At 45.0% G+C, this 57,671-nt stretch carries 46 protein-coding genes and 2 tRNA genes; 23 read left to right on the forward strand and 25 right to left on the reverse strand.

The genetic code is table 11. The features are described 5' to 3' along the window. Nucleotides 1–54 precede the first annotated feature (54 nt). The 3 genes from DW896_RS00005 to DW896_RS00015 all read right to left on the reverse strand — a co-directional run bounded on the left by DW896_RS00005 (nucleotide 55) and on the right by DW896_RS00015 (nucleotide 2,262). On the reverse strand, nucleotides 55–1,263 hold the full coding sequence (locus DW896_RS00005; protein ID WP_119992640.1) for a site-specific integrase: 1,209 nt from the start codon (nucleotides 1,261–1,263) through the stop codon (nucleotides 55–57). Between the two features lie 130 nt (nucleotides 1,264–1,393). Continuing rightward, nucleotides 1,394–1,468 (reverse strand) — tRNA-Pro (locus tag DW896_RS00010). Nucleotides 1,469–1,554: 86 nt separating this feature from the next. Beyond that, nucleotides 1,555–2,262 (reverse strand): tRNA1(Val) (adenine(37)-N6)-methyltransferase, encoded by a 708-nt coding sequence (locus DW896_RS00015; protein WP_008664560.1) that lies wholly within the window; start codon nucleotides 2,260–2,262, stop codon nucleotides 1,555–1,557. A 171-nt stretch (nucleotides 2,263–2,433) separates the two neighbouring features. On the opposite strand from DW896_RS00015, the gene lon reads away from it, so the two are divergent. Genes lon through DW896_RS00030 form a run of 3 tightly spaced genes read left to right on the forward strand, consistent with a single transcriptional unit; the run spans nucleotide 2,434 to nucleotide 7,174 of the window. Then, nucleotides 2,434–4,914: an endopeptidase La gene (lon, locus tag DW896_RS00020; RefSeq protein ID WP_005825468.1), complete on the forward strand. Its 2,481-nt coding sequence runs from the start codon at nucleotides 2,434–2,436 to the stop codon at nucleotides 4,912–4,914. Next, on the forward strand, nucleotides 4,911–6,041 hold the full coding sequence (gene tgt, locus DW896_RS00025; RefSeq protein ID WP_008664563.1) for a tRNA guanosine(34) transglycosylase Tgt: 1,131 nt from the start codon (nucleotides 4,911–4,913) through the stop codon (nucleotides 6,039–6,041). Before lon ends, tgt begins: the two co-directional genes overlap by 4 nt. Then, nucleotides 6,038–7,174 carry an LptF/LptG family permease gene (locus DW896_RS00030; RefSeq protein WP_005825471.1) on the forward strand — a complete coding sequence of 379 codons (1,137 nt, stop codon included), beginning with the start codon at nucleotides 6,038–6,040 and terminating at the stop codon, nucleotides 7,172–7,174. Before tgt ends, DW896_RS00030 begins: the two co-directional genes overlap by 4 nt. 273 nt (nucleotides 7,175–7,447) lie before the next feature. Here DW896_RS00030 and DW896_RS00035 read toward each other — a convergent pair whose 3' ends face one another. Continuing rightward, nucleotides 7,448–7,948, reverse strand: a complete 501-nt coding sequence (locus tag DW896_RS00035) for a thioredoxin-like domain-containing protein (RefSeq protein ID WP_005825473.1) — start codon at nucleotides 7,946–7,948, stop codon at nucleotides 7,448–7,450. A 276-nt stretch (nucleotides 7,949–8,224) separates the two neighbouring features. Here DW896_RS00035 and serB point away from each other — a divergent pair, with 276 nt between their 5' ends. Both serB and DW896_RS00050 read left to right on the forward strand, forming a co-directional pair. After that, nucleotides 8,225–9,451 carry a phosphoserine phosphatase SerB gene (serB, locus tag DW896_RS00045; RefSeq protein WP_005825474.1) on the forward strand — a complete coding sequence of 409 codons (1,227 nt, stop codon included), beginning with the start codon at nucleotides 8,225–8,227 and terminating at the stop codon, nucleotides 9,449–9,451. A gap of 57 nt (nucleotides 9,452–9,508) precedes the next feature. Then, nucleotides 9,509–10,798, forward strand: a complete 1,290-nt coding sequence (locus DW896_RS00050; RefSeq protein WP_117887839.1) for a DEAD/DEAH box helicase — start codon at nucleotides 9,509–9,511, stop codon at nucleotides 10,796–10,798. Between the two features lie 36 nt (nucleotides 10,799–10,834). On the opposite strand, the gene DW896_RS00055 is transcribed toward DW896_RS00050, so the two are convergent. From DW896_RS00055 to DW896_RS00070, 4 genes are read right to left on the reverse strand one after another with little or no spacing between them, the layout of a single operon-like run. Beyond that, nucleotides 10,835–11,635: a DUF4738 domain-containing protein gene (locus tag DW896_RS00055; RefSeq protein WP_117887838.1), complete on the reverse strand. Its 801-nt coding sequence runs from the start codon at nucleotides 11,633–11,635 to the stop codon at nucleotides 10,835–10,837. Nucleotides 11,636–11,672: 37 nt separating this feature from the next. Further along, a complete protein-coding gene (locus tag DW896_RS00060) occupies nucleotides 11,673–12,986 on the reverse strand; it encodes a UDP-glucose/GDP-mannose dehydrogenase family protein (RefSeq protein WP_005825480.1) in 1,314 nt (437 codons plus the stop codon). A 3-nt stretch (nucleotides 12,987–12,989) separates the two neighbouring features. Further along, nucleotides 12,990–13,538 (reverse strand): dTDP-4-dehydrorhamnose 3,5-epimerase, encoded by a 549-nt coding sequence (rfbC, locus tag DW896_RS00065; RefSeq protein WP_008664570.1) that lies wholly within the window; start codon nucleotides 13,536–13,538, stop codon nucleotides 12,990–12,992. Nucleotides 13,539–13,542: 4 nt separating this feature from the next. Then, nucleotides 13,543–14,961 (reverse strand): capsule assembly Wzi family protein, encoded by a 1,419-nt coding sequence (locus tag DW896_RS00070; RefSeq protein WP_008664572.1) that lies wholly within the window; start codon nucleotides 14,959–14,961, stop codon nucleotides 13,543–13,545. A gap of 233 nt (nucleotides 14,962–15,194) precedes the next feature. Here DW896_RS00070 and DW896_RS00075 point away from each other — a divergent pair, with 233 nt between their 5' ends. After that, the gene (locus tag DW896_RS00075) at nucleotides 15,195–16,349 is read left to right on the forward strand and encodes an SPOR domain-containing protein (protein WP_008664574.1); all 1,155 of its coding nucleotides are present in this window, start codon (nucleotides 15,195–15,197) and stop codon (nucleotides 16,347–16,349) included. A 50-nt stretch (nucleotides 16,350–16,399) separates the two neighbouring features. Then, nucleotides 16,400–16,933 (forward strand): FHA domain-containing protein, encoded by a 534-nt coding sequence (locus DW896_RS00080; RefSeq protein WP_005825486.1) that lies wholly within the window; start codon nucleotides 16,400–16,402, stop codon nucleotides 16,931–16,933. Nucleotides 16,934–17,041: 108 nt separating this feature from the next. On the opposite strand, the gene DW896_RS00085 is transcribed toward DW896_RS00080, so the two are convergent. Next, a complete protein-coding gene (locus DW896_RS00085; RefSeq protein WP_008664577.1) occupies nucleotides 17,042–18,490 on the reverse strand; it encodes a tagaturonate reductase in 1,449 nt (482 codons plus the stop codon). Between the two features lie 39 nt (nucleotides 18,491–18,529). After that, complete coding sequence (locus tag DW896_RS00090; protein ID WP_119992643.1) at nucleotides 18,530–19,591, reverse strand: substrate-binding domain-containing protein; 1,062 nt, start codon at nucleotides 19,589–19,591, stop codon at nucleotides 18,530–18,532. A gap of 233 nt (nucleotides 19,592–19,824) precedes the next feature. Between DW896_RS00090 and uxaC the strand changes: the two genes are divergently transcribed. Beyond that, entirely contained in the window at nucleotides 19,825–21,231 is a 1,407-nt protein-coding gene (uxaC, locus tag DW896_RS00095) for a glucuronate isomerase (protein ID WP_009038422.1), read from the forward strand. A 42-nt stretch (nucleotides 21,232–21,273) separates the two neighbouring features. Here uxaC and DW896_RS00100 read toward each other — a convergent pair whose 3' ends face one another. Continuing rightward, a complete protein-coding gene (locus tag DW896_RS00100) occupies nucleotides 21,274–21,963 on the reverse strand; it encodes an HAD family hydrolase (protein WP_009038423.1) in 690 nt (229 codons plus the stop codon). Nucleotides 21,964–22,170: 207 nt separating this feature from the next. Here DW896_RS00100 and DW896_RS00105 point away from each other — a divergent pair, with 207 nt between their 5' ends. The 9 genes from DW896_RS00105 to DW896_RS00145 all read left to right on the forward strand — a co-directional run bounded on the left by DW896_RS00105 (nucleotide 22,171) and on the right by DW896_RS00145 (nucleotide 33,211). Continuing rightward, the gene (locus DW896_RS00105) at nucleotides 22,171–23,553 is read left to right on the forward strand and encodes an MFS transporter (protein ID WP_009038424.1); all 1,383 of its coding nucleotides are present in this window, start codon (nucleotides 22,171–22,173) and stop codon (nucleotides 23,551–23,553) included. Nucleotides 23,554–23,635: 82 nt separating this feature from the next. Beyond that, nucleotides 23,636–24,439, forward strand: a complete 804-nt coding sequence (locus DW896_RS00110; protein WP_022402436.1) for an MBL fold metallo-hydrolase — start codon at nucleotides 23,636–23,638, stop codon at nucleotides 24,437–24,439. A 93-nt stretch (nucleotides 24,440–24,532) separates the two neighbouring features. Continuing rightward, nucleotides 24,533–24,605: transfer RNA gene (locus DW896_RS00115), tRNA-Lys, on the forward strand. Nucleotides 24,606–24,929: 324 nt separating this feature from the next. Beyond that, nucleotides 24,930–25,487: an NAD(P)H-dependent oxidoreductase gene (locus DW896_RS00120; protein ID WP_005825500.1), complete on the forward strand. Its 558-nt coding sequence runs from the start codon at nucleotides 24,930–24,932 to the stop codon at nucleotides 25,485–25,487. Between the two features lie 139 nt (nucleotides 25,488–25,626). Then, a complete protein-coding gene (locus DW896_RS00125) occupies nucleotides 25,627–27,882 on the forward strand; it encodes a bifunctional alpha,alpha-trehalose-phosphate synthase (UDP-forming)/trehalose-phosphatase (RefSeq protein WP_009038426.1) in 2,256 nt (751 codons plus the stop codon). 5 nt (nucleotides 27,883–27,887) lie between these two features. Beyond that, complete coding sequence (locus DW896_RS00130; protein ID WP_009038427.1) at nucleotides 27,888–29,678, forward strand: glycoside hydrolase family 15 protein; 1,791 nt, start codon at nucleotides 27,888–27,890, stop codon at nucleotides 29,676–29,678. 196 nt (nucleotides 29,679–29,874) lie between these two features. Further along, nucleotides 29,875–31,371, forward strand: coding sequence for a 4Fe-4S binding protein (locus tag DW896_RS00135; RefSeq protein WP_009038428.1), 1,497 nt, complete (start codon nucleotides 29,875–29,877; stop codon nucleotides 31,369–31,371). A gap of 21 nt (nucleotides 31,372–31,392) precedes the next feature. Next, on the forward strand, nucleotides 31,393–32,793 hold the full coding sequence (locus DW896_RS00140; protein WP_009038429.1) for an aldo/keto reductase: 1,401 nt from the start codon (nucleotides 31,393–31,395) through the stop codon (nucleotides 32,791–32,793). 1 nt (nucleotide 32,794) lies between these two features. After that, the gene (locus tag DW896_RS00145) at nucleotides 32,795–33,211 is read left to right on the forward strand and encodes a DUF1893 domain-containing protein (protein ID WP_005825513.1); all 417 of its coding nucleotides are present in this window, start codon (nucleotides 32,795–32,797) and stop codon (nucleotides 33,209–33,211) included. A gap of 24 nt (nucleotides 33,212–33,235) precedes the next feature. Here DW896_RS00145 and DW896_RS00150 read toward each other — a convergent pair whose 3' ends face one another. Next, complete coding sequence (locus tag DW896_RS00150) at nucleotides 33,236–34,936, reverse strand: lipid A phosphoethanolamine transferase (protein WP_119992645.1); 1,701 nt, start codon at nucleotides 34,934–34,936, stop codon at nucleotides 33,236–33,238. Beyond that, entirely contained in the window at nucleotides 34,923–36,116 is a 1,194-nt protein-coding gene (locus tag DW896_RS00155; protein WP_009038431.1) for a BamA/TamA family outer membrane protein, read from the reverse strand. Before DW896_RS00155 ends, DW896_RS00150 begins: the two co-directional genes overlap by 14 nt. Before the next feature lie 208 nt (nucleotides 36,117–36,324). Here DW896_RS00155 and DW896_RS00160 point away from each other — a divergent pair, with 208 nt between their 5' ends. The 3 genes from DW896_RS00160 (at nucleotide 36,325) to DW896_RS00170 (ending at nucleotide 38,798) form a co-directional block, all read left to right on the forward strand. Further along, complete coding sequence (locus DW896_RS00160; RefSeq protein ID WP_008664590.1) at nucleotides 36,325–37,611, forward strand: NAD(P)/FAD-dependent oxidoreductase; 1,287 nt, start codon at nucleotides 36,325–36,327, stop codon at nucleotides 37,609–37,611. A gap of 56 nt (nucleotides 37,612–37,667) precedes the next feature. Further along, a complete protein-coding gene (locus tag DW896_RS00165; RefSeq protein WP_035449274.1) occupies nucleotides 37,668–38,105 on the forward strand; it encodes a DoxX family protein in 438 nt (145 codons plus the stop codon). Nucleotides 38,106–38,243: 138 nt separating this feature from the next. Next, nucleotides 38,244–38,798, forward strand: coding sequence for a DUF3332 domain-containing protein (locus DW896_RS00170; protein ID WP_005837119.1), 555 nt, complete (start codon nucleotides 38,244–38,246; stop codon nucleotides 38,796–38,798). A gap of 76 nt (nucleotides 38,799–38,874) precedes the next feature. On the opposite strand, the gene DW896_RS00175 is transcribed toward DW896_RS00170, so the two are convergent. Continuing rightward, nucleotides 38,875–41,184 carry a BamA/TamA family outer membrane protein gene (locus DW896_RS00175; protein ID WP_119992647.1) on the reverse strand — a complete coding sequence of 770 codons (2,310 nt, stop codon included), beginning with the start codon at nucleotides 41,182–41,184 and terminating at the stop codon, nucleotides 38,875–38,877. 143 nt (nucleotides 41,185–41,327) lie between these two features. Between DW896_RS00175 and DW896_RS00180 the strand changes: the two genes are divergently transcribed. Further along, entirely contained in the window at nucleotides 41,328–42,089 is a 762-nt protein-coding gene (locus DW896_RS00180; RefSeq protein WP_008664596.1) for an RNA methyltransferase, read from the forward strand. Here DW896_RS00180 and DW896_RS00185 read toward each other — a convergent pair. From DW896_RS00185 to DW896_RS00210, 6 genes are all read right to left on the reverse strand, one after another. Further along, complete coding sequence (locus DW896_RS00185) at nucleotides 42,037–42,372, reverse strand: hypothetical protein (protein ID WP_005837115.1); 336 nt, start codon at nucleotides 42,370–42,372, stop codon at nucleotides 42,037–42,039. The genes DW896_RS00180 and DW896_RS00185 overlap by 53 nt on opposite strands. Next, on the reverse strand, nucleotides 42,369–43,295 hold the full coding sequence (locus DW896_RS00190) for a DUF4296 domain-containing protein (protein ID WP_035448513.1): 927 nt from the start codon (nucleotides 43,293–43,295) through the stop codon (nucleotides 42,369–42,371). The genes DW896_RS00185 and DW896_RS00190 overlap by 4 nt, the downstream gene beginning before the upstream one ends. Further along, complete coding sequence (locus DW896_RS00195) at nucleotides 43,292–43,924, reverse strand: lipoprotein signal peptidase (RefSeq protein WP_016273745.1); 633 nt, start codon at nucleotides 43,922–43,924, stop codon at nucleotides 43,292–43,294. The genes DW896_RS00190 and DW896_RS00195 overlap by 4 nt, the downstream gene beginning before the upstream one ends. A gap of 2 nt (nucleotides 43,925–43,926) precedes the next feature. After that, on the reverse strand, nucleotides 43,927–44,307 hold the full coding sequence (locus DW896_RS00200) for a TraR/DksA C4-type zinc finger protein (protein ID WP_004290962.1): 381 nt from the start codon (nucleotides 44,305–44,307) through the stop codon (nucleotides 43,927–43,929). Nucleotides 44,308–44,340: 33 nt separating this feature from the next. Continuing rightward, nucleotides 44,341–47,829: an isoleucine--tRNA ligase gene (ileS, locus tag DW896_RS00205; protein ID WP_057281123.1), complete on the reverse strand. Its 3,489-nt coding sequence runs from the start codon at nucleotides 47,827–47,829 to the stop codon at nucleotides 44,341–44,343. A gap of 492 nt (nucleotides 47,830–48,321) precedes the next feature. Beyond that, nucleotides 48,322–49,128: a hypothetical protein gene (locus DW896_RS00210; protein ID WP_005825533.1), complete on the reverse strand. Its 807-nt coding sequence runs from the start codon at nucleotides 49,126–49,128 to the stop codon at nucleotides 48,322–48,324. Nucleotides 49,129–49,175: 47 nt separating this feature from the next. On the opposite strand from DW896_RS00210, the gene DW896_RS21805 reads away from it, so the two are divergent. After that, complete coding sequence (locus DW896_RS21805) at nucleotides 49,176–49,304, forward strand: hypothetical protein (protein ID WP_005837113.1); 129 nt, start codon at nucleotides 49,176–49,178, stop codon at nucleotides 49,302–49,304. Between the two features lie 41 nt (nucleotides 49,305–49,345). On the opposite strand, the gene DW896_RS00215 is transcribed toward DW896_RS21805, so the two are convergent. From DW896_RS00215 to DW896_RS00235, 5 genes are all read right to left on the reverse strand, one after another. Further along, a complete protein-coding gene (locus tag DW896_RS00215) occupies nucleotides 49,346–50,878 on the reverse strand; it encodes a carbon-nitrogen hydrolase family protein (RefSeq protein ID WP_005825535.1) in 1,533 nt (510 codons plus the stop codon). A 192-nt stretch (nucleotides 50,879–51,070) separates the two neighbouring features. Continuing rightward, nucleotides 51,071–52,558 carry a D-xylose transporter XylE gene (xylE, locus tag DW896_RS00220; RefSeq protein ID WP_119992650.1) on the reverse strand — a complete coding sequence of 496 codons (1,488 nt, stop codon included), beginning with the start codon at nucleotides 52,556–52,558 and terminating at the stop codon, nucleotides 51,071–51,073. 114 nt (nucleotides 52,559–52,672) lie between these two features. After that, the gene (gene xylA, locus DW896_RS00225) at nucleotides 52,673–53,989 is read right to left on the reverse strand and encodes a xylose isomerase (protein ID WP_005825539.1); all 1,317 of its coding nucleotides are present in this window, start codon (nucleotides 53,987–53,989) and stop codon (nucleotides 52,673–52,675) included. Between the two features lie 105 nt (nucleotides 53,990–54,094). After that, nucleotides 54,095–55,573 carry a xylulokinase gene (locus DW896_RS00230; RefSeq protein ID WP_035448507.1) on the reverse strand — a complete coding sequence of 493 codons (1,479 nt, stop codon included), beginning with the start codon at nucleotides 55,571–55,573 and terminating at the stop codon, nucleotides 54,095–54,097. A gap of 47 nt (nucleotides 55,574–55,620) precedes the next feature. Continuing rightward, nucleotides 55,621–56,352, reverse strand: a complete 732-nt coding sequence (locus DW896_RS00235) for an NUDIX domain-containing protein (RefSeq protein WP_034523179.1) — start codon at nucleotides 56,350–56,352, stop codon at nucleotides 55,621–55,623. A 398-nt stretch (nucleotides 56,353–56,750) separates the two neighbouring features. Here DW896_RS00235 and fabD point away from each other — a divergent pair, with 398 nt between their 5' ends. After that, complete coding sequence (gene fabD, locus DW896_RS00245) at nucleotides 56,751–57,638, forward strand: ACP S-malonyltransferase (RefSeq protein WP_005825542.1); 888 nt, start codon at nucleotides 56,751–56,753, stop codon at nucleotides 57,636–57,638. Nucleotides 57,639–57,671 lie beyond the last annotated feature (33 nt).

Consider the following 57,671-nt stretch of genomic DNA (forward strand, 5'->3'; position numbering starts at 1 on the left):
TACTGAATCCCGTATTTTACATTTACACAAAATATTTTATAGTGCCTTTATTATCTACATATCGGGAAAATCCTCTTGTATTAGGGAGCTTTTTACCCCGAATCTTTTTTGCAAGTATCTCTCTGTAGTAGTAATTGATTTATGCCTGAAGTGCTTTTGTATTTCCCATGTATTAACTCCTGCATTGACCAGTTTTACTCCACCGGTATGTTTGAAGCTGTAAAGTTTGTATCTTTTGCTTAATCCCAGTTTATCCCTGATTCTGTCAAATCTATATCTGAAGGTATTTTTCCCAAGTCTGTGTTTTCCTGGCTGGCCGTCTCGAGAGAAAAGATACCAGTCTTCCGGATAGTTGCCTATCTTCAGCAGGTCATCAAGAACTTCATAAAGCTGCCTTGGCATATTGACTGTTTCTGTCAGTCCGTTCTTACTGATATCCTGACGGATGGTAATGGATGCTGTCTCCAGATTGATGTCACGTATCTGCAGATACAAGCATTCTTTCGGGCGGATTGCACAATAGTATTCAAGCTGACATAATAGCAGGAGTTGCGGGTCGTGCTCTCTCATATAGCCAATCAATATATTTCGGATCTTGTCTGGAATTGGGCTTGCCGCTTCATCTCTTTTCTCGCCAAGATTAGGTATATTGGTGACCGGATTAGCTACAACAAGCTTTTTGTGTAGTAAGTAATCGAAAAAAGTATGCAATAACTGCTTGTATTTCAATACTGTCCTGCGACTGATATGTCCAGTTCCGACTATGTGATAAAAAAAATTGTGTATATGTTCTTCTGATATTACACGCACGTTCTTGTTTGCCAAGCACCCCGCTTCCACCCATTCACAGAAGATCCTCAGTTTGGAACAGTAAGTCTGATAGGAGGAATGCGCAAGTTCGGCTTTTTTCAGTTGGAGGAATTCTGAAATGTGCACTCTGATGCTGACGGCACCCTTGCTGTTATTGCCCCATCTGTTGACCATGGCCTGATACATAAGCTCGTCTTGATAGGTAACATGGTTTTCAGCGAACGGATCCTCCCCACTGTTGAGCTTGTTTTTGATTGTAGATATCACTTTCTCGGCATGGGCACGCCTGGCACTTTCCGTTGCCAGTTCCGCAAAGCCCTCATAATGCCGAAACCGCTTCATCTCCCCGGTTTGTGGATCCCTCAAGGAATATTCCACATACCATTTTTTTGTTAGATCTCCGCCACAATCCTTTAGCTTGGGCAGGATAAATACAGATTTCTTTCTTGCCATTTTTGCTGTTTTTTTGAATTAAGGGTGATGATTTACTAACTCAATAGACAGTTAAATAGACAGTTATTTTTGTTGGACGCTTCCATATACAAAAATAAGTTGTTGAAAATCAACAACTTATTCATTTAAGTCGGGGTAGCGGGATTCGAACCCACGACCCCCTGCTCCCAAAGCAGGTGCGCTAACCGGACTGCGCTACACCCCGAATACTTTACTTCTGAAAAGCGAGTGCAAAGGTAAAAACAATTCTGATACCAACCAAACATTTAGGCAAGTTTTATGCAATTAAAATTACATTTTCAGATAGAAATCTTTCGTTAAAGCTACATATTCAGGGGTAAACTCATTGTGATTCACCTCAATACAGAGTTTCTCTTCTCTACACTCTTTTGCTTCAAAACCAAAGTTCAGCAATACCCGTCTGCACGGTTTTCCGGGCTTGGTGAAGACTTGCACACGATGCAATGGAAACAACTTATGGTTCCAAGCTGTATCCACAACCGTTTTTTCAGCTTCCGCTGGAATAATGATGCTTACGACTCCTTGCTCTTCAAGCAAAGATGCCGAACGACGAAACAGTAAATCGTAATTCAAATTGCCCGCATGCCGTGCTGTGCACCTTTGTTCGTCAGGACATTTCAACGCATCTATAAAATAGGGAGGATTGGAAACGATGAGGTCAAATCTGTTTTCCGGCTGATAATCTCGGAAATCATGACATATGATCTCTACTCTATCGGCCCATGGAGAGTGAGATACATTTTCTGTGGCTTGTCCGGCTGCAGCCGCATCTATCTCGATTGCAGTAATCCGGGCATGCGGATTCCTTTGCGCTAACTGTAAGGCTATTAATCCGGTACCGGTTCCAACGTCCAGTATACGCTTTGCTTTGTCTGCCGGGGCCCATGCCCCAAGTAGTACACCATCTGTGCCGACCTTCATGGCGCATTTATCATGAAATATGGTAAATTGTTTAAACTTAAAAGATGATTTTGGCATGTTTATCTTCTTTAATTGGGCTCAAAAATAATCAAAGCCTGCATATTTGTCATAAAATTGGCACTGTTTTTGTCTTTTTAAAGGGTGAAGAACGTTTATTTATGAAGAAATAGCTTAACTTTGCAGGCGCTTTATTGGCCTGCCAATATGACATAAACTAAAAAGAAAGAAATGAAGAAAAGAAATTACCTGAGTGATGTCGAAGATAGAAGCGGAAACGCTTTCTCTGTAATTGCTGATTTTGAGGGGAATGAAGAACAATTGATGGACATTGAGGTAGAAGAGGTTTTACCGATATTGCCTCTCCGAAATATGGTATTGTTCCCTGGGGTGTTTATGCCGGTATCTGTAGGAAGAAAATCTTCCCTCAAATTGGTGCGTGAAGCAGAAAAGAAAAATTCTTATATAGCTGTTGTATGCCAAAAGGTGGCTGAAACAGAGACACCTCTGTTTGAGGATTTACATACCATCGGTACAGTTGCCAAGATAGTACGTGTGCTTGAAATGCCAGACCAGACAACTACAGTCATTCTGCAAGGCTCCAAACGTATGGAACTGAAGGAGATTACGGATACGACTCCTTATCTGAAGGGACGGATAGCTACGCTGAATGAAGAACTTCCGGAGAAGAATGACAAGGAATTCCATGCATTGGTAGAGGCGTGTAAAGACTTGACAGTACGCTACATCAAGTCATCCGATATGTTTCCGCAGGATTCGGCATTTGCCATCAAGAACATTACCAATCCAATGTTTTTGGTAGACTTTATCTGTACGAACCTGCCACTCAAGAAAGACGAAAAGATAGAACTGCTCCGTATCGACTCTTTGCGGGCGCGTACCTACCGCCTGCTTGAGATTCTGAATCGTGAAGTGCAGCTTGCCGAAATCAAAGAGTCTATCCAGATGCGTGCACGTGAGGATATAGACCAGCAGCAGCGTGAGTATTTCCTGCAGCAGCAGATTAAAACCATTCAGGATGAGCTGGGTGGCGGCGGTCAAGAGCAGGAAATAGAGGAGATGCGTAAGAAGGCGGAGACCATCAAATGGAATGATGAGGTGAAGGCTACGTTCCTGAAAGAGGTGGATAAGTTGGAACGTACCCATCCCCAGTCTCCCGACTATAGCGTGCAGCTGAACTATCTGCAGACGATGCTTAGTTTGCCGTGGGGCATTTATACGACGGATAATCTGAGCCTTGTCAATGCAGAAAAGACACTGAACAAAGACCATTATGGTTTGGAGAAGGTGAAGGAACGCATTCTGGAACATCTTGCTGTATTAAAGCTGAAAGGCGATATGAAATCACCCATCATCTGCCTGTATGGCCCTCCGGGTGTGGGAAAAACCTCTTTGGGGCGTTCCATTGCTGCCGCCTTGAAGCGTAAGTATATCCGTATGTCGCTGGGAGGCGTGCATGATGAAGCTGAGATTCGCGGTCATCGTAAAACCTATATCGGTGCCATGCCGGGACGGATTATCAAGAATCTGATAAAGGCAGGCTCCTCCAATCCGGTATTTATTCTGGATGAAATAGACAAGGTGAGTGCCGACCGCCAGGGAGACCCCTCCTCTGCCCTCCTCGAAGTGCTCGACCCGGAACAGAATACTACATTCCATGATAACTTTCTGGATGTGGACTATGATTTGTCCAAAGTGATGTTCATCGCTACTGCCAATAATCTGAATACCATCCCCGGACCGTTGCTGGACCGTATGGAGCTGATTGAGGTAAGCGGCTATATCACGGAAGAAAAGATTGAGATTGCCCGCCGCCATCTGGTTCCGAAGGAATTGGAGGCAAACGGTATGAAAAAGAATGATATCAAGATTCCGAAGAACACACTGGAAGCCATTATAGAGAATTATACCCGTGAGAGCGGCGTGCGCGAACTGGAAAAGAAAATCGGAAAGATACTCCGTAAATCTGCACGCCAATATGCTACGGACGGTTATTTTGCGAAGACCGAAATAAAACCGGGAGACTTGTATGAATTCCTGGGTGCACCCGAATATACCCGGGACAAGTATCAGGGTAATGAGTATGCAGGGGTGGTGACCGGTCTGGCGTGGACTGCCGTAGGTGGTGAAATACTTTTCGTGGAAACCAGCTTGAGCCGTGGCAAGGGTGGACGTTTGACATTAACCGGCAATTTGGGTGATGTAATGAAAGAGTCGGCCATGCTGGCATTGGAATACATCAAGGCGCATGCCTCCCTGCTGAATCTTGACGAAGAGATTTTTGATAACTGGAACATCCATGTCCATGTGCCCGAAGGCGCCATTCCGAAAGACGGTCCGTCTGCCGGTATCACGATGGCTACCTCCCTCGCTTCTGCCCTCACCCAGAAAAAGGTGAAGGCCAATCTTGCCATGACGGGAGAGATAACACTTCGCGGTAAGGTACTTCCGGTAGGAGGCATCAAGGAGAAGATACTGGCTGCCAAGCGTGCCGGTATCAAGGAGATTATCTTGAGCGACGAGAACCGCAAGAATATAGAAGAGATACAGGATATATATCTGAAAGGACTGACTTTCCACTATGTGAAAGATATTAAGGAAGTGTTTGCCATTGCGCTGACTGATGAAAAAGTAGCCGATGCCATCGACTTGTCCGTAAAGAAAGAAAAGACCGAAAAGAAAGAGGAATGACATTCGAGTTACAATATACAGACAGCAAGACCAATGCACGTGCCGGACTGATTACTACTGACCACGGGCAGATTGAGACACCTATCTTTATGCCGGTAGGTACAGTGGGAACAGTGAAAGGCGTGCATCTGCCTGAGCTGAGAGAGGATATAAAGGCGCAGATTATATTGGGTAATACCTATCATCTTTATCTGCGTCCGGGACTGGAAGTGATAGAAAAAGCCGGTGGACTGCATAAGTTCAACGGCTTTGACCGTCCTATGCTGACAGATAGTGGCGGCTTCCAGGTATTTTCGTTGTCCGGTATCCGCAAGTTGCGCGAAGAAGGTGCGGAATTCCGTTCGCACATCGATGGTAGCAAGCATATCTTTACGCCGGAGAAGGTGATGGATATAGAACGGACTATCGGTGCAGACATCATGATGGCCTTTGATGAATGTCCTCCGGGGGATTCGGACTACGAATATGCCAAAAAATCACTGGGATTGACACATCGCTGGCTGGACCGCTGTATCAAGCGTTTCAATGAAACGGAACCTAAGTACGGTTATCAGCAATCCTTATTCCCCATTGTGCAGGGTTGCGTCTATCGCGACCTCCGCGAGCAGTCGGCAGAGTTTGTCGCCTCTAAAGGTGCTGACGGTAATGCCATTGGCGGTCTGGCTGTGGGCGAGCCTGTAGACAAGATGTACGAGATGATTGAGCTGGTGAACGGTATTCTTCCCAAAGACAAGCCTCGCTATCTGATGGGAGTCGGGACCCCGGTAAACATCCTGGAAGGCATTGAACGCGGTGTCGATATGTTCGACTGTGTGATGCCTACCCGCAACGGACGCAACGGCATGTTGTTTACCAAGGACGGCATCATGAACATGCGCAACAAAAAATGGGAAATGGATTTCTCTCCCATTGAAGCAGACGGTGCCTCCTACGTAGATACCATGTACAGCAAGGCATACTTGCGCCATCTGTTCCATGCACAAGAGCTGCTTGCCATGCAGATAGCATCTATCCACAACTTGGCTTTCTATCTGTGGCTGGCAGGCGAGGCACGTAAGCATATCATTGCAGGCGACTTTGCTACCTGGAAACCGATGATGGTGAAACGCGTATCGACAAGATTATGAGAAAAATGAACTGGAGGATATGGAAGAATATAAAGCTGCCGAGAGGTAAATTCCTGAAGCGGCTGGACTGGTACATTATTAAGAAGTTCCTGGGTACATATGTCTTTGCCATTGCATTGATTATCTCCATTGCGGTGGTGTTCGACTTCAACGAGAAGATGGACCGCTTCATGTCTCATGAAGCGCCGTGGAATGCTATTGTCTTTGATTATTATCTGAACTTCATCCCCTACTTTGCCAATCTGTTCAGTCCGCTGTTCGTGTTTATCGCCGTAATCTTCTTTACTTCCAAACTGGCGGAGAACTCGGAAATTATTGCCATGTTCTCTACGGGAATGAGCTTCAAGCGTATGTTGCGTCCTTACATGGTGTCTGCAGCAATCATTGCGGTAGTAACATTCTGCCTCGGGTCCTATGTCATTCCCAAAGGCAGTGTGACACGTATCAATTTTGAGGACAAGTACTACAAACCCCGTAAGGCGAATACGGCACGGAACATCCAGCTGGAAGTGGATTCGGGGGTAATTGCCTATATCGAACGTTTTGAAGACTACAGCAAGACCGGTTATCGCTTTTCTTTGGACAAGTTCAATGACAAGCAACTGGTCTCCCACCTTACAGCCCGTTCCATTACCTACGACACGACGGCCGTGCATAAGTGGAAAATCAAGGATTATATGATTCGCCAGATGGATGGCATGAAGGAGAGTATCACGAAGGGTGACCGCATAGACACTACCCTTTTTATGGAGCCTGCCGACTTCCTGATTATGAAGAACCAGCAGGAGATGTTGACCAGCCCTCAGCTAAGCGAGTACATCAACAGGCAGCGGCAACGCGGCTTTGCCAACATTAAGGAATTTGAGATAGAGTACCACAAACGCATTGCCATGTCGTTTGCCTCCTTTATCCTGACGCTGATTGGAGTGTCTTTGTCTTCCAAGAAAACGAAAGGTGGAATGGGATTGCATTTAGGTATAGGCTTGGCATTGAGTTTCTCTTATATTCTGTTTCAGACCATTGCTTCCACATTTGCCGTGAACGGCAACATGCCTCCGGTCATCGCTGTGTGGATACCGAATATAATGTATGCCTTCATTGCATTCTATCTATATAGGAAAGCGCCGAAATAAGCATTCTAAACCTCTACTTCAGCTTGCTCAAGTTGAGGTTTGGCGTACTAAAGCAGAGGTTTAGGATGTTTGTCTTTGGAAGCCCATTAAAATAAGAAGCCCCTCCCACTTTTGCGTTGTACAAGTGCGGGAGGGGCTTTTTGTTGTATTCATTTTCCTCTTTTGTTCTGTTCCCTTTTTTGCCGGAAAGAGACGTCGGTTTCTAGGGAACACCCTCACTTTCGTCTTACAGGTTTTTTAAGTTGCTGTTGTATGCACCGGGCATCAGCAAGCTTAATTCAAGTAAGCGGAAAGTTCTGCAGCAGAGATGTTTTTGGCAATAATTACACCATTATCATCCAGTAAATAGTTAGTGAATCCGCGGCCTAAGCGATATTTCTTAAAGAGGCCGGAATATTCGCCTTTAGTTTCCACGAAACAAGTGGGCGTAACTATTTGGTCCTTACGGATGGTTTCTTCAAAGATTGACTGATACTCATCGAATGAAACTGAAACCATCTTCACATTGTTGCGGGCAGTAGAGCGAAGCGCATTGCTCAAACTTGCGTTTTGCATCCGGGACTGCGCGTCGTAACTTGCCCAAAAACTGAGCAATACATACTTTCCTTTCAAGTCTGAAAGTTCGGTTTGGGATTGCTCTGCCGACATGGTTTGGATTTTGAAATCCGGGGCCATGTCACCCACATTCAAACCTCCGGTAGGTTTGTCTTTTTCTACAAAAGAAGTCAAGGAACTTATTAGTAATACAACAAAAATCCATTTTGCATATTTCATGCGGCACGGTTTTGGTTAATACTATCCGGGACTGTCCTTCAACAGTGATTTCTTCCCGGAACATCGTCTTGTCAAAGCCTTGAATAGTGATAAAGATACTGATAATCAAAGCTTTTAATTCTGAAATCGGGTGCAAAGGTAACTAATTCCTAAACAAACTTCCAAATAAACAAGCATTTTTCTTACTTTTTAAAGTCATATTTTTATGTTATTTAGCATAAATAGCGGGAATTTTCCTTACTTTTGTAGCCTATTATTCTATCAAAAAGATGACTTATGCAACCATTGAACACTGAACTCATCCTGATACGTATTACGGGTGAAGACCGTCCGGGACTGACAGCTTCCGTAACGGAAATTCTGGCTAAATACGATGCTACCATTCTGGATATTGGCCAGGCAGATATTCACAATACTCTTTCGTTGGGCATTTTGTGCAAGACGGAAGAACAACACTCGGGGTTCATTATGAAGGAACTGCTTTTCAAGGCTTCCTCCCTGGGAGTGACTGTCCGTTTCTACCCCATTACTACCAAAGAGTACGAGGATTGGGTGAATATGCAGGGAAAGAACCGCTATATTCTTACTTTATTGGGGCGTAAGTTGTCTGCCCGTCAAATATCTGCCGTTACCCGTATTCTTGCAGAGCAAGGCATGAATATCGATGCCATCAAGCGCCTTACAGGGCGTATCCCGCTGGACGAATGCGAATCGCGTACACGCGCCTGCATCGAATTTTCCGTTCGTGGCACTCCGAAAGACCGTATTGCCATGCAAGAGCAGTTGATGAAACTGGCAACCGAACTGGAAATGGATTTCTCTTTCCAGTTGGACAATATGTACCGCCGGATGCGCCGCCTCATTTGCTTCGATATGGACTCTACGCTGATTGAAACAGAAGTAATTGATGAATTGGCCATACGTGCGGGTGTGGGCGACCAGGTGAAGGCCATTACCGAACGTGCCATGCGTGGTGAGATAGATTTCATTGAGAGCTTTCGCGAACGAGTGGCTTTGCTGAAAGGATTGGATGAGTCCGTGATGCAGGAAATTGCAGAAAATCTTCCCATTACGGAAGGTGTGGATCGCCTGATGTATGTTTTGAAGAAATACGGTTACAAGATAGCTATTCTTTCGGGAGGGTTTACCTACTTCGGGCAGTACCTCCAGAAGAAGTACGGTATAGACTATGTGTATGCCAACGAGCTGGAAATAGAGGATGGCAAACTGACCGGCCGCTATCTCGGTGATGTAGTCGACGGTAAGCGTAAGGCAGAGTTGCTGCGTTTGATAGCTCAGGTGGAGAAAGTGGATATTGCGCAGACTATTGCTGTAGGCGACGGTGCCAACGACCTGCCCATGCTGGGAATTGCCGGCCTTGGAATCGCTTTCCATGCAAAGCCCAAAGTAGTTGCCAATGCCAAGCAATCCATCAACACCATTGGTTTGGACGGGGTACTTTACTTCTTAGGTTTCAAGGATTCATACATTGATATCCATTAATTCATTAGTACATTCAAAAAAAAGTCCTATCTTTGTGCTCAAATTTAAAAGAGATACATGAAGTTTTCAGAACTACATTTGAATGGCAATGTGCTGGAGGCACTGGATGCCATGCGCTTTGAAGAGTGCACCCCCATACAAGAACAATCAATTCCCGTTATACTTGAAGGCCGAGATTTAATAGCGGTGGCACAAACCGGAACGGGAAAAACAGCTGCATATTTGTTGCCTATATTGAACAAGCTTTCAGAAGGTGGACACCCTGCCGATGCTATCAATTGCATTGTCATGGCTCCTACCCGTGAGTTGGCACAACAGATAGACCAGCAGATGGAGGGCTTCTCCTACTTCATGCCGGTTTCCAGTGTGGCAGTGTATGGCGGTAATGACGGAGTTCTGTTCGAACAGCAGAAAAGAGGTTTGACATTGGGTGCAGATGTTGTCATTGCCACTCCGGGACGTCTGATAGCCCACCTCAGTCTTGGCTATGTAGACCTTTCGCGTGTCTCTTATTTTATTTTGGATGAAGCAGACCGGATGCTGGATATGGGATTCTATGATGACATTATGCAGATTGTCAAGTTTCTCCCTAAAGAGCGGCAGACCATTATGTTCTCTGCTACCATGCCTGCCAAGATACAACAGTTGGCTGGCAACATTCTGAACAATCCCGCCGAAGTGAAGTTGGCGGTTTCCAAACCAGCGGAAAAGATTGTGCAGGCAGCCTATGTCTGCTACGAGAATCAGAAGCTGGGCATCATCCGTAGCCTCTTTGCAGAGGAGACGCCGGAACGCGTCATCATTTTTGCTTCTTCCAAACTGAAAGTGAAGGAAGTGACCAAAGCCTTGAAGCAGATGAAACTGAACGTTGGTGAAATGCACTCCGATTTAGAGCAGGCACAGCGCGAAGAAGTGATGTACGAATTCAAGACAGGACGTATCAATATCCTGGTAGCTACAGATATCGTTGCGAGAGGTATTGATATCGATGACATCCGTCTGGTGATAAACTATGACGTTCCCCACGACAGTGAAGATTATGTGCACCGTATCGGACGTACGGCGCGTGCCAATAATGACGGCGTAGCCATCACCTTCGTTTCCGAAAAGGAGCAAGGTAGCTTTAAGAATATCGAAAAATTCCTGGATAGGGACATCTATAAAATACCGGTTCCCGAAGAGCTGGGTGAAGCACCCGAATACAAGCCGAGAGCATTTGACGGAGGAGGAAGACGGGGCGGCCATGGAAACGGACGTAAGCCAGGAGGAAACAAGAACGGCCGTAACAACAGTAAAGGTGGAAAGCCCAGAGCCAAACGTCCACAGAATGGCGGCGAGAAGAAATAAACATTGTGGTGAAGAAAAGAAATAGAAAAAGCGGATTTATTCCGCTTTTTCTATGTTCATTGTATTGTCAAAACCAATAATCATATTTACCAAATTGTATACGGAACTTTCGGGTATGCCGAGGGTTGCCTGATAATGGTACCCCTTACTATCCACACCCATGAAATTCATATCGGCAAGAATGGCCTGGTCCAGCATTTCGGCAGGGAATATATCCGCAAACATCTTTTTAGTGATGTCCTGGCCGTAAAGTATCTTCTTCCCTTCGTATACACAGATATGGATTACATTATCATAATACACATTGTCCACACTGATTCCATTTTCAGAATAGGAAGTCTTGAAAACCTTCATCTTTGAGGGGTTGATATATACATATCCCCTATACCTTGTATTCTTGTATATTACGATACTGTCTTTCTTTATCACTTCCGGAGTAGTGGAAATGACCTCTACTTCCCGGCTGGTGAAAACCAAAGAATCTTCCGCATTCTCTGATTTATGCAGTTTAATTACTTCGTCGGCCAGCGAGTGGAACCAGAAGCTGTATTCCGTTTGACGGTCTATCTTATAGGCCACCGGTTTATTGCTGTATATGTAGATTGTATCGTGAACGACCTTGAAAGATACGGGAGCGCTTTGCGGGTTAGCATAATATACCGTATCCCCTTCGATGCGCATCAACGGCATTTCTGTTTCATCGTTCACCCAGATGCCTTGCAACAGTTGTTTTGCAGTAAGGTCTTCCTTGACGGAAGCCTCCCCGTTTTGTCTGTTGCTGCATGATGCCAATGAGACAACAAGTACAATGAGAATCGCACTTCTTTTTATTGTCATAACGTCCCTATTTATTTCTTTTCTTTTTTCTGCAACTTTATTTTCCGATGCAATGATATGTGAAACCTTGTTCTTCCATATCTTTCTTGTCGTAAATGTTACGTCCGTCCAATACCAACGGCTGTTCCATAGTTTTCTTGATGACTGCCCATGAAGGCAGGCGGAATTCTTTCCATTCGGTCACCAGCATCAGTGCATCTGCGTCCAGTGCGGCATCATACATATCTGTCGCATAATAAATACTTTCTCCTATGCGGCGTCGGCATTCGTTCATGGCAGCCGGGTCGTAGGCACGTACTTTACAACCGGCCTTCAGCAACTCGTCAATCAATACCAGAGCCGGGGCTTCACGCATGTCATCTGTTTCGGGTTTAAAGGCCAGCCCCCAAATGGCAATGGTCTTTCCCTCCAAATCATTATTGAAATGCTTCTGCAACTTTTCGAATAAGATACTCTTCTGTTTCTCGTTCACCTCCTCTACTGCATGGAGTACACGCATCTTGTAGCCGCTCAGTTCAGCCGTTTTAATCAGTGCCTTTACATCCTTAGGGAAGCATGAACCGCCGTAACCTATCCCCGGATAGAGGAACTTGCGTCCGATACGGGTATCCGAACCGATACCACTGCGCACCATGTTTACATCCGCTCCCACTAATTCGCACAAATTGGCAATGTCGTTCATGAAGCTGATGCGGGTGGCAAGCATGGAGTTAGCTGCATACTTTGTCATTTCTGCAGAAGGGATGTCCATAAAGATGACACGGAAGTTGTTCAGCAGGAATGGTTTGTAGAGCTTGCTCATTATCTTCTTGGCTCGTTCGGACTCTACTCCCACCACTACACGGTCGGGACTCATAAAATCGTTGATAGCATTACCTTCTTTCAGAAACTCGGGATTCGAAGCGACATCGAAGTCAATGTTCATCCCTCTCTTATCAAGTTCTTCTTGAATGGTAGCCCGCACTTTTCTGGCAGTACCTACGGGAACGGTACTTTTGGTTACCACCAACACATATTTCTGCATATTGCGTCCAATGGTGCGGGCAACTTCCAGCACATAGCTCAAGTCGGCACTTCCATCCTCATCGGGTGGTGTACCTACGGCACTGAATACCACTTCCACCTCATTCAGACAACTCTCCAGAGACGTGGTGAATTGCAGGCGTCCTGCTTTCACATTCCGGCTAACCATTTCTTCCAGTCCATTTTCATAGATAGGAATAACACCCTTTTTCAGTGACTCTATCTTTTCACTGTTCGTGTCTACGCAAATAACGTTGACACCGATTTCCGCAAAGCAGGTTCCGGTTACCAAACCGACGTATCCTGTACCGACAATGGCTATTTTCATATTTTATTCATAATAGACCGCATCCTTGAACGATACGGCATGTCCGTCTTTATCTGATAATAGAAGCTGTTCCGTAGCAACGGGCCATTCAATACCGATGGCTTCGTCGTCAAAACGGATGGATGCCTCGGATTGTGGTGCGTATACGTTGTCTACCTTGTATGTAAAGACAGCTTCATCGCTCAGCACCAGAAAACCGTGGGCAAAACCACGCGGAATGAAGAATTGTCTTTTGTTCTCCTCACTTAGCTCCACACTGACATACTTTCCGAAAGTGGGAGAAGATTTTCTTAAGTCGACAGCCACGTCCAGCACTTTTCCCTTAATGACACGTACCAGTTTGGCCTGGCTGCAATCACCCTTCTGGTAATGAAGACCACGTAATACACCGAAAGAGGATTTGGACTCATTGTCCTGGATGAAGTGAACGTTTCCGACATGTGCACGGAACTCTTCTTCCTTAAATGCTTCCATAAAGTATCCGCGGGCATCATGGAATACTTTCGGCTCAATCAGCCATACGCCGTCAATCTCTGTTTGTATGTAGTTCATTTTCTTAAAATGTTTTATGTACTTTCAGTTGGAATCCAAAATTGTCTCCATATATCTCTCCCATATCCAATGCAAGGGACGCGTTGAAGCACCAGCCCTTCCATTTACGGGGAATATAGTAAAACGATGCAAAAGTAGAAAAATTTTCTAATATATCGGGTATTGGACGATGAGGAGTTCCCCAAGTTCTGTTGTGGGACAATTTTGCCACATATCTCCACTCACTGCTGATGTCGCCGCTCCATCCCAGATGCAGGGCCTTAACGCGATTGTACTTGAAACTCATATCGCCATCCTTATTATAGATAGGCGATGCTATCAACGGATTGGCTATCGCCATACCCCAATGTGCCCATCCTGGGTAGTAACCGTTGTTGTAGTAGTTGTCGGCTCCTCCGGTCTTACCTACTACAGAATTTTGCAAACCGTGCAGTGGACCGCTCATATTGGTAGTCTGGAGATATTCGATAACGATTCCGTTGATGGCTTGTCTATGGTTGGATTTATATTCCACACCCCATAAGCCATCCCAACCGTTGAGTTTGGCCATGGCGGAGAAGTCATCAAAATGATTGTCCAGATAGGCGCTGATGGAGAAATCTTCCTTAGGACGATAAGTCATTTTGATATATTCGCTACCCAGAAAATTGCCTTGGAAAGCCAGATGTTCACCTACCGGTCCGTCCTCACGCCCGTGGCCGGGGAAGAATACGCGTACGTAATCCTTCCATCCGTTGCCCAAGTCTCCCGATTCGGAACCTCCAATCTTGTATCCTCCGAATTGGGTGTCGAGGGTCATTCCGAGTTCCAGTTGCCATTTTCCTTTGGGTATACCGATACGCAGGAACCCTTCTTTATGATGGTATTTGATACTCTTGGTGTACCAGTATTTTTCTCCGACTTGCTCCCGCTGGTATTTGTTATCTGTAAACCATCCGTACGAGATTTCTCCTTTCAGGCCTAAACGGGGTAGCAACTGTACATACTCGGGTATGCCTATCTGTACTTGTGGGATGGGACGCGCATTACCCGACCAGGTCATGCCGCCACTGCTCAGCTCTTGATTCAGCAATGGAGAATTCTGTTCCCGGCTTCCGGCAAAGAATCCAAACCACTTGTAACGGATGTCTACGTAAGCCTGCTGTACAATGAAGGAGGTCATGCTGAATCCGGCTGCTGCAACCAAATCCAGTGCTTCTTCAAACTTCCATTTTCCAAGTTGGTGTTTGTAGGATATTCCTCCACGTATGTAAGTATTGTTGTCGAGCGAAGTGAGTCCTTGCTGGTTGCTGACCTGCCAAAGAGGAGTATTGTCACCGGTATGCAGGGCTGCTCCATATTCTACGAATGAGGACAGCTGCTGTGCCAGCATCGTGTTCTTTCCTATGAACAAGAAAACCATCAGACAGAAAATAATACGCATAATAGTCTTTTGTTAAGTGTTTAGGTTTGTATACTCTTGCGAGGGCAATTGTCTTTCTATTCTTGACGAGTATAGTTAAACGGTACAAAAGTAGAAATTTTTCCGGTAAAAATTCCTTCTCTTGCCAAAAAACCTTTTTCAAATACATTTTCAATGTGCAATGTTCATAATTTGTTGATAAGAAAAATGCTCTGAAACTAGCGTATATCCGATATTTCCGCTACTTTTGTAGCATGATTGAATTAGCACAGCACATAGAAGTATTGTTATTGGAGAACGATTGTGTCATTGTTCCCGGTTTGGGAGGATTTGTAGCTCATTATACTCCGGCAATGAGAGTAGCGGAAGAGAATGTTTTTCTGCCCCCTACCCGTATTATCGGTTTCAATCCTCAACTGAAGATGAATGACGGCTTACTTGTACAATCCTATATGGCTGTCTATGATACTGATTTTTCTGATGCTACGCGGATTGTAGAAAAAGAAGTGGCGCATATATTCACTGCTCTCCATGAAGAAGGTAAGGTGGATTTGCCCAACATTGGCGAATTGCGTTACTCCATTCATGGTATTTATGACTTTGTTCCCTATGACCACAAGATAACCACTCCTTACTTATATGGGTTGGATAGTTTTGAAATGCAGGAACTGGCGGAACTGAAGAAACCGTACATGGAAAAGACCATCCGTTATTCTGTTCCAGTTGTGCCGGAAGACAAAAAGCGAAGGTTTGAGATTAAATTCAACCGTTCCTATTTGTCGAATGCGGTTGCCATGATTGCAGTGGTTGCCTTGTTTTTCTTTTTGTCTACACCGATAGAGAATACGGAAGTGGTTGAAGGAAATTATGCGCAATTACTTCCGAATGAACTTTTTGAGATGATAGAAAAGGAATCCCTTGCCATTAATCCGATTGTTGTTAGCCGGAAGGCCGACACTCCGAAAGCGTCGGCTCAAAAAAACACGGGGCAGAAGGCAAAGAAAAAGGTGGTTCCGGTTGCCGTAAGAGAGGTTAAGGTGGGCCAAGCTAACGCGCAGAATGCTCCGGTTGTTTCTCAGCCTAAGCAGCAGGCGGCAGAAGTGTCCTCTTCAACATCTGTAACAACAAAGAGTGAAATTCAAAAGACCACAGCAGGGACTGTCGCCCCGTCACTTGTCTCTACACAGAAATACCACGTCATCATTGCCAGTGTAGGTACTGAGAAGGATGCCGAAGCAATGGCAAAGCAACTGATTGAAAAAGGTTACCCTCATGCAAAAGCAATTGTTGGAGATGGTAAAATGCGTGTCAGCATTGAGTCTTGTGGTACAGAAACAAAAGCATATCAGGCATTGAACAGAGTTCGCCAGAATGAAACGTATAAGAACGCTTGGGTATTAAAGAAGTAGAAAGTAATCTACCCTTGCTTTATTTTTTAATTCTTTAATTTTTAACTATCATGAAGCGTATCCGTTGTCCCAAATGTGAGAATTACTTAACATTCGATGAAACCAAGTATACCGAAGGCCAATCACTGGTCTTTGTATGTGACCAGTGTAAGAAGCAGTTCAGTATCCGTTTAGGTAAATCAAAGATGAAAGCCCCTCAAAAGGAAGAACGTCCGGATGAAGCGGAGTTTAAAGAGGCTTTTGGCAGCATCACGGTCATTGAGAACGTGTTTGGTTTTAAGCAGGTACTTCCATTGCAAGAAGGTGACAATATCATAGGCCGGCGTTGCGTGGGGAATGTTATCGATGTGCCGATTGAGACTTCGGATATGAGTATGGACCGGCGTCACTGTATCATTAATGTAAAGCGTAATAAGCAGGGAGTGTTGATTTATACCTTACGCGATGCTCCCAGCCTGACGGGAACTTTCCTTAATAATGAAATTTTGGGTGACAAAGACCGTATTCGCATTGAGGATGGAGCCATTGTAACTATTGGTGCCACTACTTTTATATTGCGGGCAGCAGAGCAGGAAAGCCTTTAGACAAAAAAGAAAACTGTGACTTAATTATTTCCCATCAAATGTGGTATAAATAAAGCAGACCGTATAAAAACTCCTTTTGTACGGTCTGCTTGTTTAAAATCATAGGAATTAAAGAATACCTTTTACTGTTTCCTGCATGCCTTTTTCTTGGATGGATTTTAAGAAGCAGGTAATCATGTCTGTCAATCCTGGAACGGTATTCAAGTCTCCGTGTTCCCCCCAGATAAGGTCTTTGGCTGCCAATACGCCTTCTGCCACTTTGCGGGTGTCCCCCGTTGCCCAAAGGTCTTTCAATAACTGCATGATTTCGGGAGCATCATTCGGGATGATTTCTGTGCCGTCTGCGCGGGTACCTCCTTTGTAGTACGTGATGATGGCAGCCAGTCCCAATACCAGACCTTTCGGCAGTTCTCCTTTACGTTTCAAGTAGGTTTTCAGGCCAGGAAGGTCACGGGTTTGGTATTTAGGGAAAGAGTTCAGCATAATACTGGTTACGGCATGGTCAACAAACGGATTGTTGAAGCGCTCCAATACATCTTCTGCAAACTTTTTCAATTCGTTTTTCGGCAGGTTCAACGTTTCCATCAGCTCGTCAAACATCACTTTATGGATGTATTGTCCGATTATAGGATGCTGGCAGGCATCGCGTACAATATTTACCTCCGACAGATAGGCTACTGGAGACAATACGGTATGAGGTCCATTCAGCAAGGTTACTTTTCTTTCGTGGTAAGGTTTTTCGGAAGGAACAAACAATACATTCAGTCCGGCTTTGTCGGCAGGGAATTCTTCGGCGACTTCTTGCGGAGCCTCGATGACCCATAAATGGAAAATTTCAGCCTGCACTACCAGATTGTCATCGTACTGTATCTTTTCTTTTATAGCGGCAATGTCTTTGTGGGGGAATCCTGGAACGATACGGTCCACCAGTGTTGCATACACACCGCAGGCTTCCTCAAACCAAGCTCTGAACTCATCACCCAATTGCCATAATTCAATGTATTGATAGATTGTCTCCTTCAACTTGTGGCCATTCAGGAAGATGAGTTCGCAAGGGAAGATAATCAGTCCTTTGCTCTTGTCGCCGTTGAATGTCTTGAAGCGGTGATACAACAGCTGTGTCAGTTTGCCCGGATAAGAAGACGCCGGTGTATCTGTCAGCTTACAAGCAGGGTCAAAGGCTATACCTGCTTCCGTCGTGTTGGAAATGACAAAACGCATTTCCGGTTGTTCGGCCAATTTCATGAACTCATCGTTTTGAGTATAGGGGTTTAAGGCACGGCTGATTACATCTATCATAGTCAGACTGTTGATGGTTTCTCCTTTATCCAGACCTTGCAGATTTACATGATAAAGGTCATCCTGGGCATTCAGCATGTCAACCATACCTTTATCGATGGGTTGGACTACTACCACATTGCTGTTAAAATCGGTCTTTTGATTCATGTTATAAATAATCCAATCCACAAATGCGCGAAGGAAATTACCTTCGCCAAACTGGATAATGCGTTCCGGGCGTTGTGCTTTGGGAGCAGTTTCTTTGTTTAATGCTTTCATTTAAAAAATGATTTAAATGGTTGATATGTAATTTTTTGATTATTCAAACTCAAAGTAAAAGTCTATGTTTTCCTTCATCAATATGTCGATGGGCATGTATTTCACTGCAGTGACCGGTCTTTTAAATACCACGTGGTTGCATAAAGTCTTCACGCCACAATAGCCTTGCAGGCCTGGGCGTTGACCGATGAGAAAGGTTACTTCACCGGTTTTCAGGAACTCTGTATTTTTGTGTAAAAGGTCATATCCCACAAGTCCTGCCAGCTTCTGCCCCTTTTCGTGCAGATAATTTGCCACCTGATAAACACGGGAATTAAAAACAGCTCCCAGTACGGCTTGGGGATGTTCTTTAAAAAAAGCATCCAACATCCGTCTGTTGCCGTCAGTATCTTCCTTGTGCAACACAATGTCATGGATAGTCAAATCCTTATGTTCCTCGGAAAGGTATTGCATGAACCCCTCGAGGCGGCGTTGCATCTGGATTTCTGCCGGATTGTTTTTCTGATTGCTCAGGAATAACACAAGCTCCTGCCCTTTTTCATAGCTACGCATCAGAATCTTGGCAGCAATGTATCCGCTGGTTTTGGAATCTTGTCCGATATAACACAAGGCATGCGTCTGTTCAATATTGAAGTCTATGAATGCATAGGGAATATCCGCTTCCTCCAAATAAGTAGTGAGTTTTATGGTCTCCTCTCGGAAATTCGGGGCAACAAGTACGGCGTCGGCATTTTCCTCCCGGAGCACAGCACATGCTTCTTTATAGGAGGATTTGTCCGCATGCCGATAGTACAGATAGCTAACCCCAACATTGAACGGCCGTAATTCTTGTGCGGCACGGTCAATTCCCGCTGCTACAGCATGCCAATAATCATGTTCTATATAATAAGGTATAATGCAGACAATATGATAGCGCTTTTTAGCCGCCAGCCCGATGGCAAACATATTGGGATGATAATCTATCTCGTCGAGTACTTTCTGGACTTTTTCCCTACTGGAAACGGATACGTCTCCGCGGTTGTGCAGTACGCGGTCTACAGTGCCGGCAGAGACGCCGGCCATGCGTGCTATGTCTTTAATGGTATAGTTCTTGTTTTCCATCTTGAGGTATGCTGCCTAAGGCGGTAAAGGTGAGACGTCTGAAGCTTAAATATTATAAATATTCGCCGCAAAGATACGAATTATTTTGTTTCTCCAAGTAAAATTTCTACTTTTGTGTTCGATAACGGTTAATAAAACTAAAAACAATTATACGATCTATTAGCTTTACAATCAATACTATATAGGTGTAATAAATAGAAAGTAATATTTTTAGATACTTAAAACACAAGAAGATGAAAAACTTTATGGACGGAAACTTTCTGTTGCAAACGGAAACATCACAGAAGTTGTACCACGAGCATGCGGCTAAAATGCCGATTATCGACTATCATTGTCACTTGATTCCTCAAATGGTGGCGGAAGACTATCAGTTTAAGTCACTGACTGAGATTTGGTTGGGAGGTGACCACTACAAGTGGCGTGCCATGCGTACCAATGGTGTGGACGAACGTTTCTGTACCGGTAAGGATACTACAGATTGGGAAAAGTTTGAAAAGTGGGCCGAAACGGTACCTTATACTTTCCGTAATCCGTTGTACCACTGGACCCACCTTGAATTGAAGACCGCTTTTGGAATCGATAAAATTCTCAATCCTCATACGGCCCGTGAAATTTATGATGAATGTAATGAGAAGCTGAAACAGCCTGAATATTCCGCCCGTGGCATGATGCGCCGTTATCACGTGGAAGTGGTTTGTACTACAGATGATCCTATTGATTCCTTGGAATATCATATCAAGACACGTGAGAGCGGCTTTGAAATCAAGATGTTGCCTACTTGGCGTCCGGATAAAGCAATGGCGGTGGAAATTCCTGCCGATTTTCGCGCATATGTAGAAAAGTTGGCCGAAGTGAGCGATGTGGCTATTTCCAGCTTTGACGATATGGTTGCTGCCTTGCGTAAGCGTCACGATTTTTTCGCGGAACAAGGATGTAAACTGTCTGACCACGGAATTGAAGAATTCTATGCCGAGGATTATACAGGAGCGGAAGTTAAGGCTATCTTTAACAAGGTATATGGCGGTACTGGATTGACGAAGGAGGAAATTCTGAAATTCAAGTCGGCCATGCTGGTTGTGTTCGGCGAAATGGATTGGGAGAAAGGTTGGACACAACAGTTCCATTATGGTGCTATTCGCAACAACAATAGTAAGATGTTCAAACTGTTAGGTCCTGATACCGGTTTTGATTCCATTGGCGAATTTACTACAGCAAAAGCTATGGCTAAATTTCTCGACCGCTTAAACTCCAATGGTAAGCTGACCAAGACTATTCTTTATAATTTGAATCCATGCGCCAACGAAGTCATTGCTACTATGCTGGGTAACTTCCAGGATGGTACGGTTGCCGGTAAGATTCAATTCGGTTCCGGTTGGTGGTTCCTTGACCAGAAGGATGGTATGGAAAAGCAGATGAATGCCCTTTCTGTACTGAGCTTATTGAGCCGATTTGTTGGTATGCTGACCGATTCCCGTTCCTTCCTCTCCTATCCGCGCCATGAATATTTCCGCCGTACATTGTGTAATCTTGTAGGCCGTGATGTAGAAAATGGTGAAATTCCTATTTCCGAGATGGAACGCGTAAACCAGATGATTGAAGATATCAGCTATTATAACGCTAAGAATTTCTTCCAATTCTAAAAAGCAATAGTAAGCTATAAGTTATGCAGTTTCACCCATAACTTATAGCTTATCTAATATTTCTTTGATACTATCCAATCGTATAAAATTGGGATGTCGTATTTCCCCTTCATGTTGCTCGTATGCCCAAGTCACGTGGTATGGTACATGGGCAGCGTATCCCCCAAGTTCCAATACCGGAAGTATGTCTGATTTTACAGAATTACCTATCATCAGGAGTTTTTCAGGCGGACAGCCCAATGTATCAATCAGCCTCTGGTAATCATCGATTTTCTTGTCACTCATAATTTCGATATGATGGAAATATTCTCGCAGTCCGGAAGCCTCTATTTTTCTTTTCTGGTCGAACAAGTCCCCCTTAGTGGCCAACACCAATTTATATTTCCCATGAAGTGACGATATGGTCTCCTTCACGCCTTCCAGTAGTGTAACCGGTTTCTGCAGAAGCTCTTGTCCCCATCCTATTACTTCTTCTATAAGATGCATATTCCCGTTTCCGTCTGTCACTTTGCAGATGGTTTCAGTCATACTGAGCATTATGCTCTTCAGCCCATAGCCATACATATGCAGATTCTTCATTTCTGTTTCAAAAAACCTTTGTGATATGGATGAAGCAGGCAGATATTGCCTTAAAAGGTTACAGAATTTGTGCTCGAACTCCTGAATATAAAGTTCGCTTTCCCACAGTGTGTCATCAGCGTCAAAAGCTATAAATTCGATTTTATCTTTCATGAATGGTCGTTTTATAAAAGCGTCCAAAGATACGGAGTATTCTATATAAATGAAAAGATAAATAGTGATAAATGGGAAGTTAATATCTTGTCTGCAACTTATTAATATTGTGTTTGCAGAAAATTAATATCTTGCAAACACGATATTAATTTCCTATTTTTGCACTTATTTTTTCATTTAATACATAAATTTTAATCGTACAAAAGGATGATGACATCACCCCAACCCGCTTCCAAAGGCTTCAGCAGAGCTTTTTGGGTAAGCAGTACAGTAGAACTGTTCGAACGCATGGCATATTATGCTGTATTTATTGTTCTTACCATTTATCTTTCCAATATTTTAGGTTTCAATGATTTTGAGTCAAGCATGATTTCCGGTCTGTTTTCGGGAGGGCTCTATTTGTTGCCTATCTTTACGGGCGCATATGCCGATAAGATAGGTTTCCGAAAGTCGATGATTATTGCTTTCTCACTGCTTTCCATCGGGTATTTGGGCTTGGGATTGCTTCCCACCCTACTGGAAGCAGCCGGTCTGGTGGAGTATGGCGAGACAACCCGTTTTTCAGGATTGCCGGATAGTAATGACCGCTGGATGATTGTCCCCGTATTGTTTGTTATCATGGTAGGAGGTTCGTTCATCAAGTCTATCATATCGGGATCGGTGGCTAAGGAAACAACAGAGGCTACCCGTGCTCGCGGCTATTCCATCTTCTATATGATGGTGAATATAGGAGCTTTTACCGGAAAAACGGTGGTCGACCCTCTACGGAATGTTATCGGTGAGCAAGCTTATATTTATATCAATTACTTCTCGGCTGCCATGACGGTGCTGGCATTATTGGCTGTCATCTTATTGTATAAATCGGCACATACAGCAGGTGAAGGGAAAAGCATGCGTGAAATTGGACAAGGTTTTCTGCGTATTATCACTAATTGGCGTTTGTTGATTCTTATCCTCATCGTAACCGGCTTTTGGATGGTGCAGCAACAGCTCTATGCAACTATGCCCAAATATGTCATCCGTATGGCGGGTGAAACAGCCAAACCGGGGTGGATAGCCAATGTAAACCCGTTTGTAGTGGTTTGCTGTGTAAGTTTTATCACCCGGTGGATGGCAAAGCGCACAGCTATTACTTCTATGAATATAGGCATGTTTCTTATTCCGGTATCGGCATTGCTGATGGCATGCGGTAATTTGCTGGGCAACGATATTATTTCCGGCATGAGCAATATTACTTTGATGATGGTGCTTGGCATTGTTGTGCAAGCTTTGGCAGAATGTTTTATCTCACCGCGTTATCTGGAGTACTTCTCTTTGCAGGCCCCCAAGGGCGAAGAAGGTATGTACCTCGGTTTCAGTCATCTTCATTCATTCCTCTCTTCTATTTTCGGGTTCGGTATTGCGGGGGTACTTCTGACAAAATATTGTCCTGATCCAGTCTTGTTTGAAACCCGCGAAGCGTGGGAAGCAGCCAGTGTCAATGCACATTATATCTGGTATTATTTCGCTGCTATAGGATTGGTTGCAGCGATAGCGTTATTCGTTTTTGCCAAAACTACCGAATTCATCGACAAAAAGAAGAAGGCATAAGGTTTATATATTGCATACTTTTTGTATATTTGCCGTCACTTTTTTTAAAAGCGACGGCTTTTTTGTAATTAAGGAGATTAGGATGAAAGTAAAATTTATAAGCCTTGCCAGTGGAAGCAGCGGCAACTGTTATTATATAGGCACAGAAAAATATGGAATACTCATCGACGCCGGCATTGCAGTACGGACGATAAAAAAAGGACTGAAAGAAGCAGGTATCAGCATGGAAATGATACGTGCGGTATTTGTTACGCACGACCATGCGGACCATATCAAAGCAGTAGGCGGATTGGGTGAAAAACTGAATATTCCTATTTATACAACCGCCCGGATTCATGAGGGCATCAACCGGAGCTATTGCATGACAGAAAAGTTATATTCGTCTGTCCGTTACCTGGAAAAGCAGCAACCCATGCAGTTGGAAGATTTTCATATCGAATCTTTCGAGGTACCTCATGATGGCACGGACAATGTGGGCTATTGCATTGAGATAGACGGAAAAGTGTTTGCCTTTCTTACAGACCTTGGTGAAATTACTCCTACGGCCGCAGAATATATCAGAAAGGCCAATTATCTGATATTGGAAGCCAACTACGATGAGGAAATGTTACGCATGGGTACCTACCCCCAATACCTGAAAGAACGGATTACCAGCCGCACCGGACACATGAGTAATATTGCTACTGCTGAATTTCTTTCGGAAAATATGACGGAACATTTACAGTATATTTGGCTTTGTCATTTGAGCAAGGACAACAATCATCCTGAATTGGCATATAAAACAGTGGAATGGAAATTAAGGGAAAAAGGAATTATCGTAGGAAAGGATGTACAGTTGTGTGCTTTGAAGCGTACTACTCCTTCTGATTTATACGAGTTTGAATAAAAAATCCCATTTCATCGCAAAAAATACACCGTTTTGTTTGCACGAATAAAATAAAAGGACTACTTTTGCACCCGCAAACAAGAAATAAGGAATGCACTCTTAGCTCAGTTGGTAGAGCAACTGACTCTTAATCAGTGGGTCCAGGGTTCGAATCCCTGAGGGTGTACTTAAAAAAGGAACAACTACTGTTGTTCCTTTTTTAATTTGTCTTAACAAGAACATGCTTTGATGGGTATAAGCTCCTCATACGGAATCACTAGTAAATCTATATGGGGATGATACATTATTTTTCGTTAGTCCGCATAATAAATTCTTCAGAAGTTTGTTTTTATACCTTTGCCCTCACCCGCTTTCTGCCTCTTCCGTCACATTCGAAAATATATGTCAGAAAATGAAAGTAGGAAGAAAACTTTTATTTCCTCCTACTCGTATATCTATATTTTGTATATTTGTACACACATCAATGATTTTAAACTAAAAGAAAAACAATATGGATAAAGATTCAAAGCAAGTAGTAGTTCTTCTGACACATCCCAATATAAAAGAGTCGCGAGCTAACAAGGCATTGATGGATGCTATTAGTGACATGGGAGAGGTAGCCATATACAATTTATATGAGATGCGTATGGAAGATGCTTTTAATGCAGAGATATGGAGCACTATCATATCGCATGCATCTGCGCTTGTATTTCAGTTTCCGTTCTATTGGATGTCGGCTCCTTCTTTATTGAAGAGATGGTTGGATGAAGTATTTACTTATCTGGCAAAAACTCCTGCTGTGGCTGGTAAGACATTGATGGTGGTCACTACTGCCGGCTCTGAACATGATGCTTATAGAAGCGGAGGAAGAAATCGTTTTACGGTGGATGAGTTGTTAAGACCTTATCAAGCAAGTGCTGTACATGCTGGAATGATATGGCAAACTCCTCTTGTAGTCTATGGAATGGGGACCTCGGAAGCTAGTAAAAATATAGCAGAAGGGATAAATTGCTATAAGCAAAGAATTGAAGCATTGGTGAAGAAAGACATTTTCAGTGATAATTGGTAATAGTAGGACCATATCGAAATGGAACATTCTTTTTCATTTTTGAATGTTTGTTTTTCTCTTTATCTTTTTCTAAAATACTGATTTTAAGCAATAAATAAAATATTGTATGAATTGGCATATTTCTTGTGTTAACTCATACATGAAACTTTATATTATATCAAACAGATTACCCGTTAAGGTTACCAAAGAGGATGAAACGTTCGTATTTTCACGAAGTGAAGGCGGACTGGCTACCGGTTTGGACTCACTTCAGATTTCCTACGAAAAACATTGGATTGGATGGCCTGGAATATGCGTTGACAACGAAGAAAGTAAAGAGGAAATCACTTCTAGATTGGAAGGAATAAATTTCCACCCAGTATTCTTGTCCGAAATACAGATAAAGAATTATTATGAAGGCTATAGTAATAGTACTATTTGGCCATTATGTCACTACTTTTTTGTTTATACGCTGTATCGGAACTCTTTCTGGCAATCGTATCAGGAAGTGAACCAGTTGTTCTGCGATGCCATTTGCCGCGTGATACGTCCAGGTGACAAGGTGTGGATTCAAGACTATCAGCTAATGCTGCTTCCCGGAATGCTTCGGAAGGTTTACCCGGATTTGAATATCGGATATTTCCATCATATCCCTTTCCCTTCCTATGAACTTTTCCGGATATTACCGGAGCGTGCAGAAATCCTGAAAGGATTATTGGGTGCTGACTTTATAGCTTTCCATACTCATGACTATATGCGGCATTTTATCAGTGCTGTCGAACGGGTATTGCGTATTGACTTTAAACTGGACGAAGCACAACTCGGGAATAGAGTAGTTAGGATCGATGCTCTTCCTATGGGAATCAACTACGGACTGTATCACAATGCTTCTTCCAGACCGGAAGTACGGCGGGCGATAGACCGTACACGGAAATTTTTCGGGAATCATAAGTTGATTCTTTCTGTAGACCGCTTGGATTATAGCAAAGGCATTCTGCACCGTTTATGGGGATTTGCTGCCTTTTTAGAATGTCATCCTGAATATTGTGGAAAAGTTACATTGGCAATGGTCATTGTTCCATCACGTGACCATGTAGATAGTTATGCTGAGCTAAAAACCAAGATTGACGAAGAAATAGGTTCTATAAACGGACAGTATTCTACGATGGACTGGACTCCGGTTTGCTATTTCTATCACGGTTTTTCATTTGAAGAACTGGTGGCAATGTACTATATAGCTGATGTAGCTTTGGTAACTCCACTTCGTGATGGCATGAATTTGGTTGCCAAGGAATATGTAGCCTCGAAAAATAATAATCCGGGTGTTTTGATTTTGAGTGAAATGGCAGGTGCAGCTATTGAGATGACGGATGCATTGTTGATTAACCCCAATGACACTGAGGAGATAAAGCAGGCCATTTGTCGGGCTTTGGAGATGCCCGAACAGGAACAACTGAAACGCTTGCAACACATGCAGAAAATTATTTCCGTACAAACGGTTAATAAGTGGGCGGCAGATTTTGTAAGTGAATGGAGCGATACGTGCCGTAAGAATGAACAGCTTCGTAAGAAAAGGATATCCGCCGGTATTATTGGTGCCATCAAAATGAAATATAACCAGGCTAAGCAACGGCTTATCTTGCTGGATTATGACGGAACGTTGGCGTCGCTCAAGACACGACCGGAAAATGCTAAACCCACCCCTGAACTCATTGCCACATTGCAGAAGCTGGTTTCCGACCCGGCCAACCATGTTGTTGTGAATAGTGGTCGCGACCATTTTACTTTAGAAAAATGGTTGGGAAATTTACCTATTGCAATGGCTGCGGAACATGGCGCTTTCTATAAGGAAAATGGCATCTGGCACAAAAACATAAACAAAGCGGAATGGAGTTCCGGATTGGTGTCCATCTTGAAGCTTTTTGTCGAAAAGACGCCTCGTTCCCACCTTGAAGTCAAGGAAACGGCTTTGGCATGGCATTACCGGGAAAGTGATGCATGGTTAGGAGCTTTGCGGGCACAGCAACTTATCAATGTGCTGGTTAACATCTGTATACAGCAAAAGCTGCAAATCATACAAGGAGATAAAGTAGTGGAGATTAAGTCTCCCGATTATAATAAAGGTTCCGAAGTGAGACGCCAGTTGGAAAAGAAACATTATGACTTTATCATAGCTATGGGAGATGATACTACGGATGAAGATATGTTCAAAGCTTTGCCGGTGAATGCAGTGACAATCAAGGTGGGATATGTGTCGGAGGCAGCAAGCTATAATATGCCATCACAAACGGAAGTCCTGCCTTTTCTTCAAATTCTGGCGAACAAGAAAGACATGAAACAACCCATTGGCGAGAATGTCAAAACGAGCTTGAAAGGGATATTCGATTTTTTCAGAGACTTGTTAAAAACAAAATAGTAAAAATGAGTAATTTAAATTATGGGGTAGTAGGCAATTGTCGGACTGCCGCACTTATATCCGAAAAAGGCAGCATAGACTGGTTGTGTTTTCCCGATTTTGATTCTCCGTCTATCTTTGCATCACTACTTGATCGGGAAAGAGGAGGAAGTTTTGGATTTGACGTTACAGAAGACTATCATATCTCACAATCTTACGTTCCTCACACTAACATATTGTCTACTTCTTTTTCTTCGAAAGAGGGAGAATTTGTCGTACTTGATTACATGCCTTATTACCGTTCCTACGAAAATGCCCATTATCTTCCGGCAGAATTGTATCGATATGTGAGGTGGATAAAAGGTAAGCCCCGTTTCAAAGTAAACTATGTCCCTGCTCCCAATTATGCGCAAGGTAAAGTGATTCATAATGTCACTTCTGAATTTATAGAAAGCTATTGTTCTTCTGATAATAAAGATAGACAATATTTGTATTCTTCCCTTCCTTTGCAGAACATCGAACAGAAAAAAGAAATTATATTGGAAAAAGATGAGTTCTTTCTTTTGTCATACAATGAAAAGGTCATTCCGGTGGACATTGAACGGGAAAAAATTGAATATTGCCGTACTTTGGTTTATTGGCTTAATTGGACCAACCGTACTAAGAAATATTCTCTCTATAATGATGTGATAGAAAGAAGCATGCTGGTTTTGAAACTGATGTCTTACTATAACGGAGCCGTACTGGCCGCCCTTACTACCAGTTTGCCCGAATCCGTCGGCGAAGTACGTAATTGGGATTATCGGTTCTGTTGGTTGAGGGATGCCTCCATGTCTATCGAAACTTTGTTCCAGATAGGCCATATAGGAGCAGCAAGACGTTTTATGAAGTTCATACAGTCCACTTTCGTATCCAAGCACGAATCCTATCAGATAATGTACGGCATTCGGGGAGAAAGGCAGCTGACCGAGATTATTCTGGAGCATTTGTCCGGATATAAGAATTCCAAACCAGTACGGATAGGTAATGATGCTTACCATCAAAAGCAGAATGACTCGTTCGGTTATCTGATGGATTTGATTTACCAGTACTATCGGCTGATGCCCGGTACATTAGACGAAATAGAGGATATGTGGGAAATGGTAAAGAGCATTCTTTCCACGGTAATGGAAGATTGGAAGAAACCAGATAAGGGGATATGGGAAATCAGAGGAGAAAGCCGCCATTTTGTTTCATCCAAAGTGATGTGTTGGGTGGCTTTGGACCGTGGTGCAAAGATAGCTTCCATGCTCAATAAATACGGTTATAGTGAACGTTGGCAAAAGGAAGCTGACAAGGTATGGCAGGATGTAATGACATATGGATGGAAGGAAGAACTTCAAAGTTTCTCGCAGACTTATGATAATATGGCAATGGATTCCTCTTTGCTGTTGATGGAACCTTACGGTTTTATTGCAGCAGACGATATCCGATACCATAAGACAGTGAAGGCTGTGAAAAAAGCTCTTTTGCATAAGGGATTGATGTACCGGTATAACAGCGAAGATGATTTCGGGCTTCCTTCTTCGGCTTTTACCATTTGCACTTTTTGGCTGATACGTGCGCTTTTTGTTATCGGAGAAAAGGAAGAAGCCCGTTGTTTGTTTGATGATGTTCTGACATATTCCAATCATTTGGGGTTATTCAGTGAGGATATTGATTTTAATACGAAGGAACAACTGGGGAATTTTCCACAAGCTTATTCGCATTTGGCATTAGTCAATACGGCTATTCTGTTTGCAGAAGAAAATAAGAGATTGGCTTTTATCCGGCCGTAACGAGGAGGGGAACTTAATTAATACTGCAAATGGGAGCATTTTGTATTTGTCCTTCTTTCTTTCGTTTTTAATTCCATTGAATGATGATACCTTTCTTTTTTTATGTATTTTTGCATAAATAAAATTTCACTATTTCGGCAGTTGTTTTGTACTCATATCGCTGATATAGTTTAGGAACTCAAAATAAAGGATTATCATGTTACGGAAGATTAGACTGACTTTTGCAATGATTTGCTTTGTACTCATCACCTTGTTGTTCCTTGATTTTACGGGAACGTTGCATGGGTGGTTCGGCTGGTTGGCCAAAATCCAGTTTTTGCCGGCTGTATTGGCGCTAAATGTGGGAGTGATATTGTTTCTTGTAATTCTCACTTTGGTATGCGGGCGTATCTATTGTTCTGTGATTTGCCCCTTAGGGGTATTTCAGGATATACTGGCATGGCTGGGCCGGCAACCTAAAAAACGCAGGAAGCTTCCTTACTCTTATTCTCCGGCCTTATCTTGGCTACGCTATGGCGTATTGGGTGTGTTTATCATTGCTTTGATTGCCGGAATTGGTTCATTGGCTGCTCTACTTGCACCCTATAGTGCATACGGACGTATTGCCAATAATCTTTTTCAACCTATATGGCAATGGGGCAACAATCTGCTTGCTTATCTGGCTGAACGGGCAGACAGTTATGCCTTTTATGAAACGGATGTATGGTTGAAGAGCCTGCCGACTTTTATTATTGCTGCCGCTACTTTGGCTGTGCTTGTTGTTCTGGCCGGACGCAACGGACGAACCTATTGTAATACGATTTGCCCGGTAGGAACGGTCTTGGGCTTCCTTTCACGTTATTCGCTTTTCCGCATCACAATAGATTCGGAAAAGTGCAACCAATGCAGTCTTTGTTCACGCAACTGCAAGGCAGCCTGCATCAACTTTAAGGAGCATCAGATTGATGCAAGCCGGTGTGTGGTTTGCATGAACTGCATTGAGAAGTGCAAGCATGGAGCCATTTCCTACAAGTATCATCCTTTCGGTAAACCTGCTGCGGGCAAGGCAGATTCGGAACAGATAAACGAAACCCGCCGCAGTTTTTTCACAGCAACGGCTCTGGTTGCAGCCACTTCTGTTTTAAAAGCGCAGGAAAAGAAAGTAGACGGAGGACTGGCAGCCATTGAAGATAAGAAGATTCCTGAGCGAAGCACTCCCCTCACTCCTCCCGGCTCATTGAGTGCCCGCAATATGGCGCAACACTGCACGGCCTGCCAGCTCTGTGTGTCGGCATGTCCCAATCAGGTTCTTCGTCCTTCTGCAGACTTAAGGAAATTGATGCAACCGGAAATGTCATACGAACGCGGCTATTGCAGACCGGAATGTACAAAATGTTCGGAGGTATGTCCTGCAGGGGCTATCCGTCCGATAACCAAAGCTGATAAATCATCCGTTCAGATAGGGCATGCCGTGTGGGTAAAGAAAAATTGCATACCACTGACGGATGGTGTGCAGTGTGGCAACTGTGCACGCCATTGTCCGACGGGAGCCATACAAATGGTGCCGAGTATACCTGAAGACAAGGATTCTCCAAAGATTCCGGTAATCAATGTAGAGCGTTGTATCGGCTGCGGGGCATGTGAGAATCTTTGTCCGGCCCGTCCGTTCAGTGCCATCTATGTGGAAGGACATGAAAGACATCGAATTATATAACAAAGTAGAATTTCTATAAGTATGGAAGAACATCATAAAAACAATATGAACCGTCGTGATTTCTTGAAGATAGTGGGAATTACAACCGCCACATCTACTGCTGCCCTCTATGGATGTGGTTCTAAGGAAGGAAGCAGTGAAGGCAGTAAAGTATTGGGCCCCATTCCGACGGATAAAATGACCTATCGTAGTTTTCCTGGTTTGGGGAGTGACAAAGTTTCTATTTTAGGATATGGCTGTATGCGCTGGCCTACCGTTCCTGCTCCGGATGGAAAAGGGGAAATGATAGACCAGGATGCTGTAAACGAACTGGTGGATTATGCCATTGCCCATGGCGTGAATTATTTCGATACGTCTCCGATGTATGTACAAGGATGGAGTGAGAAGTCTACGGGAATAGCTCTGAAACGCCATCCACGCGAATCGTTCTATCTTGCCACCAAACTATCCAATTTTCATCCTGATACCTGGACTCGCGAGGGTTCCATCGCCATGTACCGTAAGTCGTTCGAGGATATGCAGGTGGACTATATAGACTACTATTTGCTACACATGATTGGTGGCGGTGGCATGGAGCAATTCCGCAAACGCTACATAGACAACGGTATGATTGATTTTCTTGTCAAGGAGCGTGAAGCAGGACGCATCCGCCGTTTGGGATGGTCGTTCCACGGAGATATCGAAGTCTATGACTATGCCTTGCAGATGCATGACCGTGGTGAAGTTCATTGGGACTTTGTACAAATACAGTTAAATTATGTGGACTGGAAACATGCTTCGGGCAGCAACTTCAAGGCAGAGTATCTGTATGACGAGCTGGCCAAGCGTAAGATCCCTGCTGTCATTATGGAGCCTCTGCTGGGTGGGCGGCTCTCCAATGTCCCCGACCATATTGTGGCACGGCTGAAGCAGCGCGAACCCGAACGCAGTGTGGCGTCTTGGGCATTCCGTTATGCCGGTTCTCCCCAGGATGTACTGACAGTGCTGAGCGGCATGACTTATATGGAACATTTGCAGGATAACATCCGTACTTACTCTCCATTGGTACCACTCACAGAAGAGGAAACTCAGTATCTGTATGATACGGCAGATTTGATGATGGAGTACCCCACCATACCTTGCAACGACTGCAAGTACTGCATGCCTTGCCCGTATGGAATTGACATTCCTGCCATCTTGATACATTACAATAAATGTGTCAATGAAGGAAATGTGCCGGAAAGCAGCCAGGATGAGAATTATCGGAAAGCACGCCGTGCTTTTCTCGTAGGATATGACCGAAGTGTACCCAAACTGAGGCAGGCCGACCATTGTACCGGGTGCAACCAGTGTTCTCCGCATTGCCCGCAAACGATTGATATTCCCAAAGAACTGCATCGTATTGACAAATTTGTAGAACAGTTGAAACAAGAGACTTTATAAAATGGAGAGTATCATTGACATACTGCACAAGGGAGGATACTCTTGTGTTATGAAGAACCGGGAGGAAGTCCGTACTTTCACCCAACGGGGAGTAGCGGATTTGTATGATTTGTACCAGGCAGATTCTGCATTTATGAAGGGGGCTGCCATTGCCGATAAGGTTATAGGGAAAGGTGCCGCTGCTTTGATGGTACTGGGAGGCTTTAAAACGGTCTATGCCGATATAATCAGCACTCCTGCGCTGGCATTGCTGTGCGAAGCAGGAATTGAAACGACTTTTGCCCAAGAGGTTCCCCATATCATTAACCGTGACAAGACCGGCTGGTGCCCGTTGGAGACGGCTTGCATGGAGCTGAATACGGTAGAGGAGATGTATCCGGTGATTCAGAATTTTATATCAAGAATCAGGGCAAAATAGCAACAGCCTGCTCTCTTTCCCTGATTACCTGATGCCTTTCTCTTCCAGCATCTTGAAGTCTTCCTTGAGCATACCGACATCATCCAGTGTGCGGGCTTCATTGTGGTCGTTCAGATAGACTCTGGGTCTTTCGATAAACAGAGCGCTGGTGACAGATAAAGAGTCATTCCGGTATGGGGTCTCCACTCCACCTATTTCCAGCATTGTCTGGAAGAATGAGGCACTGGAAGATACATTCTTCTGCCTATTGGCTTGTGCGGCCTCCAATAACGATGGGTATCTCTGCCGGTAGTTGTCGGACATCCAAATAAAGAATGGCACATGTATCTGATAATAGGAAGGTACCGGTGAAGCATGCAGAAAGAGATGCCGGTTGTCATCGAAAATATCTTCTCCATGGTCTGAAGTGTATATCAGGGCAGAATTGACATGTTGTTCTTGAAGCATATCTATCAGACGAACCAGAAAATTATCCGTGTAGCGGATAGAATTGTCATAGGCATTAATCAGGTTGTCTTTGTATTTCACTTCCGCATCAACGGGCATGTCCGGCAGGAAGAAAGCCTGCTCTGCCGGATAGCGCTCTTTATAATTAAAATGAGAACCGTAAGTGTGGAGAACTATAAATTGCCTGGAAACTCCTTTGCCCAGTTCTTTTGCTACCAGTTTCAACAGTTCGTTATCAGAGGGGTTGTAATTGGAATCCCCTACATCTTCTTTAATGAAATCATACGTGTCGGCTTCTTTGCCGAAGAAGTCTATAAATGAGTGATTATAGCGCTGGTTCGAGAAAAAGGCGGTCTGGTAACCGGCTTCCTTGAATGCTGTGATAATCCCTTTCTGATAATAGATGGAATCAAAACTGGAAGCACTGACCGGCGACAGCAACATCGGAACACTCTTGTGGGTGGTGTTTGATTCTGTCAGCACATGGCTGAAAGCTGTCAGTCCGCCAATGCCCGACAGTCCCGGGTTAGTCTCCCGTTCGTAGCCGTACAAAGCCCAGTTGCATGCCCGTGAGGTTTCTCCCACCACCATTACATATACTTCCCTTTCATCAGCCTGATGAGTACTTCTAGCATGAAAGGTAAAATCTTTAGAGGTCTTGTGATAATTCCGCGTCTGGGCCGTCCGTTGAAAAGCAAGTGCTATGTTGTAGCATACGTTGGCAGGATACAGTTCGGATTTCGGCTCATACCGGTCATCTGTCAAATAAGCAGTGCCTAAGGATAATATTCCGGCAGACAACACATACAGAGTGCGACGGCGAGCTTGCCGGATGAATGCTTCGGACAGTCTGCGTTTGTGTACAATGGATATGGTTGCCAGAATTAATGCAGGTATATAGAGCACTACCACAATAACGATGGCAGGTATCAGATTGTCCAGCAGTTCCAGCGCCTCGCTCGAATTGGTTGTCACCAGATTCAGAAACATATCCACTGCGATAATGGACTGACCGAAAAGATACAGCAATACAAGCTGGAAGGCTCCGAAGAAGATGAACGGAAATAGCAGCCAGAATGTCCTGCCACAGTTTCTCGACCAAGCCATTACAGCATAATATATAGAAAGGGGTAGCAGGATATTACATATCTTTGCCGTCCATGATATGGGTTCTGTAAAGCATAGCACTACATTGGGCACTATCAGAATGACCAGAAACAGATAGAACAAATGTTCCTGATTGTCGAACCATTTTTTTATGTCTCTAAAAAGCTTCATTGATATTGAATATAAATCCGGTCTGGTGTTTGCCAAAACCTAAATCCAAACGTACGTTTACTCTCTTTTTGAACTCCCAGCGGTAGCCGAAACCATAATTAGGAAGAATATGCCTGGCCTCCAATTCCGAGAAATTCGGGAATATGGTTCCCGCCCCTACCCATACGGCAACTCCATTTCGCTTCCATACATGTTGGCGTAGTTCCAGCTGGGCATCCATTGCACACTTGTCACGGTAGCGCCCCTCATAATAGCCACGCATAGAATAGGAACTTCCCAATGTTGCCATCAGTCCCCAGGGCGGATTTCCGTAGTTCAGCAGAGTATGGAACTGGCCTGCCAACACCCCACCCTTCCACACGGACTGGTAATAGCTGGTCGTCAGTTCCGTATTGCTGAATGCATATTTATTTCCCAAAAAGGCCGGACTGAAGCGCTGGTCTATCCGTAGGTAATATCCTTTATAGGCATTTGTCAGAAAATCGCGTGAATCATACAACAAGGAAAACCCCAAGCTCACGTTGGTGCTACGCGCTTTCATTCCTTTCCATAATTCCGGTTTTTCAAAGTCATGTCCATACACGTAATCAAATGTTGTCATCGGACCGATATAAAAGTTACGTGCCATCCGGAACATGAAGTCCACCTTAACCTGCGCCTGAAAGCGATCGTATTCACTCTCATTGTCATCATTGGCTCCATTGTCATATCCTTGTCCCCAGTAAAGGCTTGGGAAAGAATAGAAATACAGATTGTAGTTCAACCGGTATTTGTCTTGGGGAAACAGATGGTTTCCACGTACTCCCAGCAAATAGAATCCCACTGTGGAGACATCCCCATACAGAGAGACATTGGACGGAGGGAGAATACTATCGTTCCGGTCGGTACGGTAGAGTCCTGCCGCCACCAGTCCGATTCCAAATTTGGTGTCACTGGAATAATGAGGCCCGCCTATAATGCTGAAATCAAATTTCTTGTTTTTCTTTTCTTTGTTGGCATCGTTGAAGTAATTCAAAATTTTTCCGAAAAAACTGCGTTTCTTGGGAAGCGAGTCTATCGGATACGTAGAAATTGAGTCCACAGAGTTTTTTGCTTCTGCAAGGTGTGTTTGTGCATGAACAGCCGTTTCTGTAATCAGCATCAATATTGGTAATATCCATTTTGTCAATTTAGTGTCCATTTACTTGTAGAAAACTTCCGTGGCAAAGTTAGTTTTTATGTTCTTCATTACAACAATGTTACTGTTCTTTTTGTTTCCAATTTTTCTCTTTTAATGTTCATTTCTACATTGCATGTGGGGTTCACTCTTTTTAACTACATCATTTATAGAACTTTCCTCGATTTATACTGTTATTTTAATATTACAAAGAACAACATGATATTGAATTATGAAAACAGCAATGGACATTCCCGATAAAGAGGGACAGAAACGACTAGTAATCGTAGGCGGCGGCTTTGGCGGATTAAAGCTGGCACGAAAATTGAAAAGCAACAAGTTTCAGATAGTTTTACTGGATAAGAATAACCATCACATCTTCCAACCGTTACTCTATCAAGTGGCCACAGCAGGTATTGAACCGAGTGCCATATCATTCCCATACCGAAAAATCTTCAAAAAAAGAGAGCATTTCCATATACGTATTTGTGAAGCACAGCAAGTCTTCCCGGAACACAATCTGCTGGAGACTTCCATCGGCACGCTGGCATACGACTATTTGGTCATTGCCACCGGCTGCAACACAAATTATTTTGGAAACGACGGGCTGGAGAAACAGACCATGGCACTAAAGAATACTTCGGAAGCCTTGTTCAACCGAAACCAGATATTGGATAGTTTTGAACAAGCCCAGAACACCGGTAATAAAGAAGAGCGCAGGCGTCTGATGACCTTTGCCATTGTAGGCGGTGGAGCTACGGGAATAGAGTTGGCTGGTGCTTTGGCCGAGATGAGGAAGTTTGTCCTTCCTCAAGACTATCCGGACTTGAATATCAATGAGATGCGTATCATCTTGTTGGATGGCTCTTCCCGGCTCTTGTCTGCTTTTTCAGAAGAGTCTTCCAAAGAAGTGGCCGATTATCTGAAGAAGCGTGATGTGGAAATCAAATTGAACCAACGGGTGATGGGATACGAGAATTATCAATTGGCATTGAATGACGGGACTGCCATCGATACCAAAAATGTATTCTGGGTGGCCGGTGTCAAGGCAAACAGCCTTCAAGGATTGCCTGCCGATGCCTATGGACCGGGAAACCGCTTGAAGGTGGACACTTATAACCGTCTTTCTCAATATCCCAATATTTTCGCTATCGGGGATACGGCCCTTATGATTTCTGAGGAGTATCCCAAAGGACACCCGCAAGTGGTGCAACCAGCCATCCAGCAGGCCCGCAACTTGATAAGGAACTTGCAGCGTGCAGAAACAGGCCTGCCGTTGCAGCCGTTTATATATCAAAACAAAGGCTCCATGGCGACCATTGGCCGCAATCATGCCGTAGTCGAGCTTAAGAAACTGCGTTTTGGCGGTTTTCCGGCATGGGCTGTGTGGCTATTCATCCATTTGATGAGTATTGTGGGTGTAAAGAACCGTCTTTTCATCTTCGTAGACTGGATGTGGAGTTACTTTACCTATGACCCGTCTTTACGGATTATCATCAAACCCTTGAAGCGGGAGTAAACTTTTATTGAGTAATATTTGTTATAGTTCATATACGAACTTAAAAACGAATGAATATGTTAAAACGACTTTTATTTCCTGTCAAACCGGACGGAACGGCAACATCTGCTATACTATTGATTGCAAGAATTGTATTCGGTATATTATTAATGAACCACGGCATCCAGAAGTGGACTAACTTTCAAGAGCTGTCGGCCGTTTTCCCAGACCCATTGGGTGTAGGCAGCCCGCTGTCTTTAGGACTGGCTATCTTCGGTGAATTGGCATGTTCCATGGCATTCATTATAGGTTTTCTCTATCGTTTGGCTATGATACCAATGATGTTTACAATGGTTGTTGCCTTTTTTGTAATTCACGGCAATGACCCGTTTGCCACGAAAGAGTTGGCTTTTGTATACCTGGTAGTGTTCATATTGATGTATATCATAGGTCCGGGCAAGTTTGCTGTTGACCGTTGGATCGGAAAGGCTCTTTCTCAAAAAGCTCATAAATAGACACTTCCGTTTTACTGAAAACAGATTTTAAGCTCAAATAGGATGTTTTTTCGTAAAAAATCCTATATTTGCGGATGCTTAAAATAACTCGATGAGCTATAAAGCTAATTAAACACAGTAAAATAAAAAAGAGTGATTATGAAAAAGTTCAATTTGAAGATGGCTGCGACCGTAATGATTTGCGGCTCGTTTCTTTTCAGTTCTTGTATCGGTTCTTTTGGACTGCATAGTAAACTGGTCAGCTGGAATCAAGGTATTGGTACCAAGTTTGTAAACGAACTGGTTTATTTGGCATTCAATATTATCCCGGTATATGGCGTTTGCTATCTGGCCGATGCGTTGGTCATCAACTCCATCGAATTCTGGAGTGGTTCAAACCCTATGGCCAGCATTGGTGATGTAAAGAAAGTAAAAGGCGAAAACGGTGACTATCTGGTAGAGACACTTGAAAACGGTTATTCTATCACCAAGGAAGGTGAGACTGCTTCTATGGAGCTCATTTACAACAAAGAGTTGAATACTTGGAATGTTGTTGCCGATGGTGTCAGCACAGAATTGCTGCAAATGAACAATGACGGCACTGCACAAATGACCCTTCCGAACGGTGAGGAAATGACAGTGACGCTGGATGCCCAAGGTGTGGCAGCAGCACGTCAGGCGACGATGATTGGCACGTACTACGCTTTTAATTAATGGAAAATTGAAAATGGAAAGTGGCTGGTACATAGATGCCCAATAAGCATTTCTCACTTTCCATTTTCAACTTTCATTAGAACGGATATCCCACAGCAAAGTGGAAAGCAAAATCGCGGCTGAATTTAGGATGAATAATGGGATAACGGTCTTTTTTCTTTTCATAAGCCGGATTGATGGCCTTCATACCTCCGTCGAAACGCAATACAAAGAAATCCAGGTCAAGACGCAATCCCAAACCATATGCCACGGCAATCTGCTTATAGAACTTGTCAAATTTAAACTGACCTCCCGGCTGGTCTTTATAATCCCGTATTGTCCAGATATTCCCGGCATCTACAAAGAGGGCTCCTCTGAATTTCCAGAACAACCGTGTGCGGTATTCAATGCTGGCATCCAGCTTGATGTCTCCCGACTGGTTCATGAAGTTATTATCGCCGGGGAAAGAACCGGGCCCCAAATCACGTACAGACCATCCGCGCACACTGTTGGCGCCGCCGGAGAAGTAGCGCTTCTCAAATGGAAGCATTGTTGCATTGCCGTATGGAATGGCAATACCGGCACCAAAATGAAATGCCAATGAATTGCGGTTGTCAATGACTAGATTCTTGGCAAAGTCAAAATCGCCTTTCAGGTATTGGGCAAAAGGAATGTTCAACAAAGTGTATTCCCCCAATGCATTCTTCTTCATTCCTCCGAGCTTTGCCACAGCATACAACAAGTTACCCGCCAATTCAAAATTGAGGCGGATGGTATAGGAATTTCCGATACCGGAGTTATTCATCAAAGCCCTTCCGGCGCTGTTGTAGATATAGCTGTAGCCGGTGCGGACAATAAAACGGTCTTCGTAATTGTATTTAAGGATATAGTTCTCGTCCTTCTCCAGATATTTTTTTCTAAAAGTTGAATCTATACTGGGCATATACAAATAGTTAATATCCAGCAAATCAATGCGATGCTGTGAACGCCGTTGTTGTACCCCCCATTTGTAGCTCCATCCGGCAGAAGCCACAATACGCGTAAACTCCGGTCGTATCTGGTAGTTGTATTGCAATCCGAACTCGGTAGTAGCCCTTATCTTCCGCTTGAAATCGCCGGAAAGAAACGGGAACATGAAACGCGGGAAGTTGATGGTCGCTTCCGCACCCAGTTCTATGTAGTTCTGGTTCAATCCGCTTTGCAGACCGGACACAGCCTCGTATGCCCCACGTAGCTTGAACATGAATGTTTCGGAACCTTTGAACATGTTGCGGTGCTGAAAAGCCACCGAAGCGGCAGCTCCCAAATCGCCGGCAGAGTTTGTGCCTTCCACCTCAAAAGATACGGACTGATGCTTGCCTCTGGTCAGCATCACATAAGCGTTGAGCTTTGCACTGTCACTCTGCTGCACTTCGAAAAAACGGATATTGGTATATTTCAGGGCTTGCAGGCGTCCGTAGTTGGAGTAGGTACGCTGCACGTTCTGCTCGTTGTAGAGAGTTCCCGGAATGATGCGCAGATTGTTGGTCAGCACTTTGGGACGCAGATAAAGCTTGTCTTTGTAGTAGATGGGGAATCCTTTGTAGTGCAATGAATCATTCACCTCAATGCTGTTCAAGGCAGATGCCTGCAACACATTATAGTCGGTAATGAAACTCACTTTATTGATAGTGTATTGCCGGTGATTCTGCGGTGTATCCTCGTTGTGCTGCCTGTATGGAGCCAAGTGCAACGTCAAATCTACCAGATAAGAATTACGGACGGTATCTGCGGTATAGGATATGTACTCTTTGTTGAACTTGTAATATCCATTCTGAAGCAGTTTGTTTGTAATACGCTGGCGTTCTGCATCCAGTACATTGACATCAAAATACATGCCTTCGGACAATAGGGTTACTGCGGAATCCTGCCGCATGTATTCCTTTATTTTACTGTCCCGGATATCATATTTCAAGGTACGCACTTTATAGGGCTTGCCGGTCGTCACCTTATAGACCAACTTCATCTTTTTCTTCTTGACTTGGCGTACCGGTTCCACCAGAGCACCCATATAGCCCATATTCTGCACAGCCTTAGTAATCTCTTCCCTGGTCCGGTTGGTTTCCTCCTCACTGTATATGACCGGGGCATCACCTAATTTCCTCAATGTACGGTTTATCCAGCGTGTAGAGTCCCGTCCGGACCAGTTGTAGACATACAACTGGGTCTTTATCAGGCTGAACCACTTCGCATTGGGATTCTGGCGGATGTACATGGAGAGATTGGATGGTTTTACTTCCTTATTATCAGTATGTATGCGCACTTCATCCAGCAAATACGAGCCGTCCGGCACATATTTGGTAGAAGAACAGGAAGCCAACAAAAGTACGATAGTAGTAAGTATCGCGTAGCGGAAACCTTTATTCATACCGAGTCATTAATTGCGCATAAACAGCTACAAATATACTTGTATTTTTTTGTTCCCGAAATAAAAAACGCCGGAAGAGTGCAGAGTTTTTGATTATATTGAAATAATCACGTATTTTTGTCAAATGATAACATGTGTGTCCTATGGCATTAAGTAAAAATCGCATTAAATATATCCACTCGTTGGAGCAGAAAAAGAACCGGAAGGCCGACAAGGTATTTCTGGCAGAAGGACCTAAACTCGTAGGGGATTTGTTGGGACATTTTCCTTGTCAGTTCTTGCTGGCAACTTCAGAATGGCTTTCCCGGAACCGCCCTCTCTCCACCGTAACGGATGTCACGGAAGTATCGGAGGAGGAACTTTCGCGTGCCAGCCTGCTGAAAACTCCCCAACAAGTGCTGGCTGTGTTCCGGCAGCCGGATGAGGAGACGGATATTTCCGTCATCAGCCACTCCCTCTGTCTGGCTTTGGATGATGTGCAAGACCCCGGTAACCTGGGAACGATTGTCCGCCTTGCTGATTGGTTCGGGATAGAGCATATTTTCTGTTCGCCCAACACGGTGGATATCTATAATCCCAAAACTGTGCAGGCCACGATGGGAGGTATCGCACGCGTCAGACTGCATTATACTCCCCTACCCGAGTTCATCCGCTCACTGAAGGATATTCCCGTTTACGGCACTTTCCTGGACGGAGAGAATATGTACGGACAACCGCTTTCGAAAAATGGGCTGATTGTGATGGGTAATGAAGGAAATGGCATCGGAAAAGAAGTGGAGGCACTCATCAACCGCAAACTATACATACCGAATTATCCCGCCAGCCGTGAGACCTCGGAGTCATTGAACGTGGCTATTGCCACAGCAGTAGTTTGCGCTGAGTTCCGGCGCCAGGCTGCATTGTAGTAAAATCAAAAGGAAAAAACAACCAGGGAATCAAATAAGGCAATTCTTCCTCGATAACCGGAGGGATTGCCGTCAGTATATTGCAGCACGTATCAAAATGAGGATAGTCTGTTTCCACCTCCGTAAGCAAAGCTATAACTCCCGGTAGCCATTCCGTATTCTCCACCTCTTCTGTCAATGGGAAGATACGTGATACACATTGTCCTTCACCTATCTCCACCACATATTGTTTCAGATAGCCATGCCCGGGAAGAAACAGAAAATGGGAAGCGTAGCGTTTCATGCTTTCGGACGGGGACGTATGGTTCTGGGAGTCGTGGTATTTTCCTGCTCCTGAATTTCCAGAGGTTTCAATTTCTCAGGTTTTCCGATACTGTCTTTGCGAAGGGAGTCTGTCGCCTGCTGAAGGCTGTCCTTTGGGGCAATGACCAAGCTGTCCGTGGCGTGATAGCGCATCAGTGAGATACGGTCTGCCAGCAAAGGCTGTGGAGTCTCCTGCTGCGGATAATAGATGAACCCGCGTATTTCCTTGATTTCTCCTAAAGTATCGGCAAACAAGGTGAGCGTTTCCACACCTGTGTCTTGTACTTTCCGAATGGCACTGATGACACTGTCATTCTTTTCGTAAAGAACCTGCATCGCCATCAACGGAGCATGTATGCTGTCCGGTGCACCGTTGTGGAAACGGAAGCGCACGCTCCAGCGCAGCGTGTCACGGTCGTGGAAATTGGTGTCTGATGGCAACGTAAACGTTATCTTGTTGTCCAGGGGCATACCCGTCAACTGATAGATATGCTGCCATATCCACACGTCGATACTGTCTCCGGGAAGTGATTCTTTCGGCTTGTTGTCACGCAGGGCAATCAAGTGGTTGATACCGTCTCTCTCGGCTTTCAACCGTACATTCACTTTCTCGTAGATTTTGGTAAGTACTTCCGGGTTACGGGCAAACCAGACCATAGAAGAGTCAAAATCGGCCTGAGTAATGCCATATTTCTTGAAAACCGATTCAATGTATAGCACCCGCTTATAACTTTCGTTATACGGCACTTCTTCACCCATAGCTTTGGCTATGTGATAATCATAAAGCACGTTTTCCATCTTGGCATCCGGAAGGACGGTCTCAGGTCTTTTCACCTTACAAGCCGTCAGACTGAACGCCAGAAGGACTACGCTACACCATTGAATTCGATTTATTCCTTTCATGATTTCTTTATGGCAGCATGATAGGCATCATTGAAGTCCTTGCCGTAGAACAACAGCAAAGCAATGATACCGCAACTGATTGCTGCATCCGCAAAATTGAATATCGGGCTGAAGAAAATGAAATGTTCTCCACCGACAAACGGCATCCATGCGGGCCAGTTTGTATCAATGATGGGGAAATAGAACATATCCACCACCTTGCCATGGAACCACGGGGCATATCCCCCTCCTTCAGGCATGAAGGAGGCTATCTGCGAATGGGTGCTTTCGTTGAACAGCACGCCATAGAACACACTGTCGACAATGTTTCCCAAGGCTCCCGTCAAGACCAAAGACACACAGACGATAAATCCGGTCTTCATGCCTTGCTTCACGAACTTGTACAGAAACCAGCCAATGACCGTGACTGCAGCAATGCGGAACAAGGTCAGGAACAGTTTGGCGAATATTTCCATACCGAAAGCCATACCACTATTCTCGGTAAAGTATATATAGAACCAATCCGTAATCCGGATACTCTCATGCCAGTACATGTGGGTCTTTATCCAAATCTTGATAATCTGGTCTATAACCAATACCGAAAATATAATAAGGCAGGCTATCCGGCCCTTCGTAAAGAATTTACCCATTTTTATTTCTTGCCGTTGTTTTTAGCTTCGATGCTCAAAGTGGCATGGGGCACTGCACGAAGGCGCTCTGCCGGTATCAGTTTGCCGGTTTCGCGGCAAATGCCATATGTTTTGTTCTCAATGCGCACCAAAGCAGCCTGCAATCCTTGGATGAACTTCAACTGGCGTTGGGCCAGACGTGTGGTTTCTTCCTTGGATAAGGTGTTGGCACCTTCTTCCAGTACTTTGTACGTAGGAGATGTATCGTCGGTGTCATTACCGTCTGCACCCGTCAGGCTGGCCTTTAACAGTTCATAGTCACGTTGTGCCAACTCTAACTTCTCCATAATGATAGCGCGGAATTCTTCCAATTCAGCATCTGAGTATCTTGTCTTTTCTGCCATAACTTTTACGTGTTAATCAGGGTTAGTATTTAATTATTCTTTCACTACGCTCACGTACAGCGAGAAATCGTCGAAGTTCAGTTCTGTACCATTTTCTACGTTGTCTGCCAGCGTCAGTGAAGTTCCTAAAACTTGGTTGCGAATATAGTCATTATATTCATTTACCGCATCATCTGTTTGAGGATTTTTTGATAATGTAATCTTTATTTTATCTGTTATCTCAAAACCGCTCGACTTGCGGATATTCTGAATGCGGTTTACCAGCTCGCGTGCAATACCCTCACGGCGCAGCTCTTCGGTAACGGTAACTTCCAGAGCCACGGTCAGTTTGCCCTCGTTGGCAACCAGCCATCCCGGAATATCCTCACTGAAGATTTCCACATCTGCCGTTTCAATCACGGCTTCTGCACCGTCCAGATTGAACGTATAAGAGCCTTTCTTCTCCAGCTCGGCAATGGCTTCCTGGGACATTTCCGCCACAGCAGCAGCCACGGCTTTCATCTGCTTACCGAATTTCGGTCCCAGCTTCTTGAAGTCGCATTTCACTTTCTTTACCAGTACACCGGCAGCACCGTCCACAAACTGGATTTCTTTCACATTCACCTCGTTCATGATAAGTGCTTTCACAGCCTCGATGTGTGCACGCTGTTCTTCATCCACTACCGGTATCATGATGCACTGAAGCGGTTGGCGGACTTTGATGTTCACCTTGCGGCGCAATGCCAATACCATGGAAGTGACGTCTTGTGCCATCTGCATGCGGACTTCCAATTCCTTGTCTATCATTTCCTCCTTATATTCGGGGAACTTGGCAAGGTGTACGGAAACCACATTGTCGCGTCCCGTAGCTGCAATCAGGTCCGTATACAGCATGTCGGCATAGAACGGAGCAATGGGCGCCATCAGCTTGGCTACAGTTTCCAAGCAGGTATAGAGTGTCTGGAATGCAGAAAGCTTGTCCTGCGTCATACCGCCACCCCAGAAACGTTTGCGGTTCAGACGAACGTACCAGTTGGAGAGATTGTCGTTCACAAACTCAGAAATGAGACGTCCTGCTTTCGTGGGCTCGTATTCATTGTAGCAGGTATCCACGTTCTTCACCAACGTATTCAGTACAGAGAGAATCCAACGGTCTATCTCAGGGCGTTCTGCCATGGGCACATCGGCTTCTTTGTAGTCAAATTCGTCTACATTGGCATAGAGGGCGAAGAATGAATAGGTGTTATAGAGTGTTCCGAAGAACTTGCGGCGCACCTCTTCCACTCCATCCACGTCGAACTTAAGATTGTCCCACGGAGAAGAGTTGGTGATCATGTACCAGCGCAACGGGTCGGACCCGTATTTCTCGATGGTCGAGAAGGGGTCTACGGCATTGCCCAGACGCTTGGACATCTTGTTACCATTTTTGTCGAGCACCAAGCCGTTGGAAATGACAGCCTTATAAGAAATACTGTCGAACACCATTGTAGCGATGGCGTGCAACGTGAAGAACCAACCGCGTGTCTGGTCCACCCCTTCGGCGATGAAATCGGCAGGATATACCTGGTGGCTATCCAGCAGTTCCTTATTCTCGAACGGATAGTGTATCTGTGCATAAGGCATGGCACCGGAATCGAACCAAACGTCAATCAAGTCCGTTTCGCGTTTCATCGGCTTGCCGTCTTTGGAAACAAGGATGACATCGTCCACGTAAGGACGGTGCAAGTCTATCTTGTCATAATTCTCTTTGGTATATACACCCGGCTGGAAGCCCTTCTCCTTGTAAGGATTGGACTGCATCAAGCCGGCAGCTACGGATTTCTCTATTTCGTTGTAAAGTTCTTCTACAGACTCGATACACTTTTCCTCGCTATTGTCCTCTGTACGCCAGATGGGCAGCGGAGTACCCCAGTAGCGTGAACGGCTGAGGTTCCAGTCATTCAGGTTTTCCAGCCACTTGCCGAAACGTCCCGTACCGGTGCTTTCCGGCTTCCAGTTGATGGTCTTGTTCAACTCTATCATACGTTCCTTGCAAGCGGTGCTGCGGATAAACCAGCTATCCAGCGGATAGTACAATACGGGTTTGTCCGTACGCCAGCAGTGCGGATAATTGTGTACATGCTTTTCTATCTTGAATGCCTGGCGGGCGGCTTTCATCATCATGCAGAGTTCGATATCCAATGATTCGGCAGCTTGTGCAGCCTGCTCATCATACTTGCCGTCTACGGTGAATTGAGGGTCATAGGCATTCTTTACCCACTTGCCCTGATAGTCTTTGTAAAGGTCTGCATTGACACATGCCTTTACAAACTCCTCGTCCAGTTCGTCAATCAAGAAGAACTTACCGGTGAGGTCTACCATCGGGCGGGTCTCACCCTTCTTGTTTATCATGAACAAGGACGGTATACCTGCAGCGCGTGCCACAAAAGCATCGTCCGCACCAAAGGTCGGGGCAATGTGTACGATACCCGTACCGTCTTCAGTCGTCACATAGTCACCAGAAATTACACGGAAACCTTTGTCGCTGGGAGTCCAGCTACCGTCTTCGGCAACGTCTATCGGTTTCACCCAAGGGATGAGCTGTTCGTACTCCATACCTACCAAATCGGGGCCTTTGTACTCACCTACTATCTTGAAAGGTATCAGCTTATCACCCGGCTTATAATCCTCTAATGCAATGTCTTCCGCTTTTTTGTTGAAGTGAGTGTAGAGCAGTGCTTTTGCCAAGACAACAGTCATCTTCTCACCGCTATATCCGTTGTAAGTCTGTACGGCCACGTAGTCTATCTTGGGACCGACGCAGAGCGCAGTGTTGCTGGGCAACGTCCACGGAGTAGTGGTCCATGCCAGGAAGTAAGGAGTTCCCCACTCTGCCATTTCCGGTTTCGGATGCTTCATCTTGAACTGTGCCACCATGGTCGTGTCTTTTACGTCACGGTAACATCCGGGCTGGTTCAACTCGTGCGAGCTGAGTCCGGTTCCGGCAGCAGGAGAATAAGGTTGTATGGTATACCCTTTATAAAGGAGTCCTTTCTTATAGAGCTGTTTCAGCAGCCACCACAAGGTTTCGATGTAGCGGTTGTCGTAGGTGATATACGGGTCCGTCATGTCCACCCAGTAGCCCATCTTGTGCGTCAAGTCTTCCCATTCCTTGGTGAACTTCATGACGTCCTTGCGGCAGGCAGCATTGTATTCTGCTACGGAAATAGTCTTGCCAATATCCTCTTTCGTAATGCCGAGTGCTTTTTCCACACCCAGTTCCACGGGCAGTCCATGAGTATCCCATCCGGCCTTACGCTTTACTTGGAACCCCTTCATCGTTTTGTAACGGCAGAAAATGTCCTTAATGGAGCGAGCCATTACGTGGTGAATGCCCGGCATACCATTGGCCGAGGGAGGTCCTTCGAAAAATACGAAAGAAGGACAACCTTCACGTTCTGTCATACTCTTGGCGAAAACCTGGTTTTCGTCCCATTTCTTCAACACTTTTCCGTTCACTTCGGAAAGGTCGAGCTTCGAATATTCGGCAAACTTCTTACCCATCTTGATATTTACTATTTGACAATTTACAATTTACGATTGAAGATACTCTTGATAGGCATTTGGTACGTCAAAAGCTACCTTCTCCATTTTAAGGGTGCAAATTTACAAAAAACTTAAATACAAGAGACTTTTTAAGAACAAAAAAATATGCAGGTACGATTTTAAAAAATATTCGCTCACTCAACACTGTCCCTCTTTTCTCTTTTCCCGAATTAGTACATAGAAGTGCATCTGTAGATGTCGTTTGGGGCAATGCAGGGTTCCCTAAGCAAAAAACGACAAAAAACGCAGAATTTGCCAAAACCTACCCCCTGAAAACTACGTTGAAAACAACAAATGAGAGGGCTATTTTGCTGAGTTCAACAAATGGTATGTAGAATTCTGCGAATGCTATTGCCGCAATCAGCAATAAGCGTGCAGAGAACAGCATGGGAAAGAATAATAAAGTATTATATTAAAAGAAATAATAACAGCATCATCAGCGGATAGACTTCAACTGTTGCTGCTGTAACTATAATGCAAGGTGAAATAATTAAGGTAATGATTCACCACTCCGAAACAATCCGATGTCTCATCGAAAGAGAGAAAGTAATACATCAGGTTTTCGGGTTCTTTCTTTTGGGTCAGGATTTCGTCCACATAGGCAAGAAAGGCGTTTTTGATGCTGTTATCGTTGTAGTAGTCTGCCAACTTTGCCAGTTTACGTTCTATGGGTTTGTTATGCTGCAATTGCATGGCAGATTTCGAGCGTTCAGGCTTCACATCTCCGGTCAGTCCCCCATCATTATAGTATTGGCGGCGCTCGTCATAGACTTGGCTCAGCAGTTGATAGATTCGGGCGGCAGCCTCGTGATTTATGGCGGAGGCAGGCTTCAGTTGTTCTTCCTTGCTCTTCTTCTGCATAGTGGCGTGGTAGGCAAAGTAGAGGATGAAGTCACGGAAGAGCGTGGTTTGGGGCATGATGATTTCTACCAGGACATCCACGTCGGCAAGTACACTGAAGTCCACGGAGTAATAGCGGACACGTCCACGGGTGACGGAATTGACCTTTATGTCGGTTTTCAAGAAGCCCAAGGCCGAGAATTGCTTAATGATGACTTCCTGCCGGGTACGGCGGATACGGGTTTCTTCCTCTACACGCGCCTGGGAGTAATGGAAAGGCTTGTATTTAAAAGAAATCTGTTTTACTGTAAGCCAGTCGAACAGAATCAGCTCGTCGGGAGCCAGACGGTAGTTAAGTAATCGCAACACATTGATGCAGAGAGGTATTTCGGGAGCAGAGAGAGCTTTCTTGGCCATTGTTTCTGTTTTTTAGAATAAAAGTTTTGTAAAGATACGGATAAACTATGGAATTACCATCCGAAATGCCATACTTCATCGTCCCGGATGCCACACTTCAGCAGCTGAAATGCCACACTCCGTTGTCCGAAACCTATGGCATTCCGGACGATGAAGTGTGGCATTTCGGAGAATAAGGTGTGGTATTGGAGGCAACCGAGTGTGGCATTCGGGAAAGTCATCTTTTCATCTTCACCTCGTACAAATCGCCTCTCCGGTCTTTCAGGTTGCGTACACTGCCGTAGGTATGCAGTTCATTCAGCAAGTCCAGATCCACATCCGACACAAGAATCATTTCGGTATTCGGAGTGGCTTCCGCACGCTTGCCGTCTGTGGGGAAAGCGAAGTCGCAGGGAGTGAACACACCGGACTGGGCATACTGGATGTCCATGTTGTGCACGCGGGGAAGATTGCCTACACTGCCGGCTATCACTACAAAGCACTCGTTTTCGATGGCACGAGCATGGGCGCACACCTTTACGCGGCTGTAAGCATTCTGCGTATCGGTAAGGAAAGGAACAAAGAGTATCTGCATGCCTTGGTCCGCCATGATGCGGCTCAGTTCGGGGAACTCTACATCGTAGCATATCAGCACGCCTATCTTAGCACAGTCCGTATCGAAAGTTTGGATGGACTTGCCTCCGCTCAGTCCCCAGGACTTTATCTCGTCGGGAGTGACATGTATCTTTTCGTACATTTCATAACTTCCGTCACGTCGGCAGAGGAATCCTACGTTGTATAGCAGCCCGTCTTCCTTGATAAGCGGCATACTGCCCGTAATAATGTTGATGTTATAGCTGATGGCGAGCTTGACGAAACGCTCCTTGATTTCCTCGGTATAGGCCGCCAGCCCGCGGATAGCCTGCGACTCGCCCTCGTTGTTGAATTTTGCCATCAACGGTGCGTTGAAGTATTCGGGAAAAAGAACAAAGTCACTCTTGTAGTCGCTCACGGCATCCACAAAAAATTCCACTTGCTCAAAAAGGTCATCCAGTGTCTTGTAGGTACGCATCTGCCATTGTACCAAGCCTACGCGGACAGTGGTTTTGGGGTTTACATAGTCTTGTGTGGGAGCCTGATAGTAGATATTGTCCCATTGCAGCAGGCAGGCGTAGTGCTTGGACTCCTCATCATTGGGAAGGTAGTTGCGCATCACCTTGCGCACGTGGAAGTCGTTAGAGAGCTGAAAGGTCAGCACCGGGTCGAAGATTTCCTTTTGCTTCACCTTATCTATGTACTCCTTGGGGCGGATTTGATCGGCATATTTGTAGTAGTTGGGGATACGTCCGCCAAACATGATTGCCTTCAGGTTCAATGTCTCGCAAAGTTCCTTGCGGTATTCATACATACGGCGTGCCAGACGCAGGCCACGGTATTGGGGATGGATAAAGACTTCGATGCCATAAAGTATGTTGCCTTTCGGATTGTGGGTGTTGAAAGTCTCCTTGCCCGTAACCTGGGCGTAAGTGTGGTCGTTCTTCACATCATCGTAGTTCACTATGATGGAAAGCGCACAGCCCACGATTTTCTCGTCAACCACCGTCACAATCTGCCCCTCGGGGAAGATGCGTATCAGTTTTTCTATTTGTTTGTGCGTCCAGAACACATCGCTTCCGTCTGAATAAACGCGCGTAAACGATTGTGCTAACTGGTCATAATCTTCAATCTGCAGATTACGTATCTGCACCTTATTGATTTTCATTGAATCCATAACTTTCTTGCTATTCCTGATTAAAAACAGTGCAAAGGTACGGTTTATCCTTACATGTTATCTTCCCCTCCGAAGATTTTTCTTTCCCATCTTGAACGGATAAGGGAAAAGATACGGAATTGATAACAAAAAGAGGAGGCATTCATCAGGCCTCCTCTTTCCCGTCTTATATGGACAGTTTCAATGACGGTCTTATCCGTTGTCTCTTCTATTCTTCCACAGCTTGGTCATGTCTTCCAGTGTCTTGCCTTTCGTTTCGGGAACAAGCTTCCAGACAAACAGAGCAGCCACCACACAGATGATTCCGTATAAGCCATAAGCAAACATGTGCCCGAACTTGTCTCCCATATCTCCCAAACTCATATTGTACATAGGTACGAAGGTGGAAGATACAATGAAATTGAATATCCATTGGAAGGCTACGGCAATGGCTACTGCAGCGCCACGGATGGTATTCGGGAAGATTTCAGCAATCAGTACCCAGCAGATGGGGCCCCAGCTGAACATGAACGAAGCACTGTAGACCATGATGCTGACAACAGCCAACATGGGAGGAAGCCCTGCCACAACGTTGCAAAGAGCTACTCCGAAAGCACCTATCGCCATGCCGATAGACCCCGAGATGAGCAGCGGTTTACGTCCCCATTTCTCGACTGTAAAGACAGCCAGCAACGTGAACAGAATATTGATGATACCCATGATGACGGTTTGAACCATCGGGTTGCCCATTCCCATCGTTTCGAAGATACGCGGTGCGAAATAGAGTACGGCGTTGATACCTACCGCTTGCTGGAATACACTCAGCATGATACCGATAAAGATAACCATCCAGCCATAAGTGAAAAGCTTTTCCGTCTTTTCCTCTGCCGTGGCTTTGATTTGAGACAGAATAACCTTTGCCTGAGCCAAGCCGTTGATACGGCTTAACACCTGGAGTGCCTTATCATCCTTGCCACTCATGGCAAGATAGCGTGGCGTTTCGGGAACAAACAGTACGAGCAACGCAAAGACTCCTGCAGGAACAGCCTCACTGACAAACATCAGACGCCATCCTATCTCTGTGGTCCATGCTGCCGCTTCGGGATTCAGAATCTGGTTGACTCCTTCAATGGCCTTTATCACCGGATTTGAATTCTCGCCCAGAATAAGGAAATTCACGAAGTAAACCACCAACTGGCCGAAGATAATGGCAAACTGATTCCATGATACCAGAGTCCCGCGAATGTTGCTCGGCGCAATTTCCGCAATATACATCGGGCAGATGGCCGATGCCAAACCTACGCCGATTCCTCCCAATACACGGTAGAAATTGAATGCCACGAGCAAGGAATAGGAAGGAACACCATAGTCGAAGAAAAGGAATTCCGGGTAGTAGGAGCCCAATGCCGACAGAAAGAACAAGACGCCGGCTATGAAAAGAGAATTCTTACGTCCCAGATTGGATGCGAAGAATCCCGAAAGAGCACTACCGATGATACATCCGATAAGTGCACTGGAAGAGGTAATGCCGTGAATCGTATCTGTGTAGACAAAATCGGAGGCACCCATAAAAAATGCCTGAAGCCCTTTATCGGCACCGGATATGACTGCTGTATCGTAGCCGAAAAGCAAGCCCCCGATGACGGCTACCAGCACAATAGAGAAGAGGTAGAGTTTACTGCCTTTTTCTGTATAATTCATGATATTAATGATTAATGGTTAATGATTAGCGATTAATGATTAGCGATTAATGATTAATATTGAAACACCTCATGCGCAACTTATTAACCACTAATCACTAAACATTGATCATTATTAGCAGTACATATTCACGATTGCCTCATACAATTCCTGCTTGCCGCTGGTCTGTTTCGGCTCACCGTTGGCTTTTGCGTAAGCTACCAAATCCTCTAGCGTCAGTTTGCCATCTTCAAATTCCTTGCCTTTACCACTGTCGAAGGAAGCATAGCGGTCGGCCAGCATCTTCTTGTAAGGAGACTCTTCAAGCAGTTTGGCTGCACTTTCCAGTGCACGTGCCATCACGTCCATACCGGCGATGTGGGCAATGAAAATGTCTTCCAGGTCGGTGGAGTTGCGACGGGTCTTGGCATCGAAGTTTGTACCGCCATTGCCAAAGCCTCCGTTACGGATGATTTGCATCATTGCCTGGGTCAGTTCGAAGTTGTCAATGGGGAACTGGTCTGTATCCCAGCCGTTCTGGTAGTCACCACGGTTGGCGTCGATGGAGCCGAGCATACCGTTGTCTACGGCTACTGCGAGTTCGTGCTCGAAGGTGTGGCCCGCCAAAGTAGCGTGGTTCACTTCGATGTTCACCTTGAAATCTTTGTCCAGATTGTGAGCCTTCAAGAAGCCGATAACGGTTTCGGTGTCTACATCATACTGGTGTTTTGTAGGTTCCATCGGTTTCGGTTCAATCAAGAAGGTACCTTTGAAGCCGCGGGCACGTGCATAGTCGCGGGCGATGGTCAACATCTGTGCGAGGTGCTCTTTCTCACGCTTCTGGTCTGTATTCAGCAATGACATGTAGCCTTCGCGACCGCCCCAGAATACATAGTTTGAACCTCCCAGTTCGATAGTAGCGTCGATGGCGTTTTTGATTTGGATGGCGGCACGTGCCACAACATCGAAATCGGGATTGGTGGCTGCACCATTCATGTAGCGGGCATGGCCGAATACGTTGGCAGTACCCCACAACAGTTTGATGCCGGTTTCTGCTTGTTTCTGCTTGGCATACGCTACGATTTCCTTCAAGTTGGCTTCGTATTCTTCAATGGTCTCGGCTTCTTCGCAGAGGTCTACATCGTGGAAGCAGTAGTATTCGATACCCATTTTCTGCATGAATTCAAAGCCGGCGTCCATTTTGTTCTTGGCAGCCTGAACCTTGTCAGCCTCACCGTTCCAGGGGAATTTCTTTGTTCCGCCACCGAATTGGTCACCACCTTCTGCGCAAAGAGTGTGCCACCATGCCATGGCGAACTTCAGCCATTCGCTCATTTTCTTACCCATGATTACTTTATCGGCATCGTAATAACGGAATGCCATCGGGTTCTTGCTCTCTTTACCTTCGAATTTAATCTTTCCTATTCCGGGAAAATACTCTTTTGTTGCCATAAGAATTTAATGTTTTAATGTGAGAATGTGCCAATGACAGACACATTCATCACGGGGTTAATTATTAATTTATTGTTTTAACGTGCTAACGTTTTAATGTGCACATTAGCACATTACCCAGTGTTTCCAGCGCGCATATGCGTCGGCATAAGCCTGGCGGTCTGCCACTTTCGGCTCTATCACCTCGAGCTTCTCAAGCGTGGCAAATGCTTCGTTGTTGTCCTTGTATATGCCCACACCGATTCCGGCGCCTTTGGCGGCACCTACAGAGCCGTCGGTATCATACAGTTCGATGACAGCTCCCGTCACACCGGCCAATGTCTCGCGGAACAGCGGGCTGAGGAACATATTAGCCTTGCCTGCATGAATTTTCTGCACGGGAATGCCCATTTGTTCCATGATGTCGATTCCATATTTAAAGGAGAAAACGATGCCTTCCTGTGCTGCACGGACGATATGCTGTTTGCCGTGCTGGTTGAAGTTGATGCCATGAATGGAGCAGCCTATTTCCTTGTTCTCCAGCATACGCTCCGCACCGTTTCCAAAGGGCAGGATACTGATACCGGCACTGCCGATGGGGGCTTGTGCGGCCAGCAGATTCATATCGTTGTAAGAGATGCCTTCGGGAGCAACGGTGCGTTTTACCCATGAATTGAGGATGCCCGTACCATTGATGCACAGCAGAACACCCAGACGGGTTTGCCCGGCAGCATGGTTGACGTGTGCAAAGGTGTTGACACGTGACTTGGGGTCGTAGTTCACCTCACCGTTCACGCCGTATACCACACCGGACGTTCCGGCGGTAGAAGCAATTTCACCCGGATTGAATACATTCAGGGAAAGGGCATTGTTGGGCTGGTCGCCGGCACGGTAAGTGATAGGCGTACCTTCTTTCAGACCCAGCTCTGCGGCTGCAGCAGCATTGACGCGTCCCTGCTCGGAGAAAGTCGGTTTGATGTCGGCAATCAGAGAGGAGTCGAATCCATAATACTCCATCAGAAAATCAGCAACCCGGTTGTTCTTGAAATCCCAGAACATCCCTTCGGACAAACCGGACACCGTGGTACAGATGGTACCGCTCAACTTCATGGCGATATAGTCGCCCGGCAGCATTATCTTATGAATCTTTTCGTAAACGGAAGGCTCATTCTCCTTAATCCAAGCCAGTTTGGAGGCCGTGAAGTTGCCCGGAGAATTCAGCAAATGTGAAAGGCAAGTCTCCTCTCCCAATGTTTCGAAAGCCTTTTGTCCGTAGGGCACGGCTCTGGAGTCGCACCAGATAATGGCAGGACGCAACACCTGCTGGTTTTTATCTACACATACCAAGCCATGCATCTGATAAGAGATACCAATCGCCTTGATGTCTTCTGCGTTTACTCCGGATTCTGCCAATACAGCTTGTGTGGCCAGTTTCAAATTTTCCCACCAATTTCCGGGGTCTTGCTCTGCCCAGCCGGGCTTCACTGCGATAATTTCCGCTTCAGTCTTGGGGAAGAAGGCAGACGATACACACTTGCCGCTTTCCGCATTTACCAGACTCGCTTTTACAGACGAGCTGCCGATGTCATAACCTAATAAATACATTTCTATCAATATTAAAATGAAAGTGATATGAAGAATTTACAATCCGGCTACCGTCGGATTTTATTGTATATCTTTTTGTCGAAACGGTAGTAACGTGCCGCCCGGTGGGCCACGCCCTGCTGTTTTTCTTCCAGGGGGACGACATACTCCATCAAGGCAATTTTTTTATGGAAATTGCGTACGTCGTACTGCTTGTCATACACCAGTTCGTACAAAGTGCGAAGCTGGGATGCGGTGAACTTACGCGGCAACAAGTCGAACAGTGAAGACGGGTTGAACTCGACGTACTGGCGGACATAGGTAATGGCTTCCTTGATAATCAGGTTGTGGTCGAATGCCAGAGCCTTTATATCCGGCATGGCTACCCAACTGGCTTGATAATTGTCCAAATCACGGTTCAATGCGCGGTCTATCTTCACCAGGGAAAGATAGGCTATGGTGACAATACGCTCCACCCTGGACTGCATGGCACGTTCCAGCCAATGTACATCTCTGGGGTCTTTCGTACGGTTTTTTGAGCCGAATGCCTTGAATTGCATCAGATTGACGTTCTTCAGACCCGTCAATTCATTCAACACCCGTTTGGCAGCTTCATCCAAATCCTCATCCATGTAAATCAAACTTCCGGGAAGCTTCATATCATGAAAGATTTCTCCTTCTTCCTCTCCTGCACGCTTAATCAGCAGAACCTTTAGCTGTTCTCCGTCAAAACCAATCACTACACAGTCCACAGAGATATGATTGTTTGCCAACGGCGTTTTTTGTTCTATGTTTTGCATAATATATCTCGTTAAGCGCTGCAAATATAAATAGGTTTTTCTAATTTGCAATAAAGGAAAAGATTATTTTTATAATGTTATAAAGCATTATTTTTCAACTGAATACATATCTTACTTTATACAATATCATTTTCAGTTGTTATCGTATGGAATACAATATGTAATTTACAAGAATATACAAGAGGTCTAATTGTAGGAAGTACAATAAGGAGAAAGTGTTTCATTTATAAGTATTTCAGCCTCCGGATACCACAGAAGGCCCAAGCATACATATTGTATTTTAGCTTCCCTCCTTAAAGTAAGGGCATTGCACAAAAAACATCCGTTTGTGCGGTGAATATCAGAAAAACCTCTACCTTTGCAGCACTTTTTATTTAAACACTAAAAAACGAGTAAATATGAAAGCATTTGTATTTCCGGGTCAAGGTGCCCAATTCGTTGGCATGGGAAAGGACCTGTACGAAAATTCGGCATTAGCCAAGGAACTTTTTGAGAAAGCAAATGATATCCTCGGGTATCGTATTACTGATATTATGTTCAACGGAACAGATGAAGACCTGCGCCAGACTAAAGTTACCCAACCTGCCGTATTCCTTCATTCCGTTATTTCCGCCCTCTGCATGGGCGATGACTTTAAGCCGGAGATGACCGCCGGTCACTCATTGGGCGAGTTCTCTGCCTTGGTTGCTGCCGGTGCACTGAGCTTTGAAGATGGTCTGAAACTGGTGTATGCCCGTGCCATGGCTATGCAAAAGGCTTGTGAGGCACAGCCCTCCACTATGGCAGCCATTATTGCCCTGCCGGATGAAAAGGTTGAGGAAATCTGCGCTCAAGTAAGTGCTGAAGGTGAAGTTTGCGTGGCAGCCAACTATAACTGCCCGGGACAGATTGTAATTTCCGGTTCCATAGAAGGTATCAACAAGGCTTGCGAACTGATGAAGGCTGCAGGTGCAAAGCGTGCTCTGCCGTTGAAGGTAGGCGGTGCGTTCCACTCTCCGCTGATGAACCCTGCCAAAGTTGAACTGGAAGCAGCCATCAATGCAACAGAAATCCATGCTCCGAAGTGCCCCGTATATCAGAATGTAGACGCTATGCCTCATACTGACCCGGTAGAAATCAAGAAGAACCTGGTGGCTCAGCTGACAGCATCGGTACGTTGGACGCAAACAGTGAAGAACATGGTTGCCGATGGTGCTACGGACTTCACAGAGTGCGGTCCTGGTGCAGTGCTGCAAGGTCTTATCAAGAAGATTGCACCGGAAGCTACGGCTCACGGGATTGCATAATTCCTTAAATAGAATATTTTCAAGGCTGTCTTT

This window comes from Bacteroides sp. AM41-16, assembly GCF_003603495.1.
Lineage (GTDB): Bacteria > Bacteroidota > Bacteroidia > Bacteroidales > Bacteroidaceae > Bacteroides > Bacteroides uniformis.

What these genes read in the sequence shown, in the direction of transcription:
- DW896_RS00005 (WP_119992640.1), bottom strand. Translation starts at nt 1,263, where the DNA reads ATGGCAAGAAAGAAATCTGTATTTATCCTGCCCAAGCTAAAGGATTGT.
- DW896_RS00015 (WP_008664560.1), bottom strand. Translation starts at nt 2,262, where the DNA reads ATGCCAAAATCATCTTTTAAGTTTAAACAATTTACCATATTTCATGAT.
- lon (WP_005825468.1), top strand. Translation starts at nt 2,434, where the DNA reads ATGAAGAAAAGAAATTACCTGAGTGATGTCGAAGATAGAAGCGGAAAC.
- tgt (WP_008664563.1), top strand. Translation starts at nt 4,911, where the DNA reads ATGACATTCGAGTTACAATATACAGACAGCAAGACCAATGCACGTGCC.
- DW896_RS00030 (WP_005825471.1), top strand. Translation starts at nt 6,038, where the DNA reads ATGAGAAAAATGAACTGGAGGATATGGAAGAATATAAAGCTGCCGAGA.
- DW896_RS00035 (WP_005825473.1), bottom strand. Translation starts at nt 7,948, where the DNA reads ATGAAATATGCAAAATGGATTTTTGTTGTATTACTAATAAGTTCCTTG.
- serB (WP_005825474.1), top strand. Translation starts at nt 8,225, where the DNA reads ATGCAACCATTGAACACTGAACTCATCCTGATACGTATTACGGGTGAA.
- DW896_RS00050 (WP_117887839.1), top strand. Translation starts at nt 9,509, where the DNA reads ATGAAGTTTTCAGAACTACATTTGAATGGCAATGTGCTGGAGGCACTG.
- DW896_RS00055 (WP_117887838.1), bottom strand. Translation starts at nt 11,635, where the DNA reads ATGACAATAAAAAGAAGTGCGATTCTCATTGTACTTGTTGTCTCATTG.
- DW896_RS00060 (WP_005825480.1), bottom strand. Translation starts at nt 12,986, where the DNA reads ATGAAAATAGCCATTGTCGGTACAGGATACGTCGGTTTGGTAACCGGA.
- rfbC (WP_008664570.1), bottom strand. Translation starts at nt 13,538, where the DNA reads ATGAACTACATACAAACAGAGATTGACGGCGTATGGCTGATTGAGCCG.
- DW896_RS00070 (WP_008664572.1), bottom strand. Translation starts at nt 14,961, where the DNA reads ATGCGTATTATTTTCTGTCTGATGGTTTTCTTGTTCATAGGAAAGAAC.
- DW896_RS00075 (WP_008664574.1), top strand. Translation starts at nt 15,195, where the DNA reads ATGATTGAATTAGCACAGCACATAGAAGTATTGTTATTGGAGAACGAT.
- DW896_RS00080 (WP_005825486.1), top strand. Translation starts at nt 16,400, where the DNA reads ATGAAGCGTATCCGTTGTCCCAAATGTGAGAATTACTTAACATTCGAT.
- DW896_RS00085 (WP_008664577.1), bottom strand. Translation starts at nt 18,490, where the DNA reads ATGAAAGCATTAAACAAAGAAACTGCTCCCAAAGCACAACGCCCGGAA.
- DW896_RS00090 (WP_119992643.1), bottom strand. Translation starts at nt 19,591, where the DNA reads ATGGAAAACAAGAACTATACCATTAAAGACATAGCACGCATGGCCGGC.
- uxaC (WP_009038422.1), top strand. Translation starts at nt 19,825, where the DNA reads ATGAAAAACTTTATGGACGGAAACTTTCTGTTGCAAACGGAAACATCA.
- DW896_RS00100 (WP_009038423.1), bottom strand. Translation starts at nt 21,963, where the DNA reads ATGAAAGATAAAATCGAATTTATAGCTTTTGACGCTGATGACACACTG.
- DW896_RS00105 (WP_009038424.1), top strand. Translation starts at nt 22,171, where the DNA reads ATGATGACATCACCCCAACCCGCTTCCAAAGGCTTCAGCAGAGCTTTT.
- DW896_RS00110 (WP_022402436.1), top strand. Translation starts at nt 23,636, where the DNA reads ATGAAAGTAAAATTTATAAGCCTTGCCAGTGGAAGCAGCGGCAACTGT.
- DW896_RS00120 (WP_005825500.1), top strand. Translation starts at nt 24,930, where the DNA reads ATGGATAAAGATTCAAAGCAAGTAGTAGTTCTTCTGACACATCCCAAT.
- DW896_RS00125 (WP_009038426.1), top strand. Translation starts at nt 25,627, where the DNA reads ATGAAACTTTATATTATATCAAACAGATTACCCGTTAAGGTTACCAAA.
- DW896_RS00130 (WP_009038427.1), top strand. Translation starts at nt 27,888, where the DNA reads ATGAGTAATTTAAATTATGGGGTAGTAGGCAATTGTCGGACTGCCGCA.
- DW896_RS00135 (WP_009038428.1), top strand. Translation starts at nt 29,875, where the DNA reads ATGTTACGGAAGATTAGACTGACTTTTGCAATGATTTGCTTTGTACTC.
- DW896_RS00140 (WP_009038429.1), top strand. Translation starts at nt 31,393, where the DNA reads ATGGAAGAACATCATAAAAACAATATGAACCGTCGTGATTTCTTGAAG.
- DW896_RS00145 (WP_005825513.1), top strand. Translation starts at nt 32,795, where the DNA reads ATGGAGAGTATCATTGACATACTGCACAAGGGAGGATACTCTTGTGTT.
- DW896_RS00150 (WP_119992645.1), bottom strand. Translation starts at nt 34,936, where the DNA reads ATGAAGCTTTTTAGAGACATAAAAAAATGGTTCGACAATCAGGAACAT.
- DW896_RS00155 (WP_009038431.1), bottom strand. Translation starts at nt 36,116, where the DNA reads ATGGACACTAAATTGACAAAATGGATATTACCAATATTGATGCTGATT.
- DW896_RS00160 (WP_008664590.1), top strand. Translation starts at nt 36,325, where the DNA reads ATGAAAACAGCAATGGACATTCCCGATAAAGAGGGACAGAAACGACTA.
- DW896_RS00165 (WP_035449274.1), top strand. Translation starts at nt 37,668, where the DNA reads ATGTTAAAACGACTTTTATTTCCTGTCAAACCGGACGGAACGGCAACA.
- DW896_RS00170 (WP_005837119.1), top strand. Translation starts at nt 38,244, where the DNA reads ATGAAAAAGTTCAATTTGAAGATGGCTGCGACCGTAATGATTTGCGGC.
- DW896_RS00175 (WP_119992647.1), bottom strand. Translation starts at nt 41,184, where the DNA reads ATGAATAAAGGTTTCCGCTACGCGATACTTACTACTATCGTACTTTTG.
- DW896_RS00180 (WP_008664596.1), top strand. Translation starts at nt 41,328, where the DNA reads ATGGCATTAAGTAAAAATCGCATTAAATATATCCACTCGTTGGAGCAG.
- DW896_RS00185 (WP_005837115.1), bottom strand. Translation starts at nt 42,372, where the DNA reads ATGAAACGCTACGCTTCCCATTTTCTGTTTCTTCCCGGGCATGGCTAT.
- DW896_RS00190 (WP_035448513.1), bottom strand. Translation starts at nt 43,295, where the DNA reads ATGAAAGGAATAAATCGAATTCAATGGTGTAGCGTAGTCCTTCTGGCG.
- DW896_RS00195 (WP_016273745.1), bottom strand. Translation starts at nt 43,924, where the DNA reads ATGGGTAAATTCTTTACGAAGGGCCGGATAGCCTGCCTTATTATATTT.
- DW896_RS00200 (WP_004290962.1), bottom strand. Translation starts at nt 44,307, where the DNA reads ATGGCAGAAAAGACAAGATACTCAGATGCTGAATTGGAAGAATTCCGC.
- ileS (WP_057281123.1), bottom strand. Translation starts at nt 47,829, where the DNA reads ATGGGTAAGAAGTTTGCCGAATATTCGAAGCTCGACCTTTCCGAAGTG.
- DW896_RS00210 (WP_005825533.1), bottom strand. Translation starts at nt 49,128, where the DNA reads ATGGCCAAGAAAGCTCTCTCTGCTCCCGAAATACCTCTCTGCATCAAT.
- DW896_RS21805 (WP_005837113.1), top strand. Translation starts at nt 49,176, where the DNA reads ATGGAATTACCATCCGAAATGCCATACTTCATCGTCCCGGATGCCACA.
- DW896_RS00215 (WP_005825535.1), bottom strand. Translation starts at nt 50,878, where the DNA reads ATGGATTCAATGAAAATCAATAAGGTGCAGATACGTAATCTGCAGATT.
- xylE (WP_119992650.1), bottom strand. Translation starts at nt 52,558, where the DNA reads ATGAATTATACAGAAAAAGGCAGTAAACTCTACCTCTTCTCTATTGTG.
- xylA (WP_005825539.1), bottom strand. Translation starts at nt 53,989, where the DNA reads ATGGCAACAAAAGAGTATTTTCCCGGAATAGGAAAGATTAAATTCGAA.
- DW896_RS00230 (WP_035448507.1), bottom strand. Translation starts at nt 55,573, where the DNA reads ATGTATTTATTAGGTTATGACATCGGCAGCTCGTCTGTAAAAGCGAGT.
- DW896_RS00235 (WP_034523179.1), bottom strand. Translation starts at nt 56,352, where the DNA reads ATGCAAAACATAGAACAAAAAACGCCGTTGGCAAACAATCATATCTCT.
- fabD (WP_005825542.1), top strand. Translation starts at nt 56,751, where the DNA reads ATGAAAGCATTTGTATTTCCGGGTCAAGGTGCCCAATTCGTTGGCATG.